Genomic DNA, 54,937 nt, shown 5'->3' on the forward strand with positions numbered 1-54,937 from the left:
GCTCGACGTGACCGGTCCGGGGGAGGCCACCGGCCGGTTCCTGCCCGGCTTCACCAGCTTCATGATCGCCCGTCCGCACGACCGCCCGCCGCTCCCGGCACTGGACCTGCTGCCGGGTGAGGAACGCCCGAGCCGGGTCGACCCGGCAGCGCTCGACAACTGGACGGGCGGATGGGTGGCCCAGCTCGCCGCGCCCTCGGCCGTTCGCATGGGGGTGGGCGCACAACAGGTCCTCTGGGATGTGTCCACCGGATCGCAGGCCCGAACGGCACCCGCCCCTGACGGCGGGTGGACCGTCGTACAGCGCGGCCCCGTACGCCTGTGGGACCAGGTCGAACGCGCGGTACAGCGCTGGCAGGCCGCCGGCGAGCCGCACCAGGAGGGCTTCGGCATCACGGTCTCGGGGGCCGGCCAGCGGGTGTGGCTCGGCGCCGAGGACGGTCCGGGCTGGGACCTGCCGATCTGAGGCGGGCAACCGTCACGGACGCCCGGAGACCCGGTTGCACGGCAGGGAGCTGCCGGCCCGACCTGGGCCACCGGACCGACCGGCTGTAGCACCGACCGACCGGAGCGGGAACCGAACAAGGAGGGGTGAGTGCTCCAGCACCTCATCACCCAGGACGAGGACCTGCGCATGGTCCCCACCGACCGCGACCGGCTGGCCGGCGCCGTCGGCGAAATCCGCGAGGACCTGCGGATGCTTCCCCCCGGCACGGACGACGCCCGAAGGCGGGTCCTGGCCCGGTGGGCCGGCATCGGCCTGGTGAGCCTGGGCGACTACCACGACGCACGCGCGTTCCTACGCCAGGCGCTCGACCTGGCCACGGCCAGTGGCAACACCCGGGCCGTCATCGCCACCGAACTCAACCTCGGCGACGCCTACCGCTACGCCGGTGAAGCAGAGACCGCTGACGTGCTCTACCGCAAGGCCCTGGACACTGCCCGGAGCCGACACCCGGAACTCGTCGACTTCGCCCTCCAGCACTTCGGCAAACACCTCATGGAACGAGGCGACCTCGTACCCGCGCGCGCCCACCTGCGGGAAGCGTGGCGGCTGCGGATCGCCAAGGGTGACACCGGGCTGATCGAATCCACCCAGGCCGCCCTCGACCGCGTCGAGCTGCTGATCGGACAGGCAGGCGCCGGCAAGGCCGCTGCGGACCGGTGACGCATAAGCGACCCAGTGGAGCAGCGATGGGCCTCCTGGTTCCGGTCCTGCCCGGTGGGCCGAGGGGGACTGCGTTGTGTTCGATCGGTGTCCTCGCCCTCGACTGCGAGGACACCGACGACAATGTGTGCCACCCACTGTGCCGCGGCTGCCATCGCGGGAAGACCGCGCGGGAGTTCAACGTCGGCTGAGCAGTGCTACGAGGGTTCCGCCGCCCGCTGTGGCTGCGGTGATGAGCCACGCGGGTATGCGCTGGATCGTCAAGTGCATTCCTCCCCAGCGGAGTTCAAACTGAGGGGTTCGACTTCTGCTGCCTGCCTGTCGAGTCATGTTCGCCAGTTCAGCAGATGTCGGCCGCGAGTTGGGGACTCTGCGGACTGCCTCCGTTCGCCGGAAGGCGTTCACCTGGTTGTTTGAATGTGAGGCCCCCCAAAAAATCACCCTTTCGGCGGTCGCGCACTGCGCCATGGCGCATGGTGAAACGGGTAACACCATTTCACCTGTTTTATTCCTCAATGCCCGGGGCTGCCTTCTCGTCTGGCTGTACGCCGGACTCGGCTTCCTTGCAGGTGGCGTTCACATCGGGGCATGCCGCTGAGCGGTTCCGGGGTCTACGCGCCAAGATCATCCCATAATTCAGGAGGCACCCCCATGCCCTGAAGATCACGCCCCCCGTGTTCGGTCCCGGGTGCCTCGAGCTGACCGTCCTTGGTCGCGTGCGGGGCATCGCAGCCGTACCACTTCACACAGTGACCAAACGCAAGGAACCTGGATGTTCAGGGCCTTCTTTCCGCTGTTAATGTTTTTCATGGGGATATCTTTAACCCCCGGGGCCGGTCTGCGTGTAGGTGCGCGGTGACGCCGATGTGGACAAGTTCATCGCAATGGCCCGAGGGGACCCGAACGACCAGCACGCCATCCAGGAGACGTTGAAGATTCAGGCGGCGTCGATCCACTTCGCCGACCAGTTCTTCAACGGCGACACCGCCGTGAACCCGCTCGGGTTCGACGGCCTGTGCAAGCGCCTGATCGGACGTCAGGTCATCGACAGCGGTCGGGACGAGGGCCTTTCGTCGCCTCAGGAGAATATTCGAGAATCGGCGCTCGCTTTGAGGCGATCCCGAGGCATCCTGATTCAGCCTGTCCGGCGGCGAGGGGAGCGGCTGTGAGCCGACGACTGCGGTACATCGGAAGCAACTCGGGGAACAACGGATGCCCAACGCTCTACGAGGATGTGGAGACCGGGGAGGTGTTGGTGCAGGGCGAGGCCGTGACCGACCCCGACGAAGTGGCCCAACTCCGCAACATCAAGCCCGGCGAAGGGTTCGTGATCGTGCCGCGCGTGTTGCTCGCCGACTTCTCGCCACGCGACGTGGACCGAGAGCCGGTCCTGATCAGCTTCGACGAGTTCGACGGCATGTTCGAGAGCTTCCAGCATGCGGCTTTCCGACTGGAGACCCGTCGCCGGTACCGCTCCGACGAACAGACTGACACCTACCGCCGGTTCGCTGCCGGGGAGGCAACCAGGTGGGACTTGGAAGACCCCTGGTGCCGCTCGCGACGCGAGCAGGTGGCCATGGGCAAGCGGTTCGATCGGGTGAGGATCATGGACAATCCGCCTACCCCGGGACAGCGGTATCTGCTCGACAACGCCGAGCGCAACAGTGCCGTAGGCGAAGACATTCGGTACCTCTGGCGTGCTGACGCCGACCGCCTTGGCCTTCCGTCCGAAGACGCCTGGCTGTTCGACTCGCGCGTGATCGCGCTACTGCACTTCGACGCCGATGACGATCTGACCGGTGTGGAGCTGATCACCGACCCGGTACAGGTGGTTCGCGCCTGCCAGGTGCGGGACGCTGCTTGGCACTTCGCCACGCCGCACCGGGAATTCAGCGCTGAGGTACCGTCCGGCGGGTGAGTACCGACTTCCAACAGGCCCGGCTCGCCCTCGGTCTGCGGCTTCGTGAGCTGCGCACCGAGGGTGGTCTTACGGGTCGCCAACTGGCCGGCCATCTGGGCTGGACCCAGTCCAAGGTCAGCAAGCTGGAGACCGGCCGGCAGACGGCCACCCCCGACGACCTCACCGCCTGGGCGGAGGGAGTTGGCCAGCCCCAGGTCGCACCTGAACTGATAGCCAGGCTAAGGGCGTTCGAGTCGCAGTCACGTTCCTGGCGGCGGCAGCTCGCGGCTGGACACAGACCGGTTCAGGACAGACTGACAATCGAGTACGAGCGTTCGACGGTCATGCGCGCCTGGGAAGGCTCCATGGTCGTCGGCATGCTCCAGACTGCCGATTACGCCCGGCACGTGTTCGGCACGTACGTTGACCTTCACCAATCACCGCATGACGTCGAAGAGGCCGTGCGGTCTCGCGTTCGACGGCAAGAGAGCCTGTATCAGCCGGGCAAGCGCTACCAGATCATCATGTGGGAGGCTGCGCTCCGGGCGCTGGTCTGTCCGCCGGCCGTGATGGCCGCACAGCTTGACCGGCTCAGCGGCGTGATCGGGCTGGACACCGTTCGCCTGGGCATCGTGCCATTCGAGGCTACGCTCAAGTTGCCGCCAGCTAACGGGTTTTGGCTGTATGACGAGCGGCTCGCCATCGTCGAAGACTGGCATGCCGAACTCTGGCTGGACCAGCCGGACAGCGTGGCGTTGTACCTACGGGTGTGGGAGTCGCTTGCCGGCTCGGCCGTCTACGGCTCAGACGCGCACAAGGTCATCGCGCGGTGCCGCCGGGCGCTCGGGGTCGTTTGAGAATCCACGCGAGCCTCGGCCGCCCCCGCTCGAATAATCGCGAATCGTCTACTCGCCAGCGATTCGCGGGCACTTAGCGTGCTGGTCACCGGTTCCGACCAGTCCGAGGGAGTGGCCCGTATGGCGGCGAGCATTGACACCCGCAAGATCAAGACCCGCGATGAGCGCCGGACCGAGCGGCGCAGGCGGGCCCCCGACAGGACCGCGCTGGTTGACCACGACGCTGCATACGCCGCCAAGGCCGTCGGCTGGGGCATCCTGCGCGAGTGGCCGCCGTGCACCTGCGGCAAGCCGGAATGCCCGGACGGGGCGGCAGGCCGGTGACGCGCCAGGACGACTGGCGGAGAGGAACCCCGGTGGGCAGCGCGGCAGTCCGGCCCGAAGCCCCGTCCCCCGACCGGCCGATTGGTGACAGGAAGTCGGAAGACCATCCTTCGGAGGTGCCCGACGACCCCGAGCCCCCTTGCGGCCCCGGTGCGCTGGAGCCTGCCGAGTCGGACACCATGCGGCGGTTGCGTGAGGCCATGGGCCGTTACCGCCATCGCACCTGAGACCCCCGTGCCGGGCCGTGGAAAGGGTCGTCCGGCCTGGTACGGGCCCCAAGTTCCCGCCCCGATCGGCGTTCCTTGGACAGCACACCGACCGGAGCGGGGTCGGCGGGCCGGGGGCGGGGTCCGTAGACTGGCGGGCATGGCATGCCGCATCAGCGAGTTGGTCATCGACGCCGCCGACCCCGAGCGGCTCGCCGTGTTCTGGAGCGAGGTCCTCGGCTACGTCGAAGTCGGCCGGGAGGACGACGGGAGCATCGAGATCGGGCCGCCCGGCACCGGCTTCGGCGGGCCGCAGCCCACCCTCGTCATCAGCCCCAGCAGCGACCCGCGGCCCGGGAAGCTCCGGCTGCACATCGACGTCAACGCCACCGACCGCGACCAGGACGCCGAACTGGAGCGGCTGCTCGCCCTCGGCGCCCGGCGCGTCGACGTCGGCCAGAGCGGCGCCGAGGACTGGCACGTCCTGGCCGACCCGGAAGGCAACGAGTTCTGCCTCCTGCACACCCGGCTCCGGCCCGTCTGAGCCGTTCGCCGGGTCGGGGCAACCGGCGGGCCCCGTACGGGTGGCCCCGGCCGTGTCCCGGCCCGGGGGGAGGGGGCGTGCCCCGATCCTGGGCACGGCAGGGCCGACCGGGCCTGCCGGCGCAGCGAGGACGAGGTGGGTGAGGGCGATGTCCCGGCAGTTGTTCCAGAGGCCGTTCCGGAGGCCGTTCCAGAAGTCGTTGCGGAGGGCCGTGCTGGTGGCGGGCGCGGCGGCGGTGCTCGCGGCCGGGCCGGCCGCGGCGGGGGCGCCGTGCGGCGCCGATCTCGCGGTGACGGCCGCGAACCCGGCCCCGACCGCCGGGGGCGGCAGCACGACGGTGCACCCGGTGGTGGTCAACACCGGTGACGCGGCCACCACCGCGCCGTTCACCCTGGTGGTCCAGCTGCCGCCGGGGGTCGTCGGTGTCGGGCAGGCCCCGAGCGCCTGCTCCACCGGCCCGTTCGGCCACACGGTGACCTGTACGTTCCCGGCGGGCCTGGCCCCCGGCGGCACGGTGGCCGCCGACGTCCGGCTCTCCGTCGCCACCGGGATGGACCCCGGGGTGCTCGACGGGACCGTGGCGGTCGACCTGCCCGGGGACCCGACCCCGGCGGACAACAGCGCGCACTTCGACATCGTCGTGGTGCCGTAGGGGCGCCGGGGCCGGTCCCGGCGCTCAGCGGGCCAGCCGCTCCACGGCCTCGTACGCCCCCGCCAGGGACTTGTCGGCCAGCGGCCTGAGGGCGGCCATCTGCGGCACGGTCTGCGCCATCGTCAGCTCGGCGTGCACGAAGGCCAGGTCGTCCGCGAGGCCGATCGAGCCGAGGACCGCCCGTAGGTAGGGCTCCTGGTGGTCCCACCCCTCGCGGGGGGTGCCGGGCGCGTACGAGCCGCCCCGGGCGGTGACCACCACGACGGAGGTGCCGCTGAGCGGGCCGGGGCCGGCTCCGGGCGCCACCATGTGGGCGGGGGTGACCAGGCGGTCCACCCAGGCCTTGAGCGTCGAGGGGATCGCGTAGTTGTACATCGGGGCGCCGATGACCACCGTGGTCGCCGCGCGCACCTCGGCGGTCAGCGCCTCGGTGAGCGCCCGCTCCTGCGGGGGTTCGCCGTGGTCGCCGTCCGGGTCGAGGAGGGCCTCGCGCACGGCGTGGGTGAGGTGCGGGACGGGGTCGGCGGCCAGGTCGCGGTAGGTGTGGCCGGCGCCCGGGTGGTTGCGGTGCCACTGCTCGGCGAAGCGGGCGGACAGCTCCCGGGACACCGAGCCGCTCGCGCGGATGCTCGCGTCGAGGTGCAGGAGGGCGGGCGAAGGCATGGGGTGGACCTCGCAGGGGTCGGCGGCGGGCGGGCCGGCGGGCGCGGCGGAGCCGGCGCGACCCGTCGGCGGCGGGCGATGACGACCGTAGACATTGACGTCACCGTCAAGGCAAGCCGGTGTCACCCCCGCCCCCGGGGCGGGTCAGAACACCGACCAGCCGGTCTCCGTCGTCAGCGCGTCCAGGGCGGCGACGCCCAGCACCGAGTTCCCGGCGCCGTCCAGGCCCGGGCTCCAGACGCAGACCGTGCCGCGCCCCGGCAGCACCGCCAGCACGCCCCCGCCGACGCCGCTCTTGCCCGGCAGGCCCACCCGGTAGGCGAACTCCCCCGCCGCGTCGTACGTCCCGCAGGTGAGCAGCACCGCGTTGATCCGCTTGGCCTCGCTGCGCGACAGCAGCCGGGTGCCGTCGGCCCGTATCCCGTGCCGGGCGAGGAAGAGGCCGGCCAGGGCGAGGTCGTGGCAGCTGGCCTCGATCGCGCAGTGCGCGTAGTAGTGCGCGAGCACGCTGTCCACCGGGTTGCGCAGGTTGCCGTAGCTGGCCATGAAGTGCGCCATCGCGGCGTTGCGGTGCCCGTGCTGGGCCTCGGAGGAGGCCACCGAGTCGTCGACGGCGACGGCCGGGTTGCCGGACTCGGCGCGCAGGAACTCCCGCACCGCCCCCACCGCGTCGCCGGTGAGCTTCAGCAGCCGGTCCGTGACGACGAGGGCGCCGGCGTTGATGAACGGGTTGCGCGGGATGCCGTGCTCCGACTCCAGCTGCACCAGCGAGTTGAAGGGGTTGCCGGAGGGTTCGCGGCCCACGCCGCGCCAGAGCCCGTCGCCGCCCTCGGCCAGGGCCAGGGCCAGGGTGAACAGCTTCGACACCGACTGGATCGAGAACGGCCGGCGCCAGTCCCCCGCCCCGAACACCCGGCCGTCCACGGTGGCGATCGCCATGCCGAAGGCCGTCGGGTCGGCCTGGGCGAGGGCCGGGATGTAGTCGGCGACCCGCCCCCGCTCGGGCGCGCGCCGGGCCGCCTCCATCGCGTCGTGCAGCAGTGCCTGGTAGTCCACGTCGTTCACGCGGACATTCTGGTCCACCCCCCTCGACCAGGGGCGACCCGGGTCGCCGGACGCTCCCGGGTGTCGGACGGTCCCGGGGTGTCGGCGGGACGGCCGCACCCTGCCCGGGGCCGGGGGCCGGCCCCGGGCAGGGGTGTCGCGAGCGGGCGGTGTCGCGAGCGGGCTGGGGTGTCGCGAGCGGGCGGGGGTGTCAGGCGAGCGGGCGGCAGAGCAGCGCGTCGGGGGTGCCGCGCGAGCCGACGCGGGTGGTGAAGGCGATCCCGGCGGCGTACTCGGTGGAGGCGCACTGGCCCTTGTAGTCGCCGGAGGCGAAGTCGCCTCCGGGGCCGCCGGCGGGACGGTTGTCGCCCCGGTCGAACCAGACGGTGCGGCCGCCGGCGGGCAGCGGGCCCCGGGCGGGCGCGCACAGGGCCGCGGACGCGGTGGCGCCGCGCAGGCTGTAGCCGATGAGGAACCGGCCCTGGGGGCACTGCAGTTTGGTGTACCCGCCGGCCCAGTCGCCGCCGGGCGGCACGTGGCGCTCGTCGCGCACCACGGTGGCGTCGTCGCCGGCGGCGCGCAGGTCGCCCGCGGTGGCGGTGTCGGTGCACAGGCCGCGGCCCGTGCCGTGGCCGAGGCCCAGGAGCCGCTGGCCGTCCGGGCAGGCGGCCTTGCGGGCGCCGGCGTCCCAGTCGCCCAGGCGGCGGGTGCGCAGGGACTCGACGGCGTCGCGGTGGTCGACGGCCAGCATGTCCCAGGTGTCGACGGCGGCCACCGGGCCGGTGCGCTGCGGGGCGCCCAGCAGGTGGTTCCAGGCGGGGGCGCGCCAGTCGGGGCCGTCCAGCAGGCCCGAGCGCCGCCCGGCGGCGTCGAAGCGCAGCAGGGCCCAGTCGTCGCCGCCCGCCCGGCCCTGGGCGTCGGTGCTCCAGCCCACCAGGGGCCAGTAGGCGAAGTCCGCGTCCATGGCGGCGAGGTGGTCGGTGATCGCGGCGAACCAGGCCTTGGGGGCGGTGCCCGTCTCCCCGGCCCCGATGCCGAACTCGCTGATCCACACCGGGGCGGTGAAGTGCTGCCCGGTCTCGGCGGAGACGTAGAACGCCTCCTGGTACAGGGCCTGTTCGAGCTGTTCGCGGGTGAGGTCCTGGTAGCGGGCGTCGTGGGTCTCGCCGAGGCCGGTGGCGCCGCTGTGGCGGGGGCCGGTGTAGCCGTAGAAGTGCGCCGAGTAGACGAGCTTGTCGGAGGCGACGAGGGTGTGGGAGAGGGTGCGCACGGGGGTGAGGGCGGGGCGGCCGTGCGGCAGGAAGTCGACCGGTACGCCGGTCCAGTTGATGCCCTCGACGATGATCAGCAGGTCGGGGTCGGCCTCGGTGAGGATGCGGTCGCCCGCCTCCTGGGCGGCGGCGTACCAGTCGTGGGCGTCGCCCAGGCCCCAGTTGGGGTCGTCGAGGATGTCGCGGCGGACCTCGTTGTAGAGGTCCGCGCCGACCACGCGCTTGTTGTCCTTGTAGCGGCGGGCCATCGCCACCCAGTCGTCCTCCCACTGGCGGGTGGACTGGGCGCTGTTCCAGCGCTCGTTGCCGTCCACGCCGCAGCACCACCGGCTGGTGTTGGTGTGGTTGTTGAGGATGACGGCGAAGCCGTCGGCGGTCAGGGCCTCGACGACCGCGTCGAGGACCTGCAGGGGGGTGCGGCCGCGCAGTTGCGGGTTGGCCGCGACGGCGCGGTCGGGGACCGGGGCCGTGGAGTGGACGAGTTCGTTGGAGAAGGGCAGCCGGATGCTGTTCAGGCCCAGCTGGCGGAAGCCCGCGAGGATGGCGGGCAGCGGGGCGCGGTCCAGGCCCAGGGGCACGCCGGAGGACTGCTGTCCGCTGTGGTGGGTGGCCGGGTCGGCGCTGTCGCCCGAGCCGCTCCACGATCCCTGGGCGCCGTCCCAGTTGCCCGACTTGAGCCGGAAGCGGTTGCCGGTGGCGTCGACGATGTAGCGGCCGCGGGTCGACAGCGGCGCCGTCCAGGAGGAGGCCGGGTCCGCCTGGTCCGCCGCGGCGGCGGGGCGTTGCGGGGCGGGTGGCGGCGCGGCGTCCGCGGGGGCCGGGAGCCACGCGCAGAGCGCGGCCAGGACGCAGGCGAGGACGGCTCTGCGCGGGGTACGGGTGCTGGTCAACATGTCCTGCCTGAGGGAAGCGGGAAGGGGGGCGGGAAGGGGATCTGGGCCGGGAGGTGGGCGGCGGACCTGGGCCGCCGGGTGGGACGGGCGGGCGCCGGGCCGCGTTACCCGACGGTAGGGACGGCGCGTGTTCCTGACAAGGCCCCCTCGGTGGCCGGGCGGTGGCCGGGAGGTTTCCGCTCCGCGGGGCGCGAATCCGAATGATCGGTAGGCGTGGTGACGGTGGGTCACTATCATGTCGGCGGTGTCGGTGCGCATGCGGCCGGGCGGTGTCCGGGGGCATAGGGTGTCCCGACCGGTGGGCGGCCCCGGCCGCGCCCGGGCCCCGGCAGGGGCGGCGGGTCCAGGGCCGTCCAGGGCGGTACGGGGTCGGGGGACGGGGAGGGGAGCTGCAGCATGGCCGACGGCATTCCGGTGGAACCGGGTCCGGTGGACGGGGACCAGGGGCTTCGGCAGGGTCCGCGCACGCGGGTGGACTGGCGGCTGCGGGGCCGGCGCGAGCGCGGCCCGCAGGACGCCCCGCAGGACGCCGTCCCCCGGCCGGCCTCGCGGCTGGGCGGCTGGACGCTCCCGCGGACCCGGGTCGACCCGGACGCCCCGACCCGGGTCAAGCCGGACGCCCCGGTCAGGGCCGACCCGGACGCCCCGACCCGGGTCAAGCCGCAGCGCCCCCCGCAGACCGTCACCCGGGGCCCCGCGCCCGGGCGCGGCGGGCACTTCGGGGGCGCCTTCCCGGCGGCCCTGCTGGACCGCTACGAGCCGTACGGGGTCGCCGGTTCGGGCACCGAGGGCACCGTGTGGCACGTGCGGCGCACCGACGGCGGCGGCGAGGCCGCGGTGAAGGTCGCGGCGCCCGGCCAGGGCATGGACACCGAGCTGCTGGAGCACCTGCGCAACGACGACTACCGGCGCCACGTGCCGCAGATCGTCGGCCACGGCCGCATCGAGCACGCCGGGGCGGGCTGCGACTGGGTGGCGATGGAGTACCTGCCCACCACCCTCGCCGACCACATCGCCGACCTGCGCCGGCAGGGCCGGCACAGCGAGGAGCAGCGGGTCGCGCGGATCGTCGGCGAGCTCGTCGCGCTGCTGGACTTCTGGCAGCAGCGGATCCGGCGCACCCCGGTGGACTTCAAGCCGGCCAACATCCTGGTGCGGCCGGACGGCGGGTCCGGGGAGTTCGTGATCGCGGACTTCGGCGGGGTGGCCCGGCTCAGCCGGAACTTCTCCACCGAGATGCAGGTGACGATCCCGTACATGGCGCCCGAGCAGCTGGCCGGCACCAACCACCCGGCCGGGCCGTGGTGGGCGCTGGGCAACGTGCTGTACGAGCTGTTCACCGGCCGGCCCCGCTACCTGGGGACGGACGGCCTGCTGGTCAGCGACGAGGTGCTGCAGTACGACCTGGTGATGGGGGTGGAGGTCGACCTGCGGGCGGTCACCGACCCGCGGCAGCTGCTGCTGCTCCAGGGGCTGTTCACCAAGAACCCCGCGCAGCGGTGGACCGCCGGTCAGGTGCGGACCTGGCTGGCCGGCGGCTCCCCCGAGGTGGCGCGCCCGGCGGGCGGGTACGGGGGCGGCGGGTACGGGGGCGGGTACGGCGGCGGGTATCCGGCCGCTCCGGCGCACCGTCCGATCACCTTCCTCGGCGACCCGTACCACGACCCGTCCGCGCTGGCCCGGGCGATGCTCGGGCGCTCCGCCGACGCGGCGCACTGGCTGGCCGGGGGCGGCGGCGCGGTGCGGCTGCTGGCCTGGTTGCGCGACGAGGTGCAGGACACCGTCTTCGACCTGCACTACCTGCGGGACGTCGACCTCACCAGGGGTGCCAAACGGGCCGGCGCGGCGTCGCTGGCGGTGCTGGCGCTGGGCGCCGCGTTCGCGCCGGAGGCCACCCCGTACTACGGCGACCGCCCGATCGACACGGCCGGGATCGTGCGGATCACCGACGCGCCGGACGCCGTCGCGTTCATCGACGAGCTGGTCGCCGCCTCGGCGCCGGCCATCGCCGCCCGCTACGACTGCGACCACCCGCAGTGCTTCGGGGAGCACTGCGGGCGGCTGCTCGCCCTCGCCCAACTGCCCGAGGTGCTGGCCGAGGTGGAGCGTGCCGCCCAGGCCCTGGGCGGCACGCCGCACACCGGTACCGGGCCGCGCACCGGCACCGGGCGGGTCTCCGGCACCGGGCGGGGGTCCGAGGGGGCGGGTCCGGGCGGGCTGAGCGCGGACGAGCGGGCGGATGCGCACCGCCGCGCGGTACGGCTGACGGTCGACCCCGGGGAGCACGCCCCGCTGCTGGCCCAGCTCTCCCCGCTGCCCGCCGCCCTGCACCGGCTGCCGGTGCCCGCGGCGGTGTCCGCCCTCCTGCCCGCGCGCGCGTCCGCCGCGGTGGCGGCGGTGGCGGCGGCCGTGGTGGACGCGGCCCTGGCCGTGCGCGCGATGGTGCGCCGCGACGAGCCGGACACCGTGCGGCGCCGCTGGTCGGCCCTGCGCCGGCGTGCGGTGCGCGCCTCCCCCGACACCGCGGCCGGGCGGGCGGCGCTGGTGGCCGCCGCGGTGCTGCGCACCAGGAGCGTCCGCGCACCGGATGCCGGGGCCGGTGTCCGGGCGCCGCTCTGGCGGCCCTGGGCGCACGCCTGGTGGGTGAACGCCCGCGGCGGGCTGCCGCGCCGGGCGGCGGCGGCCCTGCTGATGCTGATCGCCCTGTCGCTGATGCTCTGGTCGGGCGCGGTCTGGCGGCTGGCCGTCGACGCGGGGACCGGGCTGCAGGTCCTGCCGAACGGCGACTTCGGGGGTCCGCTGCGCACGGCCGGCGAGCGTGCGGCCCACCAGGTGGTCTGGCAGCTGGGCGCAGCTCTGGCCGCGGCGCTCACCGCGGCGGTGTTCCCCGCCCGGGTCGGGCGCGGGACGCTGGCGCTGACCGCCGTCGCGGCCTTCGCGATCGGCTACCTGCGGCTGGGGCCGCCGATGACGGTGCTGCGCCCGCCGCAGGCGCTGGCCGAGCGGGTGGTGGTGTTCGAGGGCGGGATGGGCAGTTGGGCCGGGGTGGCGGCGACGCTGGCGGTGGTGCTGGCCCTGGTCCTGGTCGAGCGCTCCGCCACCAACCTGCTCAAGCCCGCCCACGACGCCCGCGAGCGCACCGTCCGGACCTGGGGCCGCCTCGCCACCCGGCGCAGGCCCCCCGTCGCGGGGCGGACCGTACCGGCCCGGGACCCGAAGCAGTGGCCGCCGGGGCCCCGGGGCCTGCGCGACCGCGCGCTGTTCGCGCTCGGCAGCACCTTCGTCCTGGTCGTCCTGCTGTGGGGGGCGGTGGAGGTGCGGCTGGCCGCCACCGGCCACCACCCCACCGCGGCGTCCTGGGGCACGGGCCGGACCGGGGCCGCCTACCAGGCCGGGTTCGTGGTGCTGCTGGCCACCGTGTCGGTGCTGAGCGCGCTCGCCACCCCGCGGACCGCCCGTCGGCTCTTCGTCGCCTGGCTGCCCGCCACCGTGCTGCTCGGCGCCTGGCCCCCGCCGCTGGGGCCCCTGGAGGCGGTGCGGATCCCGGTGGCCGGGCCCTGGTTCGAGGCCGTCGCCGACCAGTGGGGGCACAGCGCGTTCTGGGCCGCGCTGCTGGTCGCCCTGCCCGTCGCCGCCTACGGCATCCTGCGCACCCTGCGCCGCACCCGCCGCTGACGGACCGGGGCCATTAATCAGGGTGCTGACACCTGGGGCACAGCTCGTGGCGGCCCTCGGGTGTGATCACGGTGCCCCAGCTGCGGCATTCTTCGCAGCCGCGGGCCCGGTCGATGTTCGCGCGGACGGTAGGAGCGTGGGGGTGGGCTCCATGGGTCATGGGTGATCTTCCTCTGTAGAGCACTATCACTTACGCCCAGTTTGCCATTGTTCGTATAGATATGCGGCGGGGCGGCATTCGCACCCTCCACCACGGAGCCGGCCTCGCCCGCGCCGGCCTCTGCCTCGACTCAGTCGAACTCCGTTGCCCCACAGGCGACTTGTCTGATTTCTCGCCGGTCAAGCCGACGGGCCGGCCGGGGCGTGGAGCCGCGCCCCGGGCGGGCTGCCGCAATCGAACCCGCGCTTGCCGAGGCCGGTGCGGCAACGGCTTCTCAGGGGGTTTCGGGGACGACCTCGACGCCGGCGGCGAGCATGGCGGCGGTGATCCTGCGGGCGAGGGCGTCGTCGCACACCAGCAGGGTGGTGCCCGGTTCGTCGCGGAGGCGGGGCAGGTGGCCGCCGCCGGCCTCCTGCAGCTGCCACCGGTCGCGCTCGGTGGTCCACAGCGGGGCGTAGCCGGCGAGGGCGCGCTCGACCTCGGCCGCCTCGGCCGCGGCCGAGGTGCGGCGGCCCGCGGGCGGGGGCGCGGGCTCGCCGCCCAGGGCGACGGCGGTCAGGTAGCCGCGCCCGTGCGGGGGTTCGGTCCACAGGCCGGGGGGCGGGACGGGTCCGAGCGCGTGGAGGACCTCGGCGGCCGGGTAGCCGAACAGGTCGATGTCGTCGAGGACGACGGGCGTGCCGCCGGGTCCGTCCGAGGCGGAGCGGGCGCGCGTCAGCACGACGGTGTGCAGCAGCGGCTCGCGCGCCTGCTCGGCCGCCCGGTTGGGTTCGTCGGCGCGGACGGCCACCGTGAGGTCGCCCCAGCGGGCGCTGTACCCCCACGCCGCGCCGGGCACCGGCACCGGCCGCGCGTCGGCGAGGGCGGCCAGGGCCCGGCCGGCGGCGTACTCGTCCATGCCGAAGCGCAGCAGGCCGCCCGTACCGGGCAGCGCGACCCCCGTTCCCGCCAGCAGCTCGAACACCGCCCGATCCTCCCGTGCGGGCGGGTGCCGCGACAAGCACGGGAGGATCGGGCCGGGGCCTCAGGGGCCCGGGGGGCCTATTCGGCGACGGTGAGCACGACCTTGCCGGTGACCCGGCCGGTGTCGCCCAGGTCGTGGCCCTTGGCGGCCTCGGCGAGCGGGAAGACCGCCTCGACGACGGCGCGCAGGCGCCCGGCGGTGACCAGGTCGGCGACGGCCTGCATGCCGGCCTGGTCGGCCTCGACGAGCAGCGGGTAGGCCTGCACGCCGAGGGCGTCGCCCCGGGCGGCGAGGTCGGCGGGCAGCGAGCCGAGGGCGATGGTGACCAGTCGGCCGCCGGGCTTGAGGGTGTCCAGGGAGCGGATCGCCGTCTCGCCGCCCAGGGTGTCGAGGACCAGGTCGACCGGGTCGATCGCGGTGAAGTCCTCGGTCCGGTAGTCGACCAGCTCGTCGGCGCCCAGCTCGCGCAGCAGCGCGTGCTTGGGGGCGCTGGCCGTGCCGATCACGTGGGCGCCGCGCGCCTTGGCGATCTGCACGGCGAGGTGGCCGACGCCGCCCGCCGCGGCGTGGATCAGGACCCGCTGGCCGGGCTGCACGTCCGCGGCGTCCACCAGGACCTGCCAGGCGGTCAGCGCGGCCAGCGGGAGCGCGCCCGCCTGGACGTGGTCGACACCGGCGGGCTTGCGGACCAGCGCGCGGGCCGGGGCGCTCACGTACTCGGCGAAGGAGCCGACGCCGTACGGGTAGGGCAGCATCCCGAAGACCTCGTCGCCCACCCGGTGGATCGTGACGCCGGGGCCGACGGCCTCGACGACGCCGGAGACGTCCCAGCCGAGCACCAGGGGCAGGCGGTCGAGGAACCCGGCGAACTGGCGGTGCTTCCAGTCGGTGGGGTTCATGCCCGCCGCGTGGACGCGCACGAGCACCTCGGAGGGGCCGGGTACCGGGCGCTCAATCCCGGTCTCCCGCAGGACGTCGCTGCCGCCGTAGGTGTGCTGGGTGATTGCCTTCATCATGGTCATGAACCCAGGATGTCCGGGCCCGACCTGCGTGAATAGCGGCCCGGAGGTCATGGTGTGCAAGGATTGGGCCATGCACCGCGTCGTCGTTCTGGCCCTGGACGGGGTCATCCCGTTCGAGTTGAGCCTCGCCTCCCGGCTCTTCGGCGCCGCCACGGACCCCGACGGGCGGCCCCTGTACGAGGTGGTCACCTGCTCGCCGGACGGGCGGCCGGTCCGCACCGCCGCCGACTTCTCGATCACCGTCGAACACGACCGCGCCGTACTGGCCCGGGCCGACACCGTGGTCATCCCGGCGGCCGAGGAGTTCGCCTCGATCACCGACCGGGACGCCCTGCCGCGCCGCACCGCCGAGGCGCTCGCCCTGGTGCGCCCCGACACCCGCATCGCGGGCATCTGCGTCGCCACCTTCCTGCTCGCTGCGGCGGGCCTGCTCGACGGGCGCCGCGCCGCCACGCACTGGCACCACGCCGAGCACTTCCGGCGGCTGTACCCGCAGGTCGAGCTCGCCCCCGACGTCCTGTTCGTCGACACCGGGCGCGTCCTGACCTCGGCCGGCGCGGCGGCCGGCATCGACCTGATGCTGCACCTGATCCGCTCCGACCACGGCAGCGCCGTCGCCAACCAGGTCGCCCGGCGCTGCGTCGTCCCCCCGCAGCGCGAGGGCGGCCAGGCACAGTACGTGGAGCGGCCGGTGCCGGCCAGCCCGGACGCCGGGACGTCCGCCACCCGCGCCTGGGCGCTGGACCGGCTGCACGAGCCGCTCCAGCTGGCCGACCTCGCCGGCCACGCGGGCATGAGCCGGCGCACCTTCACCCGGCGCTTCCGGGCCGAGGTCGGGCTGAGCCCGGGCCAGTGGCTCACCCAGCAGCGGGTCGACCTGGCCCGGAACCTGCTGGAGAGCAGCGACCTGCCGGTCAACCGGATCGCCGAACGGGTCGGCTTCGGCACCGGCGCCTCCCTGCGCCAGCACCTGCACACCGCGATCGGTGTGCCGCCGGGCGCCTACCGGCGCACGTTCCGGGCCTGAGCCCGGGGGCGCGGCGGCTCAGTACTCCCCCGGGCCGTACTCCGGCTCCGCGGAGCCGGTCCCGACCGCGGTCATGCCGTGGAGCACCAGGCCCGCCGCCCGCGCCAGCTCCAGGCTCCGGGTGAACACCTCGATCCGCGCCTGCGGCTCCAGCTCCATCAGGCCCTGCGGCCACGTCCCCGGCGGCACCACGATCACGATCACCCCGCCCCGGCCCTCGGCCGCCGCCAGCCAGCCCTGCGACGCCTCGACCGGCGAGGCCGGCTCCCACACCTGCCGGCCGCCCACCAGCACCAGCCGCGCCAGGCGGCTGCCGCTCATCTCCACCACCCCGGTGGTGTCCGGCGGCTCCCCCGCCGCGATCGTGAAGCCGCTGTCCACCAGGTCCGACAGCAGGTCGCCGTGCAGCCGGGGGCCGACCTCCACGATCGCCTCCGCGTACGGCGGCCCCGACTGCGTACTGCGCACCGCCAGCGCCCACACCATCGGGGCCCGTGCCGCGCCACCCGCCTCATCAGCCATGTCCGGTCCAACGAGCCACCGGCCCGGACCGCACGCGATCGCCCGCCCGGGCTCCCCGCAGGGACACCGGCCGGGTCGGCGGGCGGGTCCCCTGCCGGGTCGGCGGGCGGGTCTGCGGGCGGGTCAACGGGCCGGGCGCCACATCGTGGTGACGGTCCGGCCGCCGGCGATGGCGATCTCGTCACGGGGGGTGAAGCCGACGCTCTCGTAGCGGCGGATGTTCGCGGGGTTGGAGGACTCCAGGTAGGCGGGCGCGCCGAGCGCGTCGATCCGCGCCAGGCCCTCGGCCAGCAGGCCCATCCCCAGCCCCCGGCCGCGGTGGTCGCCGTGGGTGGCCAGCAGGGTGAGGTAGAAGCACGGCACGCCGGGGTGCGCCGCTTCGAGCTGGTCGCCGATCGCCACGATCGCCCCGGCCGCCTCGGGCCCCGCGATCCGCGTCAGGAACTCCCCCAGTCCGTCGCCCTCCTCGGCGGTGAGCTCCGTCCCGCCCGGGGGGATCCACACCGAGACGGCCCCGACGTCCGGCGTCACCAGCGTCCACGGGTAGCGCAGCGCCGAGGCCGCGTAGTACCGCCACATCGCGGCCGCCTGCACCGCGCGCCGCTCCACGTCGGGGAACGCCGGGCCCCACAGCGGGTCCTCGAAGAACGCCGTGGTCAGCGTGTCGACGATGGCATCGACGTCCGCGGGCGTGGCCGTCCGCACGGACACCGGGGGATGCGGGGAGCTCATCCGTCCACCCTAGGCCCTCCGGCCGCCACGCCCCCTTCGGCGCCCGCGCGCCCCGGCCGCGGCCGGGTCCTGCGTGCGTCAGGAGGCGTCGCGCAGGCGGTCGCGCTGGACGCGGTGGGCGAGGGCGCGGCGCACGGAGGCCGGTTCCGCGGGCGCGGGGGCGCCGTGCGCGGGCAGGTCGAGGCCGCGGGCGACCGCGTCGTAGGTGTGGCGGTAGGCGGCGGGCAGCTCCGCCCGGTGCGCCCTGAGGTCCTCCTCGACCAGGCGGCGCAGCTCGTCGACGCTGCGCGGGGTGAAGCGCGTCCGCCCCCGGGCGAAGGCCTGGACGTGGCGGGTGCAGCGGGCGGCGGCGCCGAGGGTCTCCGCGATCTCCTCGGCGAGGCCCCACAGGCGTCCTTCGAGCCAGGGGGTGTCGCGCTGGTCGAGGGCGAGCGCCATCGGGGCCGGCGGGTCGTCGCGGTACTTGGCCACCTGCTTGGACACGGCGGGCTGGCTCATCCCGGTGAGCTGGGCGATCTTGTCCTGGGTCCAGCCGAGGCCGGCGAGGACCTTGATCATTTCGGCGCGCAGGGCCCGCATCTCCTCGCCTGCGCGGATGACCTCGTTCATGTCGGCGAGCATCCGCCCGGCCTGTTCCTCGGTGAGCGCCTCGGGATTCCGGTACGCGTTCTCGTCAGCTGCCACAACCCGGTTATACACCAGTCCGCCCGCCGCCATAACCGGGTTGTATAACCGAGTTATGGCTGGCATGATCCCGGCCATGCCCACTTTCACCGCCCCCGACGGCACCCAGCTCGCCTACCGCACCACCGGAACCGGCGACCCGCTGGTCTGCCTGCCCGGAGGCCCCGCGGACTCCGCCTACCTCGGCGACCTCGGCGGCCTGTCCGCCCACCGCCGGCTGATCGTCCTGGACCTGCGCGGCACCGGGCACTCCGCGGCCCCCGAGGACCCCTCCTCCTACCGCTGCGACCGCCTCGTGGCGGACGTCGAGGCGCTGCGCACCCACCTCGCACTGCCCCGGATCGACCTGCTCGGACACTCCGCCGGCGCCAACCTCGCCACGCAGTACGCGGCCCTGCACCCGGACCGCGTCGGCAGGCTCGCCCTCGTCACCCCCGGCACCCGCGCCGTCGACATCCCGATCACCGGGCCGACCCGGCGCGAGGTCGCCCGGCTGCGCGCGGGCGAGCCGTGGTTCCCGGCGGCGTTCGCCGCCCTGGAGGAGATCACCGAGGGCAGGGGCGGCGACTGGGAGGCCGTCGCCCCCTTCTTCTACGGCCGCTGGGACGCCGCCGCGCAGCGCCACCACGCGGCCGGCCGGCCGGACAACGCGGAGGCCGTCGCCGGCTTCGGGGCCGAGGGCGCCTTCACCCCGCAGGCCACCCGCGCGGCGCTCGGCGCCCTGGAGGCCCCCGCCCTGCTGCTCGCCGGGGAGTTCGACCTGAACAGCCCGCCCGAGGCGGTGGCGCGGTTCGCGGAGCTGTTCCCCGACGCCGCACTCACCGTGCAGCCGGGGGCGGGCCACTACCCCTGGCTCGACGACGCCGACCGGTTCACGGCCGCCGTCGAGGCGTTCCTCGCCCAGGACAGGCCGTAGGTCTCGGGACTTTGGTCCCTGCCGCGGGGGCCGTTGGCACCGGTTCCCGGAAGGGTTTCGTTACGCACCCTGGGAGGCGGTACACCCCCGAGCCACGTGAGGAACGACGCCTTCCCATGTCCGACGACGTGATCGTGCACCGGCTGGTGGACGCCTTCTTCACCCACTGCCACCACTGCGACCAGCCGCGGGACCCGGAATGCCACCCCCGGTCCCACTGGCGGCTCTACCTGGACCTCGACCACGACACCCTGCAGCACATCCGGCAGTGGGCGCTGGACCCCGACAGCCACCCCGCCACCCCCGCCGAGCGGGCCCTGCTGCTGCACTGGCTCGACACCCAGGGCGCCTGAGCCCCGGCCCGCGCGCGGCACGGTCGCCACCACTCGACCATGATCAGGCCAACAGCTCCGTGACCGGCACTCCCCACTCGATCCATCGCCGGACCTCCCACACCCCCATGAGCCGGATGCCGTGTACGCCTGCGAACTGCAACGCCGGCTTGGTGTAGAACCCGTTCGTGACGACGACGGCCACATCGGCCTGATGCTCGGGCACCGCGGTCCCGTTGAAGGCCTGCAGTGCACCTGTGCCGACATTGGAGCCCTTCGAAGTGTGCTTGCACTGGACCACGACCCTCTTCCCGGCAGGAGAGAGCGCTATGACATCCGCGCCCAGATCCCCGGGTCCTCCCTGCGCCTGGAGGATCGAGAACCCGTCCCGTCGCAGCCTCTCGGCCACCAGGCGTTCGAAGTCCCGGGGATGCATCGTTCGTACGGCCTCCATGGAGAGGCTTCCCCCCGAGCGCAGCAGCCCGATCCTGAGGTCCTCCAAGCGGGCAACCTCGTGAACTGCATCTCGGCACTTCTCCATGGCGTCCCGGTACCTTGCTTGAGCGGAGGCCAGCCGAGCCGAGAACCCGGCGACCGTCTCCACCTTCAGCGACGCCTCCAGGACAGGCGGGGCCTCCTCGCCCGGTGCCAGGCGGAACACGGACTCGACGCTCTCCCAGAACTCCGCGCACTCCTCGACACCGGCGTTCACCTCGGTCCGCAAGTCCACCAGAAGCGCTGTGAGCTTTGCCGTAGCGGACGAGAGACCGTCGGTGCGCTCCGGGGGCACCGAGTCGCCGTCGGGGCATGTGAACCTGGCCCGATGGACCTTCATCGCCGCTACCGTTTCGTGCCCGACACGGTTCTGAAGAGCCCGTAGTTCCGCATAGACGTGACGCAGGTAGCGTCCTTCGCCGCTGAGAAGCGGGCCGTCCAGGTGATCTCTGCGCTGGTGCTCTGCCAAAGCAAGCCCGTGGATGGCACTGCGGTGCCGGGCCGTCAGTTCGACCAACCGCTCCCGGGCCTGCGGCAGCGTGAAGTACAGGTCGGCGATGGCCTCGAACTCCACGGACCACTCGGGCACCCGCGGCTCGCGCGCGTAGAAACCACTGGTGTCCCATCCGAACTGTGAACACATGGACTCCCGCAGCGACAGCACGCGCTCGGCCGCATCGGAGGCGGCCTGCTTCTCGGATTCAAGAGCGGCGACGAACTCCCTGAAAACCGTCGCACACGCCTCCTCGAACCCGGCGGAGGGCGGGCCGTACGCAGGGCCGGAGCCGCACTTGCCGTGCTTTGCCCGTTTTTCCGCCTCCCTCAAGTCTTCCCGGACCAGGTCGCTGTGCTCCTTGAATGCCTCGTGCGCCTCCACCAGGAAGTAGCCCTCCTCATTCCAGAGCCACACCGCCAGCATCTGGGATTCATCGGCTATGGCGATCTGCCGCCCCATCCACTTACGCAGTCGCGGATCGGAATATCGAGGGGGCAGCACGGCCAGAGCGGGATCAATTTGCACCCGCGGAGATTACCCAACCGTGCGATCAGCGCGCGCCACACCGGCGCGCCGCCCGGGCGGGGTGGTGGCGCTGGCCCGGGCGGGTGGTGCTGGGGGCGGCGCGGCGGTGCCGGGTCGGTACGGGCCCGGCGGGGTGCTCGGATGTCCGGGATCGGTGATCGGGGATCCGTCCGGGGAGGTCCGGGCGGCGGCGCGGGCGGAGGACGATGCAGCAGCGGTCCCGGGGAGCCGCGGTGCGGCACGCGCAGCGCCGGCGGCACCTGGCCGCGGTGGCGGCGCTGGTGTCGGCGGCGGTGCTGGCGACCGCGGCGGTGGCGCCGGCCGGACCGCCGGGCGGCGGAGCGGGCGCGGCGGGTACGGCGGGTACGGCGGCGGCGGGTGAGCGCGGGCTGCTGCCCGGCCTGGGCGGGGGCCGGCTGCGGGTGCTGGCCGGGGTGCTGCGCCAGGACCGGCCCGGCAGCGGCTGGTACCTGGTCGGCGGCGCCCATCTGGTCCTCGGCCTGGAGGTCGTCTCCGCCGACCGCGAGCAGATCGTGCTGCGCTTCCCGCCCGCCCGCCGGGTGGTGTCCGTGCTGTGCGGGCCGGACGAGACGTACGCACCGCTCGGCTACACCTGCGGCGCCTCGGTCGCGCTGGACCGGGTCACCGTCCGCCTGGGCCGGGGCGGCCGGCTCGCCGACCCCACCGCCACCAGCGCCGGCCCGTACGCCAACTTCTGGCTGCTCGGCCTCGTCGAGGGCTTCTCGGGCCGGTAGCGGGCCGCAGGGGTGCCCCGGCGGGCGGTGCGCGGCTGGCGGTGCGCAAGCAGGAGCCCGCCCTCCGGATATCGGGCAGGAGTGTACGAACCTGTCCCACATATCTGGGATTCTCATCCCCCGCCGACCTCGCACAGAATCGGTGGCAGGCGCCCGGTGCAACCCGGGCGGTCGCCAAGTAGCCCATCCGATTCGGGAGTTGACCACACATGACGCACTCCTTCAAGCGCACCGGAGCCGTCCTCGCGGCGGCCGGGATCGCGCTGTCCCTGTCCGGCGCGGCCACGGCCGTCGCCCAGCCCGCGGGGGCGGGCGCACCGGCGGCCCGCCACTGCGTGGTGAGCGCGCAGGACGGGCAGTCGCAGTGCTTCGGCACCTACCGGGAGGCCATCGGCCACGCCACCGGCGGCCGGGTCGCCGACGCCCCGCTGAGCGCCTCCGCGGCCGCCCGTGACGGCGCGTTCGCCGAGGAGCTGAACAGCACGGCCGGCCTCTCCGGCCTGGTGGTCCTGGGGACGATCTACCAGGACTTCTTCTTCGAGGGCCAGTCGGTGACCTTCACCGGCCCGCACGACTGCTACAACGGCAACAGCGCCGACTACTCCTTCGACATCCCCGCCCCGCTCCAGAACCACGTCTACTCGGTGCGGCCGTACGCCAACTGCTGGATCAACCTGTTCACCGGGTTCCAGGCCACCGGTTGGGCGAGCCCCAGCTACAAGGGCGAGACCGTCTCGGTGGACGAGGCCTGGCGGACCCACTCCAAGTCGCTGACGCTCGGCTGAGCAGTCCTGCGCACTCCCCCGCGGCCGGCTTGCGCGGGGAGGCCCTGTCGGATCGGGGTCCAGCCAGGGTGAGCCCCAAAGCCGCCACGCGATGATCTTGGTGGGATTGGGATTCCCGGCCTGAGCCGGCGTCCGGAGCCGGTCGTTCAGGAGCCGCCTGCTGATGCGACACACCGACCGGGAACGGCGGGGGTCACACCGTGGTGGCGCACACGAAGCCGAGGTCGGTCAGTCCTTCGGCCTGGCACAGCCGGTCCGAGGCGCCGCCGGCGGTGGTCTGCAGCAGCTGGTAGTCGGCACCGTTGGCGTGGCCCCAGTGCATGGCCGCGCGCCACAGCCGGCGGCCGAGCCCGAGGCCCCGGTACTCGGGCAGGACGCCGAAGTACTGCGGCAGCAGCCGGGCCCGGCCGATCGGGTCCGGCATGGTCTCCATGGGGCCGATGGCGCCCACCACCCGGTCGTCGCGCACCGCGGTCAGGACCGGGCCGACGCTGTCGATCCGGGAGTGCAGGAAGGCGAAGCCCTCGCCGGCCAGCTTCTCGGCGAAGGCGCCGAAGGTGGCGCGTACGGGGTCGGGCAGGGTGTCCAGGTGCTCGATCCCGCCGACCGGCAGGGCCGGCTGGTCGAAGGTGCGGAGCTGGACGCGGGTGGAGGCGGCGACCGGGTCCGGGACGGCCTGGAACCAGATCACCCGGGCCGAGGCGGCGTCGTGGGCGGCGGCGAGCTTGGCCGCGGTCTCCATGGCCTCGGGGCGGTGCTCGGGGGCGCCGTACAGGTGGACGCGCAGGACGCCGCGGCCGGTGAGGGTGGGGATCAGGATGCGGTGCTCGTCCTGGTGGACATCGTCGAGGAGGTGCTCGTCCTTGCGCTCGGACCAGCGCCGGTCCTTGTCGTGGGGCAGGAACCGGCCGGTGCCGGCGATGGCCAGCACGTCGGCCAGCAGGTCGGCGCTGAGCGCGTCGGGGTGCAGGGGCCCGAGTGTCGGCAGGTACGGCACGGACATCACGGGGTGCAGCAGGTCCCAGGACAGCTCCATACCCGCACCCTACTCGCCCGGCGGGCAGGGCTCAGGGCCCGGCGCGAAGTGCGCCGGGCCCTGAGCGGAAGTGACCAGGCTCGGTCAGTGGGGGTTGTCGTCGCCCGCGTTGCACGAGCACTTCACGCTGTCCATCACGTCGTCCAGGTCGGCGACCGGGGTGATCGAGGTGACGGGCGCGCTGGGGTCCGGGATCGGCCGGGTCAGGTAGGGCAGGCCGTCGCCCGGGAGGGGGCGGCTGGTACTGAGTTCGACAGCGACAGCGGTCATTTCACCCTGCTTTCTGGAAGCCGTGCTGACAGTAGGAACCGAGTGGTGCCTTCGCCTCCTGGTAGTGCTTGGCCAGCGGCCGGCACACGGTGCACGTGCCGGACAGCTGGCAGCCGGTGCAGCCACCGGTGCGAAGCATGAGGCGGTCGGCGATGGCGCCGAGCCGGGCGAGGCCGTCGATCCCCTCGGTGGGGAGGCTGATCTGGTCGTCGCGGCCGATCTTGCAGATGGACACCAGCCCGTGCGGGTCGGTGTGGAAGAAGGTGTGGCCGGCGTTGCAGCCGCCGAACGGCTTGCGCATCCGCAGGTGCTCCTTGGACTGAGCCGTCAGCACCTCGCCGCCGCCGTAGATGGTGGGGGTCATGTTGGTGAAGACGTTGCACTCCAGCCCCCAGCCCTCGCACAGCGAGATCATCGCCTGCTCCTCGTGGGCGTTGTCCTCGGTGACGATCACGCTCATCCGCAGCGGCAGCTTCGCGCGGCGGGCGGCGTTCATGCCCTGGACGAACAGGTCCCAGGCGCCCTGGCGCTGCGTCAGCTCGTCGTAGCTGGCCTTGGTGGCGCCGTACATCGACACCGTGACCCGGTAGGGCGGGCACTCGGCGAACAGGTCCAGCAGGTTCTGGCGCCACAGCAGCGAGGCGTTGGTGGAGACGGTGATCATCATGCCGAGCGCGTAGGCGGCCCGGTAGGAGGCGATGAAGTCCTTGTCCACGGTCGGCTCGCCGCCGGTGATCTGCAGCCACAGCACCCCGGCCTCCGCCATCACCTTGAGGCAGGCGAGCTTGTCCGCCAGCGGCATCCCGGCGTTGACCTTGAGACCGAGGTAGCAGTGCTTGCACTTGTAGTTGCAGCCCAGGTTGATCTCCCAGCTGGCCCGCGAGTAGCCCCACGGGGAGGGCTGGCGGACCATCAGGAAGTCGCCGAGCGGTCCGGCGGTGTCCAGGTCGGGCCACTGGCCGGCCACCGCCTCGGTGAGCCAGTGCGGGGCCGGGTCGGCTCCGTCGTGGGCGCGCAGGTCTTCGTACCGCTCGGGCGGGAGCATGAGGCCGCCCCGGGCGCCGGGCCGCACGATCAGATGGTCTTCCAGGAACGGGCTGGCGATCAGGCTGTGCATCGGTGCTCCTCCGTCTCCTCGTGCGAGGTGGTGTCGAGCGGGCCGGTCAGCGCGGGAGCGCGAGCCGGCGCCGGGCCGCAGCAATCTGGGCCAGGACCGACCGGCGTCGGGCGGCCCGCTGCTGGTTCTCCACGAAGACCTCGTTGCCGTCCAGGTCCGCGAGCCAGATCCCCCAGGAGTGCGGGCCGGTCAGCAGGCCGTCCGGCTCGGTGGTCGCGGGCACGCTGGTCATGGCGGACTCCTCGAAGTCGTGGTGCCGCCCGGCGCGTTCCACGGAACGCCGAGGGGGATCGGTTTGGTCCTGCGCGCCGGGCGGTGGGTCCACTTTGGGGGGTGGTGTGTCGCCGAACCACCCCCGCCGCCCTATAGGACGGCCCTATATTTCGGGAGTGGACCAGGAGTTGGACGTGTGGACGCACCCGGACCTGCGGGCCGCGGTGGCGGCCGAGGACTGGCCGACGGTGCTCAAGCGGTGGCGGGCGCTGACCCGCAGCAGCCAGAGCGCGCTCGGCGCGCTGGTCGGGCTCGCGCAGCCGGACGTGTCCGCGATCGAGAACCGCCGGCGGGAGGTGACCTCGGTCGAGGTCCGCCAGCGGATCATCACCGGGCTGCGGGTGCCGGTGGAGCTGCTGACCGGAGGCATCGAGGAGTTGCCGCTGCCCTCACTGGTGCTGCCCGGCATCGTCGCCGACCCCGAGGCGGACCGGCTGATGCGGGTGCGCGGCGGCATGCGGCTGGACACCGCGTCGCTGGACGCGGTGGAACGCCTGCTCGCCGAGCACCGCCGGGCCGAGGACACCCTCGGGTCGCGCGTCATGAACGGCGTGGTCACCGCCCAGTTCGCCGAGGTGGTGGGGCTCTACGACCGGGCGCGCGGCCCGCTGGCGGATCGGCTGGTGAAGGTGCTGGCGGAGTACGCGCAGTTCCTGGCCTGGCTGGCCCAGGACCAGGACAACGCCCCGGTGGCACTGGGCTGGTTCGACCGCTCCTACGACTGGGCGTTGGAGTCCGGCTACGGCGACATGGCCGCCACCACCATGAGCATGAAGGCCCACCTGGCGTGGTCGCGGGGCAACGGTCGGCGCTGCACCCGGCTCGGGGAAGCCGCTGCGGCCACCCCGGGCGCCAGTGCCGCGACCCGCGCGATGGCGCTGCAGATGGCCGGCCGCGGGCACGCCCTGGACGGGGATGCCGCCGGCGCCTACCGGCGCCTGGACGAGGCCCAGCGGATCATCACCGCCACCACGGACGCCCCGCCGTGGCTGTACTTCTACGGCGAGTCCTGGTTCGCCGCCCAGCGCGGCATGGCCGAACTGCACCTGGGCCGCTGGGCCAGCGCGGTGGACAACCTGCGCACCGGCCTCGATGGCTTCGCCGCGACCTACCGTCGCGACCGCGCCTGGTACGGATCCTGCCTGGCCCACGCCTACGCCGGAGCCGGCGAAGCCGAGCAGGCCCTGACCACCGCGCTCGGGGTGCTCGCGGACGCCTCCGAGGTCGGCCGGCCGCATGCCTGGGGCGAACTGCACACCGTGGCCTCCGTCCTGCTCCGCCGGGGAGCCGGTCAGGGGCGGCTGCTGGTCGACGCACTGGCGACACTGGACTGAGGGTCGGCGGCCCTTTTCGAGGCGACCGGCGGGGCGGATCCACCGCCCGCCACGCGGCCGACGACCGGGTGCGGGTGGGGCCGACCGGGCGCCGGCCCCCGAAGGTCACTGGGCGGTTGCCTCGCGCACCCACTGCTCGGCGGCCTCCCGGCCCCGGTGGGGGTCAGTCCGACTCGGGGTGGAAGCGGTGCAGGCCCTTGCGGTCGTAGTAGGTGGTCATGGCGAAGCCGAAGGCCAGGGCCGCGACCGTCCCGATCGCGATCATGGTCCAGGCCCGGGTGAGCCCGGCGTCGGCACGGGCCCCGAAGTACAGGATCGACCGGACGCCGTCGCTGAGCTGGCGCATCGGCTCGAACACCGCCAGCCCCCGGTAGAACGTCGGCAGCGCCTGCAGCGGGATGGTCGCCCCGGAGGAGGGCAGCGACAGGGCGATGAAGACGAACATGCCGATCAGCTGCCCGATCCCGCCGAACGCGGCGACCAGCGCCTGCACCCCGAGCCCCACCGCCGCGCTGGCGCAGACCGAGAAGACCCACAGCAGCGGCAGGTGCGAGGCGTCCATGCCCAGGATCCCCACCGTCGCCAGCATCACCAGGCTGGACGTCAGCACCGAGAGGGCGACGGACATCACGCAGGTGACGGCCAGCGTCCCGGTGCGGGTGATGGGCACCAGCGGCCGCTGGGTGCGCAGCGGCCCCAGCTCGCTGGCGGCGTAGCCGAGTGCGACGTCGACGCCGTTGCTGATGATGTTCGCGCCCAGGAACCCGCAGAGCACCAGCAGCAGCGTGTAGTAGAACGCCGTCAGGCCGAGTCCGCTGTGCGGGCCGATGGGGTGGCCGACCTGGACGTCGACGGTCACCGGGTCAGCCAGCTGCAGCTGCGCCGCGTTGCTCACCGTGCCGCCCTGGGCCGGGGCTTGGGCCGGGGGCTGGGTCTGGGCCTGGGCGGTGAGGGCGGCGCCGAGGCGCGCCGAGGCCTGCTGTGCGGCGCTCTGGGAGATCGAGGAGGCGAGTGAGGACTCCAGGCTGCCCACGCCGGGGTTGGTCAGCACGGTGATCGTCGGGCGCGGCGGGGGCTGCTGAGCGGGGGCGCCCAGCGCGGCCACGGCGGCGGTGAAGCCCGCGGGGACCTCCAGGGCGCCGGCGAGTTTGCCGGAGGCCATCTGGTCGTCGGCCTCGGCCCGGTCGAGCACCCGCCAGGAGACCTGGCCCCTGGGGTCGGGCGCGGTGGCGATGCCGGCCGTGATCTGGGCGCCGAGGTTCTGCTGCTGTCCGGCGACGGTGGCGCCCCGGTCGGAGTTGACCAGGCCGATCGGCAGCCGGTGCAGGTCCGCGCGGGGGTTGATGATGCCGCCCATGTAGAGCAGGGACAGCAGCAGTGCCAGCAGTCCGACGATGATCGTCGGAACCGCCCAGACCTTGGGGTTGCGCAGCACCTGGCGGGCCCGCACGCCGCCCTCGGGCCGGTTCGGGGTCATGGTTCTCCTGCGCGTGTCGTCCGGTTCGGCCCCCGCCCGAAGGTAGCCGCCGTGCCCCGTGCGGCGGGTGCGCCTCGCCCGCCGCGTCCGCCGGGGCGACCCGGTCGGCGGCAGGCGGCGCGACTGCGGCGGGTACGGTCGGGGGCCATGGACGAGATCCGACGTACCGTCAGCCGGAAGGCGCAGGAGGCGGGTTCCGGGCCGGTGCCGGTCGTGGGCCGGGTGCGGCCGTGGACCGGTGCCGCGGCGGTGGGGGCGGGCGGGCCGGTCTGGTACGCGGCCTACGGGTCGAACATGCACGCCGACCGGCTGGCCCGCTACCTGCGGGGCGGGCGCCCGGCGGGCGGGGCCCGCGGCCAGCACGGCTGCCGGGACGGCCGGCCGCCGGCGCGGAGCGTGCCGGTGCTGCTGCCCGGGGTGCTGTACTTCGCGCTGGAGTCGCTGGTGTGGGGTGGCGGCATGGGCTTCTACGATCCGGCGCGGGCGGGCCGGATGCCCGCGCGGGCCTATCTGCTGACCGTCGGGCAGTTCAGCGACATCGCCGCGCAGGAGATGCACCGCGTGCCGGGGGCGGACCTCGACCTGGCCGGGGTGCTCGGTGGCGGCCGCGACCGGCTCGGGCCCGGCCGGTACGAGACGCTGGTGTGCCCGGGCACCCTCGACGGGGTCCCGGTGCTGACCTTCACCGCTCCCTGGGGGCTCGACGGCGCCGAGCTGAACGCGCCCTCCGCGGCGTATCTGCGGGTCCTCGCCGCCGGGCTGGGCGAGGCCCACGGCTGGGGCCGGCGGCGGGCCGCCGGGTATCTCGCCACCCGGCCCGGGGCGGCCGGGTACTGGAGCGCCGCCGCCGTCCTGGCGGCCCTCGGCGGGGAGGCACCGGGGCCCTGACGGCGCGACGGGGGCGGCGGGACGGCTGGGGCGGGACGGCGAAGGGGCCCGCCGCCGGATCGCTCCGGTGGCGGGCCCCTTCGTCGGGCCCCTTCGTCGGGCCCCTTCGCCGGGCCTCTTCATCGGGCCGGGCGGGCGGGCCCGGTCAGCTGTAGTAGCCGAGGACGTCGACGATGACGTCCGCGTTGTTCCAGGAGCCGTTGAGGATGTCCAGGGCGCCGTTGGCGCCGACCGGGACGGTCACCATGTTGGCGACGGTCTGCCCGGCCGTCCAGTTGAGGTTGGAGGTGCTGGCGGAGGCCTGGCCGGACGGCGAGACGGCCAGGTGGCCGTCCTCCAGCGGGTTGGTGACGGTCACGTTGAGGACCACGGCCCTGGCGCCGGACAGCAGTCCGCCCGCGTCCAGGTCGAGCCTGCGGACCTGGCGGCCGGTGAAGGCGCCCCGGGGGGTGCCGAGGCCGAGCCGGCTGTCCATCAGGCGGTGCGGGGCGGTGGTGTGGAAGGCCGCGCCGCCGCCGGTGGTGAGGAAGCCGAACACGTCGGCGATGATCTGGGTGGGGCCCCAGGAGCCGTTGTACAGGCGGATGCCGCCGTCGGCGCCGAGCGGGACGATCACCTGGTTCGGGACGGTCTGCCCGCGGGTCCAGTTGAGGTTGGACGTGGTCGGGCGGGCGTCGCCCGAGGGGTAGGCGGTCAGGTGGCCCTCCTCCAGGGAGCCGGTGGAGGTCACGTTGAGCACCACGGCCCTGGTGCCGGCGGGCGCGCCGAGCTGCTGGGAGGTCAGCGCCACCTCGCCGTAGGCGCCGACCGGTCCGCCCGAGGTGCGGGTGTCCAGCACGCGGGCCGGGCCGGACGGCTGGTAGGTGGCGCCGTCGGTGTCCGAGGTGTAGTAGCCCTGCACGTCGGCGAGCAGGTGCACGCCGCCCCAGGCGCCGTTGTAGAAGGTGACCCTGCCGTCCCTGCCCACGGGGACGGTGACCAGGTTGGGCACGGTCGCGCCGGCGGTCCAGTTGAGGTTGGAGGTGTCCGGGCGGGCGCCGTCCGAGGGGTAGACGGTCAGGTGGCCGTCGGTGGCGGGCGCGGTGGCGGTGACGTTGAGGATCACCGCGGTGACGCCCGCGACGGGGATGCCCGCGCTGCCGGAGATCTGCAGGGACCGCTCGCCGTAGGCGGTCACCGGGTCGCCGGTGCGGGTGTCCAGGAGGCGGGTGGGCGCGGTGGGCCGGTAGGTGCCGGCCGGGCTCTGCGGCAGGGCGGCGCACAGCTCCCGGGTCAGCGCGTCGACCCGCGGGGTGCCCAGGCCGGTGGCCATGTCGTAGCCGGGGGCGGCGGTGTACAGGCCGCCGCTGTAGCCCGAGGCGGTGACGTTGTTGTGGCCGGTGGTGACGTCCTTCAGCGCGTCGGCGCCGAGCCGGTAGAGCAGCGGGTTGAGGTAGCCGACCGGGCCCGAGGCGGCGCAGCGGGCGTCGGCGTTGGCGTGGGCGATGATCGCGGCCCACAGCGGCGCGGAGCCGCTGGTGCCGCCGATGGTGCCCCAGTACTCGGTCCGGTCCTGTGCGTAGATGGAGATCAGGTAGCCGCGGCCGGAGTCGGCGAGCGCGGAGACGTCGGGTACCTGGCGGCAGGTCGAGATGCCCTCCGCGGCGGGGCAGCCCCTGGGGTTGAAGCCCGGTGCGGTGCGGCCGGCCTGGAAGCTGGCCGCGTTGTCGAGCGCCCAGCGGGAGGAGATTCCGCCGCCGCCGGCGCCGCCGCTGCCGCTGTTCCAGACCGTCTCCTGCGGGGCGGCGGGGGTCCCGTTGATGGTGGTGCCGCCGACGCCGGTCACGTAGGGCTGGCCGGCCGGGTCGTCGGCGGACAGCCGGGGGTCGGGCCGGGTGGGGTCGCCGCTGTAGCAGCCGGTGGAGCCCTGGTCGCCGGAGGCGGCGACCACGCTCTGGCCCTGGGCGGCGGCCTGCTGGTAGACCAGGTTCGCGGCCTGCTGGTAGGCGTGGTCGGTGCGGTCCTCGCAGGAGCCCCAGCTGATCGACACCACCTGGGCGCGGTTGTCGGCGACGATCTTCTGGTAGACCGCCAGGATGTCGGCCCAGCTCGCCCTGGTGTAGTCCGGGCCCTGGTAGACCAGGACCGAGGCGTTGGGGACGAAGCCGATGATCGTCTCGACGTCGAGGGCGGTCTCCACGCCGACGTCCTGGTAGTTGGCGGGGGTCACCGGGGTGGTGGGGCCGCCGTTGACCTTCACCCGGGAGACGGAGGCGGCGGTGGCGAAGCAGCGCTGGTAGGCGGCGATGGCCGCGTCGCTGTAGTCCTCCAGGGCGAACACCGCGACGGTGGAGCCGGCGCCGCCGTTGGCGAAGGACTTCTGGTAGACGCCCGCCAGGGTGTCGGGGGTGAAGTAGTCCTGGAACTTGTGCTTGCCCTGGGAGGCCTTCCAGTTCTCGATGTCCGCGCACAGCGTGGGCTGGCCGCCGCTGAAGGCGGGGGCCAGTGCGGCGTTCGGCCGCTCGGGCTTGACGGCGCCCTGGTCGGCCAGGACGTGGTTGGTGTGCGGGCGCGCCAGGTTGTTCAGGCCGACGACGCCGGCCACCGCGCCCGCGGCGGCGCCGGACAGCCGGGGGGCCTCGGTGTTGGCGTACGCGGTGGAGCCGTCCGCCAGCCGGTAGCCGCTGAAGCCGGTCGCGAAGGCGCGCCTGGCCTCGCCGACCGTGGTGGCGACCGGGATGGTCAGGCCGCTGGCGTCCAGTGCGCCGGGGTGCAGGCCGGCGTCGGTCAGGGCCTTGTTGACGGATGCGACGGCGGCCGGGTCCGCGCCGAAGGCCTTGGCGAACTCGCCGGTCTTCAGGTAGTGGCGGTACTGCGGCGAGCCCGGCGTGGAGACGGCGGTGACGAAGCTCTGCAGCGCGCCGGGGTCGCGCGGGTCCAGCGTGATGCTCAGGCTGAGCGGGGTCGAGTCGGCCGGCCCGTCCGCGGGCTGCGCGTCGGCGGGCGCGGTGGGCGCGGTGCCGATCCGGCGCTCCTGCGGGGGCGCGGCCTGCGGTGCGGCGGAGGCGGCGGCCGGGACCGCCAGGCCGAGCAGGACCGCGGTGGCGGCGGCGCCGGCCAGGGCGCGGCGTATGGACCGCCGTGCGGTCCGCCGGGGGCCGGCGGGCGCCGGGGCTCCGCCGGTCCGGCCAGGGGGGATGGCCATCCAGATTCTCCTGATGCGCGTCAAGGACGTGCTGCGAGGGCAGCACACGGGCGCGGTGCGCGCGTCCGGCCGGCTGAGAGGGCATCAGCGGGGACGGCCATCAGGAACGAAGAATTCAGACATTTCGCCGAAATGCCTTTCGGCACAGCGCGATTGCCCCCCGTGGCGCCTCGGCGGTCGGCACACCGACGACCGTTTATATCACTGGCGATCACCGGTTCGACACCGGGTTCTCGTGAACGCCGCGGGGCGGGGGCGCGGACGGGGGCGGGTGACGCGGCGGGGACGGAGCGGCGGCGCAGCGGGCCGAGGGAGTTGGGAACGGCGCGCGCCCGGGACACCGAGCGGGGGTGTGCGCCGGGCGCAGGGGTCAGGCGCCCGGCGCAGTGGCCGGGCGCCTGGTACGGAGGTCAGGCGCCGAGCGTGCCGAAGAAGGCGCGGACGTCGGCGACGAACGCCTCCGGCTGTTCCAGTGCGAGGAAGTTGCCGCCGCGCTCCAACTCGGTCCAGTGGGTGACGTTGTGGTCCCGCTCGGCGAAGCGGCGGATGGCGATGCCGGTGTCCAGGGCGACGGCCACGCCGGTGGGGACGGTGCCGCGCGGCTTCGGGGCCCAGGCGCCCGGGTCGTGGCCCGCCTCGTAGTAGAGGTTCGCCGAGGAGCCCGCCGTGCCGGTGAACCAGTAGACGCTGATGTTGGTCAGCAGGCGGTCCCGGCCCACGGCGTCCTCGGGGAGCTCGGCGGCGGGGTCCGTCCACTCCTTGAACTTCTCGGCGATCCAGGCGAGTTGGCCGACCGGCGAGTCGTGCAGGCCGAAGGCGAGGGTCTGCGGGCGGGTGGACTGGATGGCGGCGAAGCCCATCCTGTCCTTCTGGAACTCCTCCAGCCGGGCCAGCCGCTCCTGCTCCGGCGCGGTCAGCCCCTCGAACTCGGCGGGGTCCCCGGAGGGGAAAGTGATCAGGCCGTTGACGTGCACGCCGACGACCCGGTCGGGCGCCTGACGCCCCATCTCGGCGGCGATCCAGGCGCCGCCGCCGGTGCCCTGGACGCCGTAGGAGTCGTACCCGAGCCGGCCCATCAGCTCGACGAACGCGCCCGCGATGCGGCCGGTGTTCCAGCCCGCCTCGCCGAGCGGACCGGAGAAGCCGGTGCCGGGCGTGGAGGTCACGACGACGTGGAAGTCCTGCGCCAGCGGCCGGACGACCTCGACGAACTGCACGAAGGAGCAGGGCCAGTCGTGCACCAGCAGCAGCGGCACGGCCGCCGGGTTCTGCGAACGCACGTGCAGGAAGTGGATGTTCTGGCCGTCGATCCCGGTGGTGAACTGCGGGAACCCGTTGAGCTCCGCCTCCGCCTTGCGCCAGTCGAAGCCCTCGGCCCAGTACGCGGCCAGGTCCTTGAGGTAGGCGGTGGGCACACCCCGGCTCCAGCCCGCGCCCGGGATCTCGCTGCCCCAGCGGGTCCAGGCCAGCCGCTCGCGCAGGTCGTCGAGCTCCGCCTGCGGGACGTCGATGCGGAACGGGCGGATCCGGGCGTCGGTGTCGGCGTCGGCGCTGGCGGTGACGTCGGCGTTGGCGGCGGTGTTGCTGCTGTTCTCCATGGGTACGACAGTATTCTGGATATAGGCACGGTACGTTCCTAATAGCACACCAGGCTGGTCCTCATGCTCGATACCTCCGCACGACTGCTGCGTCTGCTGTCCCTCCTGCAGACCCCCCGGTCCTGGCCGGGATCCGAACTGGCCGAGCGCCTCGGCGTGAGCGGCCGCACCGTCCGCAACGACGTCGAGCGGCTGCGTGAGCTCGGCTATCCCGTGGACGCCGAGCGGGGGGCCGCCGGCGGCTACCGGCTGGGCGCCGGGGCGGCGATGCCCCCGCTGCTGCTCGACGACGAGGAGGCCGTCACGGTGACGCTCGCCCTGCGCACCGCCGCACAGGGCGCCGTCCCCGGCACCGAGGAGACCGCGCTGCGGGCGCTGGCCAAGCTGGAACAGGTGCTGCCCGCACGGCTGCGCCGCCGGGTGCGGGCCCTCCAGGCGTACACGGTGGCCGTGCCGGCCGACCGCCCGGCCCCGGGCGTGTCCGCGGACGTGCTGACCACCCTGGTCTCCGCCTGCCGCGACCGGGAACGCCTGCGCTTCGACTACCTCGACCACGCCGGCTCGCCCACCCGCCGCGTCGTCGAGCCGTACCGGGCGGTGAACTGGGGACGGCGCTGGTACCTGGTGGCCTGGGACGTCGAACGCGAGGACTGGCGGACCTTCAGGGCCGACCGGATCCAGCCCCGCACCCCGACCGGTCCGCGCTTCACCCCGCGCGAACCGCCCGGCGGCGACCTCGCGGCGTACGTCTCCCAGCGGGTGTCGAGCGCGGCCTGGCGCCACCACGCGCGGGTGACCGTCCACGCCCCGGCGCAGGCGGTGATCGAGCGGATCAACCCCGCGGTCGGCACGGTCGAGGCCCTCGACGACGACACCTGCGTCCTGGTCACCGGCGCCGACACCGTGCAGACCCTCGCGGTCTACCTGGGCATGCTCGACCTCGACTTCGACGTCACCGGGCCCGCGGAACTGGTCGACCACCTGCGTCGGCTCGGCGAGCGCTACGCCCGCTCCGCGGCGCCGGACCGGGCGGCAGCGCCGGACCGGTCGGCAGCGCCCGACCGCTCCTGAGGCCGGGGCCGCTTCGGTTGCCGCGGCGCACCGGGTCGGCGGCGGGTCAGCGGTGGGTCAGCGGCGGACCAGGCGGGCGTGGACGGCGGCCGGGGAGGCGATCAGTTCGGCGACCCGGTAGCCGTCGACCCCCTCCCCCAGGTTGTCGAGCAGGCGCTCGCCGCGCCCGGCGAGCAGCGGGACGACGGCCAGGTGCAGCTCGTCCACCAGCCCGGCGCGCAGGTACCGCTGGACGGTGGCCACCCCTCCGCCCAGGCGCACGTCCCGGCCCCCGGCCGCCTCGAAGGCCCGGCGCAGCACGGTCTCGATCGGCTCGTCGGTGAAGTGGAAGGTCGTCCCGCCCGCCATCGGCAGGTCGGGCCGCAGGTGGTGGGTGTGGACGAAGACGTCGTGGTGGAACGGCGGGTCCTCCCCCCACCAGCCCCGCCACGACTCGTCGGGCCACGGCCCGCGCTGGGGCCCGAACATGTTGCGGCCCATGATCGTGGCGCCGATGTTGTCCAGGGAGCGCTCGACCTGGTCCACGTCGATGCCGCCCCGGCCCTCGGCGCGCTCGCGCATCGCGGCGAACATCCAGTCGTGCAGTCCGTCGACGCCGTCGCCGAAGGGGGCGTCCGGGCGCTGGTCGGTGCCGGCGGCGAAGCCGTCCAGGGTGACGGTGAGGTTGTGGACCCTCAGTTCTGGCATGGCCTGCTCCTTGTGCGTCCGGGGCCGCGCGGTGGGCCCGGCCGGGTCGGGGTGGTCCCCGCTCCCACCGTTACGTCGAACGGGCGGCGGCCGGATCGACATCGCCCCTGTCGGGATTCTCGCCGCCCCGGGCGGGCGCGGCAGCCCGGGCGGGGCCCCGGTGCCGCCGGTAGGGCCGGTAGGGCCGGTAGGGCCGGTAACACCGGTACGGCTGGTAGGGCCGGTAACGCTGTTGCTGCCGACGCGGCGGTCTGCTGCGCCAGGGGCCTGCCAGGGCTGCGCCACGGGGTGGGGGCGCGGGCAGGGGGCGCGCAGCGCGCTGCGGACCACCTCCGGTTGGTTCACGTACCGTGACCCGTCGGAAAGCGACGGGGTTGCACTCCCCGTGATCCGAATCCGCCACCTCACCCGGTACGTCCTGAGTCCCCTGCACTCCCCGAACTGCCTGCGCCGGCTGCACCCGCTGCGCCTGCTTCGTCTGTTGCCCGGGTCCGCCGCCGCCGCGCTGCGCGCCGTCCGCTCCCTGGCCGCCGGGGTGGAGCGCCTCGACGCGCGGGCCGACTGCGCCCTGCGGGTGTGGGCCCGCCCGCACGCCGCCCGCCTGCGCGCCCTGGTGCAGCGTGTCACCGCGGCCAACCGCGAGGACGCCCTCACCCGCCATCTGCCCGGCCGCGCCGCCGAACACCCCCGTGCCGACGACCGGTTCGGCGGCGGCGGGGGCGCCGGCTGACCTGTCGACCCGTGGACGGGCCCGGATCGTGACCGGCCCGGATCGTGACAGCCTCGGACCCCGCGGCCTCAGGCCTCGGCGGGCTCGGGTCAGGCGGGCTCGGGTCGGGCGGGCTGGATGGGCCAGGCGATCTCCAGGCTGTTCTCGGGGTGGCCGGGCGAGCCGCACCAGCGCCGGTAGATCTCCTGGACCGGCCCGGCGAAGGTGAACCCGTGCTCGGCGACCCAGGCCGCGACGGCGTCGTAGGCGCTCTGGATCTGCGGGAAGGCCGCGGCGGGCCCGTCCACGACCGTGCTCGCGAACAGCGCCTCGGGGATGTCCAGCAGGTACATCCCCTCCGGCAGCTCGCCCGGCTGGGCGGCCGTCGCCGAGAACGGCAGGCACGCCTCGACCTCGGACGCGCTGTCCTCGGTGACCAGGCCGTGGAGGCGGGTGAACGCGGGCCCGGTGAAGGTCAGCGGGGCCTGTCCGGCGACGGTGTACATGCTCTGGAAGCTCGCGCGGGCGAAGGCGTCGAGTTCGGGCTGGTGCACGGTGGCGCGGCAGGCCAGCGCGCGCACGGGCCCGTCCTGGCGGACGGTGATGCGGTGGTTCATCCGGTACCCCTCGGAGAGTCGGGCCAACAGGGCGTGGACGACGGTGCGTTGGACCTCCAGCCGGCGTTCGGCGGCCGTCAGGTGCGCCTGCAGGTCGGCCGAGATGTCCCGGCCGTCGGCGATGCGCGCCAGCAGCTCGCGCACCCCCTCGATCGGGATGTCCAACTGGCGCAGCGCCCGGACCAGTTGGGCCGTGCGGACCTGGTCGTGCCGGTAGTAGCGGTAGCCGCTGTCCGGGTCGACGAGGGCCGGCACCAGTACGCCGCTGGCGTCGTAGTGCCGCAGAGCGGTGATCGGCAGGCCCCCGGCCTGTGCGAACTGCCCGATAGGCAGCAGATTCGTCCTGTCCACGCAGGGAACTGTGCCGTCTCGGGTAACCCGAGAGTCAAGCGGCGCGGGGCGGGCAGACGAGCGGCAGCGCGTCCGACCCGGGGCGCGCCCGGCAGAGGAGGACCCATGTCGCGCATGCAGGAGTCGGTCGAGGTGGCGGTGCCGGTGGAGGCCGCGTACGAGCAGTGGTGCCGGGTGTCGGCGTTCCCGCGCTTCATGAGCGGCGTCGAGGAGGTGGTGCCGGGGCCGTCGGGCACGGTGCACTGGGTGGCCCGGGTGGACGGGGTCCAGCGCGAGTTCGACACCGAGGTCACCGAGCGGATCCCCGGCGAGCGGATCGCCTGGCGCTCGGTGGACGGCGCGGACCAGTGCGGGGTGGCCACCTTCCACGCGCTGGGCGAGGGGCGCACCCGGATCATGCTGCAGCTGGACCACACCCCGCACGGCGTGGTCGATCTGATCGGCGACCGACTGGGGTTCGTCGCCCACCAGGTGCACCGCTGCCTGCAGGACTTCAAGCAGCACGTCGAGGGGCCCGCCCGGGCCGCCTGAGCACCTGGGCGCATGCCTCGGGGTGACGGCCTGGCAGCTCTGCTGACGGTTGGTCACTTCTCCTTGCCCGCCTGCACAGCCGCGTGGATATCCGCCTAGGCGCGGCGACCGGCTCGCGGTACGGTCGGGGCCACGGTTGCCGACAAGGGGGGATCGCGCATGCTGTCCGAGACGCTGACCGCACTGGCCATCTCCGGTGGGACGGCGGTGATGACTGCGGCGGGGACCGAGGCGTGGGAGGGGCTCCGAGGCCGGGTGGCCGCCTGGTTCGGGCGGGGGAACGCCCAGCGCGAGAGTGCCGAGCTGGAGCGGCTGGGTCGCACCGCCGCCGAGCTCGCGGCAGCCGAGGGCGGGCAGCTGGAGCGGCTCCGGATCCGCCAGGAGGCCTCCTGGCAGGCCCGGTTCGAGGCGTTCCTGGAGGACCTGCCGCAGGACGAGCGCGAGCGCGCCGGCGATGCCCTGCGCGAGCTGCTGGCCGAGAGCGCGGCCGGGGCCCGGGTGTCGGCCGGGGACGGCGGGATGGCGGTCGGCGGAAACGTGCACATCAGCGCCCAGGACGGCTCGCTCGCCGCCGGTGTGATCCACGGGGGCGTGCAGATCGGCCACCCTCAGGCGCCGGGTCCGTCCCAGGGCTGAACGGACCGGCCGCGTCGAGCCCGTCGCCGACCTCGCGACCACCCGGCAGGCACGCACGTACCGGCAGGAGCAGTCCCGGGGCAGGGGGTGGCTACGAGGGAGGTGGCCCTTGCAGGCCGCCTGCCGCGGTCCACTCCCCTTGCGCCGTCTCGGCCGCGGCCCGGCCCTGCTCGGCCGCCTCGGCCCGGGCGACGGTGACCCGCGGCAGCGCGTACGGGTGCCGGTCGCGCAGGAAGGCGACCAGGTGCTCGCGGACCGCGCAGCGCAGTTCGAAGGCGAGCTCGGCGTCGGGCGCGGTCATCAGGGCCCGGACCACGATGGTGCTGGGGGTGGTGTCGACCACCTGGAGTGCCCGGCCGGCGCCGTCCCACCGCTCGTCGCCCGCCAGCATCTTCTCGAACTCGGCCCGCAACTCCCCGACGGGCGTGCGGTGGTCGAGGTGCAGCAGCACGGTGCCGGTGATCCCCGGGTCCCGCCGGGACCAGTTCTCGAACGGCTTGCCCGCGAAGTAGGAGACCGGCATCACGATCCGCCGCTGGTCCCAGGTGGCGATCACCACGGCGGTGAGGGTGATCTCCTCCACCGTGCCCCACTCCCCTGCCACCACCACGACGTCGCCGATCCGCACCATGTCGCCGAACGCCAGCTGGATCCCGGCGAACAGGTTGGCCAGCGAGGACTGCGCCGCGACCCCCGCCACCAGGCCGAGCAGGCCCGCCGAGGCCAGCAGGCTGGCGCCGACCGCGCGGACCGCCGGAAAGGTCATCAGCGCGGCGGCCAGGGTGAGCACCGCGATCGCCACGTCCGAGATCCGGCCGACCAGGTCGGCCTGGGTCCTGGCCCGGCGCACCCGCCCCGGGTCCCGCCGCCCGGCGGCGTACCTGGTCAGCGCGGACTCGATGAACAGCGAGACCGCCCGCGCGGCCAGCCAGCCCGCACTGACCAGTACCGCCAGCAGCAGCGCGTGCCGCACCGGCGGCCGGATGCCCGGGCCCAGGCCGGCGGCCGGCTCGCAGCCGAGCAGCAGCGCCGCAACGAGCGTCACCAGCACGGGAATCCGGCAGCGGCGCAGCAGCTGCCACCGGCGGGCGGCGGGCCGGGCGGCCGACAGCCGGCCGACGGCCAGCAGCAGCACCCGGTCCACGGCGAGGACGGCGGCCGGCACGGCGGCCGCCACCAGCAGCGGGCGAAGGACAGTCCAGATCGGCATGGGGGCTCCTCCGGTCGCGGTCGGGATCCGGGTACGCGTCGAGGCCCCGGGAGGGGAGAGCCGGGGCCTCGACGCCGGGCGCCGGCGGACGGAACGGCGCTGTCCGTCGCCTGCCCGCTGAGGGCACTTCAAACATCCGCGCGCGTCCCGCACCGCGCCCGCCCCCCTCCCCCCGCTCCCCTCGCGTCAGCCGTCCGGACAGGGAGGGCCCACCTACTGACAAGGGGCGTGCCATTCGGGGTGCGGTTCCTGGACATCCGCTGCCGCCCCGCCGACGGACCGGCGCAGGGTGAGCAGCGCGACGCCCCGGCGGTCGAGGTCGGCGGCGAGCCGCCGCCAGGCCTTCGGGCCGTCCGCGACCATGCGGCGGTTCAGTGTGACGACCACGCAGACGGATCCGGCGGCGACCAGCTCGTTGACGCGCCGCCAGCCGGGGCGCTCGGCCGGCGGCAGCAGCACGTTCGCGTCGGTGACGACCTCGGCGACCTCCAGCCCTTCGGCGACGGCACGGGCCTCGCACCACTCGGCACACAGCCGGCGCCCGGTGGGATCGTCGTCGGTACAGAGGTAGACGACGGCTGTGGAGGTCTGGCACACGGGAACTCCTGCAGACGGCACGGTCAGGGGCCGCCCGACCCCGTCGAGCGGGGGTACCGGGGTCGGGCGGCGGCAGCCGCACGGATCCTTCCCCACGGCCGGGTGGGCGGCCTTCCGGGCGGCTGTGCTCCAGTCAACGGCCGCACGCCCCGGACGGGCAGGGTGATTTCGCGGGCGCCTGCTCGCAGCCGACCGGAAGTTTTGACCGCCCCTTTACCGGTCGACTCGCGCCCAGAGTAACGGGAGCGCTACTTTGCGCTCATGGGGGACAATAGTGAACTCCGTCGACGGATGGTCGAACTCGCGCTCAGTCAGGCCGAGTTGGCCCATCGTGTGAACCAGTACGTCGAGACCGTCAGCGGCCGGTACGGGAGCTGTACCGAGCGCACGGTGCGGGATTGGATCACCGGCAGGACCCGCTGGCCCCACGCGAAGCAACGCGCCGCGCTAACGGCAGTATTCGAGTGCACGGCCGAACAACTCGGCTTCGTTCCGCGGGGCGTGCCGCGTCCCGCCCCGTCACCGGAGGAAAACGTGCGGCGCCGGACCTTCATCTCCTCTGGGCCGACCGCGGCTGCCGCAGCCGCGTTCCCGACCCTCGGTTCCCAACCCACCATCGGGGCGTCCGACGTGCTGAGGCTGCGGTCCGACCTGGAAACGCTCGACGCCCTGGACGACCACCGCGGCGGCCACGCCGCCCTCGAACGCACCGCCCTGGCCAGGGCGGAACAGGTGCTCGCCGTGCAGCGGGGCGGCAGTGCCACCGAGCGGGTACGCCGACGACTGTTCGGCGTCGCCGCCGACTACACCGCGGTGGCGGCCTGGTCATGCATCGACGCCCGCGAACTCGACCGCGCACAGCGCCACCTCGACACCTGTATGCGGCTCGCCGGCCTCGCCCAGGACGCCACCGCCCAGTTCCGGGCGTGGAACTCGATCGCGATTCTCGCCCACCAGCAGAATCGGCACGCCGAAGCCGTCACGGCGGCGAACGCCGCCCAGGCGACCGGCATCACCCGCTGCGATCCCATGTTCGCCTCGCTCGCGCACGCCCGTACGGCCATCGGGCACTCGAACCTGAACGACCGCCAGGCGGCGCTCAGGTCACTCGGGCTCGCCGAGGACGCGCTCGCCCGCGCCCGCGGCGAGGCCCGCCCGTCCTGGGTGGCGTTCTACGGACCCGCCGAGCTGTTCGCCCTGACCGCGATCGTCCGTGACCGGATCGGCGACCCCGAGCAGGCCGAAGGCGCCTCCCACCGGGCGCTCGCCATGCTGCCCAGCCAGTTCCGCAGGAACCGGGCGCTGGCCACCGGCCGGCTCGCCATCGCCCAACTCCACCAGGGAGAGATCGAGTTGGCCACCGCGACCGCGGCAACGGTCTTCGATCTGATGGTCGGCGCGCCGATCCCGGGGCGCATGCGCACTCTCCTCGGAGACTTCCACCGCGACCTGTTGACCCTTTCGGCGAACGCCCCCGCTGCGCGAGAGTGGGCGGACCGCTTCCGCACCGAATGGAGCCGACCGTGATCGACCTGCGCCGCTACCAGTACGGTGAGCTGCCCGAGGGATTGCGCCAACTGCTGATCGACGTCCACTCGGACGCGTACGCGGACCGGAGCGACGACGAGTTCACCCAGCGGTTCCCCTGGTTCGTCGACCACTGGACCAGCCTGCCGGGCTTCACCTGCGTGGTGGCGTACGACGCGGACGAGCCCGTCGGCTTCGCCTACGGGGCGCCGCTCGCCACCGGCCAGGAGTGGTGGCGCGAGCACGTCGATCCCGCTCCCGAACCGTCCGCCACCTTCGGGGTGTCCGAGCTGATGGTCCGCCCGAACTGGCGCAAGAGCGGCACCTCCGAACGGCTGCACTCACAGCTGATCACCGACCGGCCCGAGGACCTCGCGGTCCTCCTGGTCGACCCCGACCACCCCAAGGTGCAAGCACTGTACGAGTCCTGGGGGTACAGGCCGGTCGGCTTCCGCCAGCCGTTCGCCGACTCCCCCCGGTACGCCGTCATGCTGCGCTCCCTGCGCTGACCGCTCCCGGAACACGTGCGACCCCAGACCCGTGCACCTGCGGCACCAGGAGGACCACCAGGTGATCGACATCGAGCCGCGCCACCACCTGCAGCTGACGGCGCCGGTGCGCCGGACGCTGATCGACCTGTACCGCGACGTCCGGGCGCCGCTGCTCCATCGGCCCAACTACGGCCCGTCCGTGTTCGCGGAACGCCTGGACCGGCACGGCTCCGAGCCCGGCTTCGAGGCCGTCATCGGCCACGACCGCGGTCAGGCCGTCGGCTACGCCTACGGCAACACCATCGGGCCCGGGGACCGCTGGTGGACCCGCATGGACAAGCCCGTACCCGAGGAGCTGACCGCGCGGCCCACGCTCGCACTGAAGGAGATCGGCGTGCGCACCCCCTGGCGCGGTACGGGCACCGCCCGGCGCATCCACGACGAGCTGCTGGCCGGGCGAGGAGCAGGTCACGCTCATGGTCAACCCGGCCGCCGGCAACGGCAAGGTCCTGGCGCTCTACGAGGCGTGGGGGTACGAGGCCGTCAACGAGGTCCGGCCGAACCCCGAGGCCCCGCCGCTGATCGCGATGCTCCGACCGATCCGCGCCGAAGGGAGCCGACCGTGACCGACGACCTGTCCGCGGTGGCGAGGTTCCTGTTCGAAGCCGGGACGCTCAAGCAGACCAAGCGCACGGGGTGGTGGATGGCCGGTGTGCGCGACCCCGAATCGGTGGCCGAGCACTCCTGGCGCACCGCGCTCCTCGCCTCGATCATCGCCAAGCTCGAAGGCGCCGATCCGGCGCGGGCCGCGTACCTCGCGGTGTGGCACGACTCCCAGGAGACGCGCACCGGCGACGTGAACCACCTGGGGAAGAAGTACGCGGCCTGCGCCGACCCCGAGGCGGTGACGGCGGACCAGGTCGCCGGGATGCCCGAGGCGCTGGCGGCGGCCGTCCGCGAGCTCGTCGCGGAGTACGAGGCGAAGGAGTCCCCGGAGGCGGTCTGCGCCCGCGACGCCGACAAGCTGGAGTGCCTGCTGCAGGGCGTCGAGTACAGGGCGCAGGGCTACGCGAACGCCCAGCGGTGGATCGACAACAGCCGCGGCCGGCTCACCACGAAGTCCGCCAACGAACTGGCCGACGCCGTCCTCGCGTCCGACTCCCTCGACTGGCTGCGCGCCGCCCTCGGAGAGCCCTCGATGTGACGCTCGGGCTCCGTGGCATCCGGCCGCGGGGCCCGCGCCGGGAATCCGCTTGTCGGGGCGCGGCGGCCACTGCTAGCTTTTCGGTGGCCGTGCGAGAGAACGAGGAGGTGGTACCCGTGAACGCAGTATCGACATGGGTGCTCCCCTCTGGGGCCACGGTCGGGCGATAGGTCGTCCGGGAGCGCCGTTACACGAGCACTCCCGAAAGGCACGACCATGCGATTCACCTCCGAGCAGCGCCTCGACGACGGCGTCCTCGAACGCGAATTCACCCTCGGCGAGATCCCCGGCATCCTGTGGACGCCCGCGTCCGCACCGGCATCCGCACCGGCACCGCTGATCCTGCTCGGCCACCCCCCGCTCGGGCTGCGCAAGATGTACCCCCGGCTGGTGGCACGGGCCCGGCACGCCGCGGCGGACGGTTTCGCCGCGGCCACCATCGAGCTCCCCGGGAGCGGTGACCGGCCCCGGTGGGCCGCCGCCGAGCAGGCCCGCGCCGACCTGCGCCGGGCCATGGAAGCCGGCGAGCCGGTCAGCGACGAGATCATCGACGCCCTCGTCCTCCCGCTCGTCGAAAGGGCGGTCCCGGAATGGCAGGCCGCCCTTGACGCCCTCCTGTCGTTGCCCGAGATCGGCGGCCCGGTCGGGTACTCGGGGGGAGTGATCTCCATCGGCGTCCGCCTCGCGGTGGTCGAGCCGCGCATCGTGGCCGCCGGACTCTTCGCCGGGAGCTTCGTGCCACGCGCCATCTTCGAGGAGGCCCGCCAGGTCACCATTCCGCTGCACGTCCTGCTGCAGTGGGACGACGAAGGCAACGACCGGCAGGCGGCCCTGGACCTGTTCGACGCCTTCGGCTCCAAGGAGAAGTCCCTGCACGCCAATATGGGCGGGCACACCGGCGTGCCGCAGTTCGCGGCGGACGCCGCGGCCCAGTTCTTCACCCGCCACCTGAAGTAGGACCCGGCCACCAGGCCGACAGCAGGCGGTAGACGGTAGGCGGTGCCGGCCAGGACGCCGCTCGTCGAGGAGGTCCCGGCTCTCCTCGGCCGTCTGCACCGCGGGCCCCTGCCGACCCACGACCCGGCAGGGGCCCGCAGCAGAGCCCGCGGTGCCCGAAGCAGGCGACTCCTCAGGCACCGACGGCGGCCCGCAGCTCGTCCACGAATTCCCGACAAGAGCCGTAGCGGTCCTCTTTCGGCACGGCCCGGTCAGAGAGCGGAAAGGCGCAGCTTGAGCGGCGAACCGCTGGAGCCGGGCGTCCAGCCGTTCGACCGCGCGGCCCGAATACCTGCGGCGACCTCGCGCGGCAGGACGACCTCGGCCGGCAGCGTGTCCGGTTCGAGCACGGCCGGCCGACCGGTCTCCACGACGAGCGTCGTTCCGGGACAGGCCGCGTCCTCCACCATGTAACCCAAGGTGATCCCGTCGTAGTCGCAGCACGGTTTCCTGCTCACTCGCCAGCGGTACTCGACGCCGTCGACGACGATGCGGCGGGAACCCTTCTTCGCCAGTGCCACTCTTCGCCCCTCGGGCTTCGACTGCTCGTAGATGCTCGTGGATGTCTGTCGCCAGTCTAGGAAGCGGTGCCTGTCCTGCCCCAGGGCACCCACCAGCCGACAGGTCACCACGAACGGGGCGTCAGCCGGCTACGCCGAAGCCCTGACCGGGCGGCCCGGCTGCCGCCCCACGGGCACCGCGCTGCGTCCGCACCGGCCCTGACCCCCGTTCGCGCACCACGTCGGGAACGCGCGGCGGCGGTGCGTCGTGCTCTACCGTGGTGGCCTCGCAGAGGGCGTCGGGGGTGAAGTCGCCCCGATGGAAGGGCTGGTGGAGAGGTGGCGGCAGTGCAGCACGGGCGTGTGGTGGCGTGGGTGGGCGCGGGGGTGAGCTGCGCGGTGGCGCTGGGGCTCGGCGCGGTGGCGATCTGGGTGGATCTGGACACCGCCGACCGCACCGCCAGCGTGATCGGGGCGGTCGGCGGTGTCGTCGGGCTCGCCATCGCCGCGTACGCCCTGGCCCGCCCGGCGGGCGGGGGCTCCTCGGTGAAGGCCTCCGGCAGGAACTCCGTCGCCGTCGGCGGCAGCATCCAGCGCGTCGTCACCGGCAACAACAACCGCTTCACCTCCCCGCCCGCCCCCGCCCCCGCGGCCCCCGCCGGACCGGCCGCCGCGCCCGTCGCCGGGTCGGTCGAGGCCAGCGGCGAGGGGGCCATCGCGGCGGGCGGCAGCATCACGGAGGCGGTCACCGGCGACGGGAACACCCTGTGATCCGGTGGCTGCGGCCCCGGCCCAAGCCCTCGTCCGGCCCCTCGCCCGAGCCCTCGCCCGAGCCCTCGGAGCAGGAGACGCCGCCGACGACCGCCCCCGGGGAGGTGCGGGCCGGGGGCGAACGGGCGGTGGCGGCCGGGGGCGGCATCGAGACGGCGCTGACCGGCTCCGACATCACCTACATCCGCCGGCAGGTCGTGAACGTCCAGGGGCCGCCGGAGCCGGTACGGCCGCGCGACCGTGCGGAGCCGCTGCAGATCGGCCTGGTGCCCGCGGTCGCGGACGCCTTCCAGGAGCGCGGCCTCCGGCGCTTCCCCGGCGCCGACACCGGTATCCGCAGCAGCACCGCCACCGGCACCGGCGGGGCGGACGGATCGGCGGGAGCGGCCTGCCACGTGCTCACGGGAATGGGCGGCGTCGGCAAGAGCCAGCTCGCGGCCCGCCACGCCCACCGGCTGCTGCGGGAGGGCGCCCTGGACCTGGTGGTGTGGGTGAACGCCACCAGCAGCCAGGAGATCCTCAAGGCGTACCGGGCCGCGGCGCGGGCCACCGTGGACACCGATCCGGCCGGCCCCGCGGATCCCGAGGCGTTCCTGGCCTGGCTGAACACGACCGGCCGGCGATGGCTGATCGTCCTGGACGACCTCCGCGACCCGGCCGACATGCGCGGCCTGTGGCCGCCGGAGCGCGGCAACGGGCAGGTCGTCGTCACGACCCGCAGCCGCGTCCCCGCGCTGCGCACCTCCACCCGCCGCCTGGTCGAGGTGGGCCCGTTCGACCCGGAGCAGTCCGCGGCGTACCTCGTCCGCCGCTTCGAGACGCACGGCATGCCGCAGCCTCCCGCGGAACTCGCGGCCCTGGCCGACGAGCTCGGGCACCTCCCGCTCGCCCTGGCGCAGGCCGCGTCCTTCGTCACCGACCTCGCCGACACCGGCATGACGGCCGCCCGGTACCGGCAACTCCTCGGGGAGCGCCGCCCGCTGTCCGAACTGGCCCCCGAGCCCGGCGCCCTCCCCGACGACCAGGAGGCGACCCTCGACGCGGTCCTCGGGCTGTCCCTGGAGCACGCGGACCGGCGCACGGGCGGCCTGGCCACGCCGGTCCTCCAGTTCCTCAGCCTCCTGGACCCGTCCGGGGTGCCCGCCGGCATCTTCACGTCCTGGCGCGCGCAGTCCTACCTCACCGTGGCCCGCGGCGGCCCGGACGCCTCCAGCCGGATGGTCGACGACGGTGCCGTCCGGACCGCCCTGCGCACCCTGAACCGGCTCAGCCTCGTGAACCTCTCCCCCCGGCGACTCCCCACCGGTACGCCCGGTGAGGACGGCGGCGACCTGATCGCCGTGCACGCGCTCACCCAGCGCGCCGCCTACGACACCGTCCCTCCGCAGTGGCGCGGCTGGCTGGCGCGCGCAGCCGGCGGCGCCCTCTTCCACGCCTGGCCGGAGCAGGGGTGCGACCTCGACCTCGCCGCGATCCTGCTGTCGAGTGCGGTCCTGCTGCAGTCCGCCGCCGCCCAGGACGAGCTCTGGGATCCCGACTACGAGCCCGACTTCCTTCTCCTGGCGGGCCAGAGCCTCGGCGAGCTCGGGCAGGCCGCCGCGGCCGTCCGCCACTTCGAGGGCCTCCGGTCGGCGGCTGAACGCCACTACGGCCCGGACGACCCGTTCACCCTGAGCGCCCGTGCCGCCCGGGCGTTCTGGCGCGGCCAGGCCGGGGACCCGGCCGGCGCGGCGCGCGACTTCGCCGGGCTCCTGCCGGACCGGATCCGGGTGCTCGGCCCGGACCACCCCGACACCCTGGTCGCGCGCCAGAACCACGCCCGCTGCCTGGGCGAGTCCGGGGACGAGTACGAGGCCTTCCGCCTGCTGGAGGAGCTCCTCCCCGAGCAGCTGGCAGCCGTGGGAGCGGACGACCCCCAGGTGTTCACGACCCGCAACCTCCTTGCCAGTTGGGCGGAGGACGAGTACGAGGCGCTCGACCTCAACCTGGAGCTCCTGGCGGACGAGGTCCGTGTGCTGGGCCGCGACCACCCCCACGTCCTGACCACCCTTGCGAACATCGCCCACCACACGCGCCGCCTGGGCACCCCCGAGGAGGCCGTCGCAGCGTTCGAGGCGCTGCACGAGGCCCAGTCCCGCGCGCTGGGCCCCGGACACCCCGACCTCCTCGACACCCGCAGCGAACTCGCCCTGCTCGCCGGCGACCTCCCGGCCGCGAGCACCGCACTCGACGAACTCCTCGTCCACCGCCTGGACACCCTCGGCGGCGACCACCCGCTGACCCTGGCCACCCGCCACAAGGCCATCGGCCTGCGGGCCCGGCTCCCGACCCCGCCGCACTCGACCGTCGCCGCCTACCAGGACCTGCTGCACGACATCCGCCGCGTGCGCGGACCGGACCACCCGGACACCCTGATCACCCGGCACGACCTCGCCCACACCCGCCACGAGGCCGGCGACACCCGGGGGGCCGTCGCCGAACTGCGCGAACTCCTCGACCACATCAGGGGGATCTCCACTCCCCTCCACGTGCTCGTCGGCGTCCTGTGCACGCTGAAGAAGCTGGAGGACCTGGAGAACCTGGCGGACCTGGAGGACCTGGAGGACAAGGCCTCCGCCGGCGCCTCCTGACGCCCTCGCCCCGGATCCGGCGCGAGGACCGGCGCGGGGGCCGGCGGCCCGGTCAGCCCGCGGGGGCCGGGTGCAGCGGGCCCGACCAGGGGTCGGCCGCGGTGCGGTAGCACAGGGCGTCGTGGTCGCCGCCCAGCCACCAGCCGACGACCTGCGGGTAGTTGTAGCCGCTCACGGCGGGGCGCGACGGAGCCGGACCGCTCGGGGACGCCTCGGTGTCCCGGGCCGCGCACAGCCGCTCGGCGGCCTCGTTGACGGCGGCCTCGCCGGGGTAGGCGAAGCCGCCCGGGATGCGGACCACCGCGTAGATCTCCGTGCGGTGCGGCTGCCCGCAGGGGACGAGGTCGTAGTGGCCCGGCTCCTCCTCCAGGAAGCTGAGGTCGTCGGCGAGGCAGTCGCCCTGGCGCAGGTACCAGGGGCCGGCCCGGCCGGCCTGCACGGGACGGCCGTCGGCGCCGCGCTCCGGGCCGGACTTGAGCTCGTGGACGACGAACAGGACGAGCCCGGCCACGACGGCGGTCACCACGAGCCACAGGAAGGAGAGCAGGAGTCCGGCGATCGCCAGGCCGACCCCGCGCTGGCGCAGGCGCGAGATACGGCGCAGCGCGACGAGGGCGAGGGTGCCGGAGACCAGCCACAGGGGGGCGAGGAAGCCGAGCAGGCCGAGGACGAACGCGGCGATGCCCAGGCGGCTCCAGTGCTGGGGCGGGCGCTGGGCCGCGGGGCGCTGCGGGTGGGTGCCGGGGGCGGGGGGTGCGAAGGGGTCGGCGGGTGCTGGTGCGGGGGCGGTGGCTGGGGCGGTGGCTGCGTCGTCGGCGCGGTGGGGCACGGGATGATTCCTCGGGTGGCGCGGCGTGGGAGTGCGGCGTGGCGTGCGGCCGGTGTGGGAGGGTCGCCGGGCGAATATAGCGGATCATGTGACCGCTGATGATCACCGATCCTGCGCACCTTCCCCGACGGTTCGGCACACCCCGCCTTGACGCGTCCCGCTCCGGCACGCCCGGCTTCGGCCCGTCACGGTGCGGGCCAGCCCCGTGCGGTGGGCGCGGGCGGACGGGCCGGTGCCGCCGTGCGGCGGCGCCGGCCCGTCCCGGGGGCCGGGTACCGGGGCCGGGTGGCGGTCACCAGTACTCGATGCAGATGCAGCTGGAGCCGAACCAGTCGTCGAACAGGCAGCCGCAGTGGCCGGTGGACACCTCGACGCCGTGGGCGGCGGGGGTCACCTCCTGGGTGGTGGGCCGGTCTGCGGCCGGCGCGGGGGCGTAGGAGACGGGTGGCCGCGGCAGTGCGGCCTCGGCAGTGAACTTCGGGGCGTTCATGATCATCGCCTGACCGTGGACTTGACGATCTCGGGCGGCACCGAGCCGCAGCACGGACAGCCCTCGGCCGTGACGCACAGGCAGTTCGGGATGCACGATCCGGGCAGGCCTCCGTGGGGGGCCAGCTGCGGCAGGACGCTCAGGGGCACCGCGCACCCGATCGGCCGGCGGCCGAGGCCGTAGCGCCCCCTGGCGGGCGTGAGTGCGTTCTCTCCGGTGAAGCCCGGCAGTGCGGGTTGCCGTGACATGTGTCGTCACCGATCCTTCCTGATTCGGTGCATCATCTAGTGACGTAGGGTGCGAGCTTGCTGACCAGGAACGGGTACTTCTCGGTCACGTCGACCCGGACGTAGTACTTGTCGACCACGTCGGTGGTCCGGTCGCGGTAGGCGAGGATGACGTCCACCAGGCGGCGGCCGGCGCCCAGCCGGGAGGCGTCGACCTCCACCGCGCTCAGCGGGGCGTTCTCGGCCAGCCGCCGGGCGGTGACGTGGTAGATCGCCGGGTAGCGCACCGACAGGTAGTTGAGCGCCCGGTGCTCGTCCGTCGCACCGGCGTTGTCGGCCAGCTGCACGACGTGTAGGAACAGGTCCTTGGCCACCGGTTCGAACTGGTCGGCGTCGACGCCCGAGGCCGGGGGGATCGACCTGATGAGGGAGTCGGCGTCGAAGCAGTAGAGCTGGTCGAAGAGGCAGATCGGCAGGGTCAGCCCGTTGCACATCTCCGGCGGTGCGACCGGGCCGAGGGTGCCGATGACCACGTCGACATCGGCGTCGGTGAGGCGGTCGGCCGGCCTGAGGGACTTGATCAGCAGTTTGAAGTCGGCGGGGTCGCGGGGGCGCAGGAGGTAGGTCTCCAGTCCCTCCACCGTGAAGACCCAGCACATCTCCCGGGCCAGGTAGCGGTTCTCGCGGAGGGCGAGGAGGCTGCGGACGGCCTCGCGGTCCGTCAGCCCGGCGGCCTTCGAGCGTCCGGCCAGCTGGGCCCACTCCTTCTCGACGCCCAGGCTCGGGAAGCGGGGTTCGATCCGGCCGAGGGCGTAGACGTGGTTGGCCGCGGCCGGCGGGCCCGGCAGGGCCTGGGCGGGGGCCGGGTCATGGGCCGGCGCCACCGGGGTCCGGTCCCGGGCCGGGGGTGCCGGGGGCGGGTACGGGTCCGGCGCCGGGACCTGGCTCCGGGCTTGTGTCTGGACCTGGGCCGGGGTGGCGGTCGGGTCGTCACTCGGCAGGACCTGCAGGCTTTCCTGGTCTTCTCTGGGCTCTTCCATGGTCACCCTCCGCGTTCCCGCTGTGGTGCGTGCTCGTGGGATCCCGTCAATCGCGGCGGCCGGAGAAGACCATGCGGCGATTGAGTGCCTCGGCCCGCCGCAGGCAGCCTCCGCAGGGCCTGATGCCCACGGTGGAGGTCGCGCGTCTGACGGCGTCGCCCAGGCCGATGTCCTCGTCGGAGACGAATCCGGGCAGGCGGACCCGGACCGGCGGGCGCTGTGCCCGCTGTTGCTTGGCCATCGCTGTCACCGTCGCCTTTCCCTGTCGCTCTGCGTCCTGTTGTCGGTCCGTGTCGCCCTGCCGGCCCTGTCGTCCTGGCGGCCCTGTCGTCTTGTCGGCCCTGTCGGCTCTGTCGTCTTGTCGGCTCTGTCGCCCCTGGCGGCCCTGTCCTCGCCTTCCGTCGCGGTCGTGTTCCTTGCGTCGCGGTCGCCTTCCGTCACGCTTCGCGGCTGAGCAGGGCGTAGGCGCGCCAGGCGTCCAGCAGCGGCGGGACCACGCCGCGGCGCGGCCAGGCGACCGCGCGCAGCAGCGCGGAGCGGACGGCCGCCCCGCGGGCGTGCGGGACCAGCGACCACAGGAGTGCGGCGGCGCCGGTGACGAAGGGGCTGGCCGCGCTCGTGCCGCTCGCCCGGGTGCAGCCTCCTCCCGGGGCGAGGCCGGTGATGTCCCGGCCGGGTGCGCCGAGTCCGCGCCGTCCGGTGGAGGCCGCCAGGTCGGAGCCGGGCATGAGGAGCGCGTCGCCGCCGTAGGCGACCACCGGGATCGCCCAGGTGTGCCTGGTCAGCGCGGATCCGCCGACCAGGCCGCGGTTGCCGGCCGCGGCGAGGACGACGACCTCGCGGTCGCGGGCGAAGTCCAGTGCCTCGCCGAGGCGGCGCTCGCCGGCCGGTGCCAGGCCGACCAGTGCGGCGCTGATGTTGAGCAGCAGCGCGCCGCCGCACACGCACTCGATGATCGCGTCGGCCAGTTCCTGTGCCGTGGTGGAGGGGCCGGCGTCCTCGGTCCCGGCGGTGTCGGTGAAGATCGGGCGGACCAGCAGGGTGCAGCCGGGGCAGATCCCGGGGGCCGGTGTGTCGCGGCGCGCGTGCAGCAGTCCGGCGACGAAGGTGCCGTGGGAGGCCGCCGCGCCGGGGGCCGGGGCGGGGGTGGCGGGGCCGATCGCGCGGATCCGGTCCGCGGCGAGGGCGGGGTGCCCGGAGGCCACCGGGCCGTCGATCAGTCCGATGACGACCTCGGGGCGGCCTTCGGTCGCGGCGGCTAACCGGCCCAGCCGGACCAGGTCCCCCTCGGTGCTTCTCGCTCCGCTCAGTTGTTCCGTCACGGTGCTCACCGGCTCGGCGCAGTGGTGCGTCCACAGGGGGGTTCGCGGGTGGTACCTCCACGCTAGCACCGTTCCAACTCCCGGTTCCCGCCCTGGAATACCGGACCGGTTCGTGGTCGCACCGGCTGGTGGGGACGCTGTGTAGTCGGTGTCGGGGCGGGCCTTGTCCGCGCGGGGGCGCCGGGCCCGCGCCGCTACGCAGCGTTCCCGCGAAGGGCGTCCGGGGGTGGTCCGGAGGGGGTGTCCCGGGGGGGCGGGCGGCCGGGAAGGAGTCCGGGCAGGGCGACGGGCCCGGCGGCGGGGTGCCGCCGGGCCCGTCAGAGGCAGATCAGGTGTTGCAGGTGGACCGGGTGGTCCGGGCGGGTCAGCTGGTGGCGATCGAGGTGTCGTCGATGACGAAGCTCGTCTGCAACGAGGAGTCCTCGGTGCCGGTGAACTTCACGGTGACGCTCTGGCCCGCGTAGGCCGAGAGGTCGAAGGTGCGCAGCTGGTAGCCGGTGGCCTTGTCCGCGTTGGAGTAGGTCTTCAGCGCGGTGCCGTTGACCGTGACGGCGAGCTTGTCGTAGGCCGTGGTGCCGGTCTCGGCGGTGTCGATGTGCAGGTAGAAGCTGAGCGAGGCCTTGCAGCCGGCCGGGATGGTCACCGTCTGGGCGAGGGTGTCGGTGTGGGCGGAGCCGTAGCCGTTGAGCCAGGCCTTCCAGGTGCCTGCGTGGGCGGCCTGGGAGGAGCTGGAGTCGACGACGCCGCTGGAGGTGGTCCAGGGGGCGGCGGTGCCGGTCTCGAAGCCGGCGTTGCCGAGCAGCTGGGCCGGGGTGCAGGTGCCGCCGGTGCTGGTGACCGTCCAGGTGAAGGCGGTGGAGCCGGTCTTGTTGGCGGCGTCCTTGGCGGTGACGGTGACGTTGTAGGTGCCGGCGGTGGTGGCGGTGCCGGTGATCTTGCCGGTGGAGGCGTTGATCGACAGGCCGGCGGGCAGGCCGGTGGCCGAGTAGGTCAGCGGGGCGGTGCCGCCGGTGGCGGTGATCTGGAGGTTGCCGCTGCCGTTGACGGCGGTGGACTGGTTGCCCGGGTTGGTCACGGAGACGGTGCCGCTGCCGGCGGGCTTGGTGAGCAGGCAGCCGGCGACGTTGAGGTCGATGACGCGGCCGTTGCCGAGGCAGGTGGTGAACCAGTAGGTCTCCTCACCGTAGCTCTGGCCCTTGGTGGCGGTGGTGGTGCCGTCGGCGGCCACCTCGCAGGGGTTGTTGAGCGTGCACATCGCGCCGTCGTCGTTGCCGGTGTTGTTGATGCCGACGATCTTCTTGGTGGCGGCGTCGACGATCGGTGAGCCGGAGGTGCCGTGGGTGGTGTTGCAGCCGGCGCTGTAGCGCAGCGAGTCGTTCCAGGTCCACTCGTCCTCGCGCAGGGCGTTGACGAACCCGTTGATCGAGCAGTTCCACACCTGCTTCCAGTACGAGGAGGGTATGTACATCGAGGAGCCGTCGACCGGGTGGGTGTCACTGATCGTCAGGGCGGTGGCGCCGTACTTGGAGGTGATCGACGCGAAGGTGTCGGTCAGTTGGTAGAGGGCGACGTCGGTGCCGGTCATGGTCCCGTAGAGCACCTTGTCGGCCTGGACGGTGCCGAGGGAGGCGCCGGAGGAGCTCAGCAGGGTGCCGCTGCGGCTGGCGCTGGCGTTCTGGATGACCTGGCCGGCGGAGGGCATGGTGGGCAGGCAGTGCCCGTTGGTGAGCATCATCGCCCGGTCGGTGTCGACCGAGGAGGGGTAGCGCACGAGCGAGGCCGAGCAGTTGCTCAGGGCGATGGTGGAGGTCAGGTCGCCCGCCTGGACGGCCTGGGCGGGGGTGGCGGCGGAGGTGAGGGTGCCCGCGACGACCGCGGCGGTGCCGACGGCGGCGGCAAGTGCCTTGAACATGGGTCTCCTTGTGGGGGATCGCCGGGCGCGCGAACGGTTGCGAACGCCCGAACCGCACGAACCTGCCATGACCACTTCAACAGCGTCAACTGTTCCGGCGGAATTCGCGGTTGGGATCCCCTGGGCCGCAGGTGCGGCCCGGTGCCGCGCACGACGGCCCCCGGTGCCGGGAAGGCGCCGGGGGCCGTGCCGTGCGGTGGCGAACCGTCAGGAAGCGGGCATCAGGACGGTGTCGACGATGTAGACGGTGGCGTTGGCGGTGCGGACGCCGCCGCACAGGACCTTGGCGGCGCCGTTGACGGTGAAGTCGGGGGCGGCGCCGCTGACGGTGGCGTCGTGGCCCTCCAGGGTGCGGTGGGCGCCGGCGAGGGCGGCGGGGGCCAGGCGGCGGGGGACGACGTGGTAGGTGAGGATCTTGGTGAGCTTGTCCTTGTCGGCGAGGACGGCGTCCAGGTCCTTCTTCGGGAGCTTGGCGAAGGCGTCGTCGGTGGGCGCGAACACGGTGATGTCCTGGGCGGAGTTGAGGGTGTCCACCAGGCCGGCCTGCTTGACGGCGGTGACGAGGGTGGACAGCAGCGGGTTGTGGGAGGCGGCGGTGGCGACCGGGTCCATGGCCATGCCCGCGAAGCTGCCCGCGCCGTCCTTGGGCACGGCCGCGCAGGCGGCGCCGAACGGCTGGGAGGCCTGCGCGGCGTTCGCGCCCTGGTCGGGGGCGGCGCCCGCCGGAGCGGACGAGGCGGCAGACGACGCGGCCGACGGGGCGGCGGTCGAGGCGGCGGCCCGGTCGGCGGCCGCGGTGG

At 74.0% G+C, this 54,937-nt stretch carries 54 protein-coding genes and 1 pseudogene (2 of these 55 cut by a window edge); 27 read left to right on the forward strand and 28 right to left on the reverse strand.

What is annotated here, in order from left to right:
• The 8 genes from tgmC to ACFVVX_RS11205 all read left to right on the forward strand — a co-directional run.
• On the forward strand, positions 1-466 hold the 3' portion of the coding sequence (gene tgmC / locus ACFVVX_RS11170) for an ATP-grasp peptide maturase system methyltransferase (RefSeq protein ID WP_387943905.1). 677 nt of this gene lie to the left of the window's left edge; 466 of the gene's 1,143 nt are visible here — the last part of the coding sequence; its start codon lies off the left edge, out of view; it ends in the stop codon at positions 464-466.
• A 129-nt stretch (positions 467-595) separates the two neighbouring features.
• Positions 596-1,168: a tetratricopeptide repeat protein gene (locus ACFVVX_RS11175; protein WP_387943907.1), complete on the forward strand. Its 573-nt coding sequence runs from the start codon at positions 596-598 to the stop codon at positions 1,166-1,168.
• 848 nt (positions 1,169-2,016) lie between these two features.
• Entirely contained in the window at positions 2,017-2,337 is a 321-nt protein-coding gene (locus tag ACFVVX_RS11180) for a major capsid protein (RefSeq protein ID WP_387943909.1), read from the forward strand.
• Positions 2,334-3,086, forward strand: a complete 753-nt coding sequence (locus ACFVVX_RS11185; protein WP_387943911.1) for a DUF6879 family protein — start codon at positions 2,334-2,336, stop codon at positions 3,084-3,086. The genes ACFVVX_RS11180 and ACFVVX_RS11185 overlap by 4 nt, the downstream gene beginning before the upstream one ends.
• Positions 3,083-3,925 (forward strand): helix-turn-helix domain-containing protein, encoded by an 843-nt coding sequence (locus tag ACFVVX_RS11190; RefSeq protein ID WP_387943913.1) that lies wholly within the window; start codon positions 3,083-3,085, stop codon positions 3,923-3,925. The genes ACFVVX_RS11185 and ACFVVX_RS11190 overlap by 4 nt, the downstream gene beginning before the upstream one ends.
• Before the next feature lie 120 nt (positions 3,926-4,045).
• Positions 4,046-4,249 (forward strand): hypothetical protein, encoded by a 204-nt coding sequence (locus tag ACFVVX_RS11195; RefSeq protein WP_387943915.1) that lies wholly within the window; start codon positions 4,046-4,048, stop codon positions 4,247-4,249.
• Positions 4,250-4,615: 366 nt separating this feature from the next.
• Positions 4,616-4,999: a VOC family protein gene (locus tag ACFVVX_RS11200; RefSeq protein WP_387943917.1), complete on the forward strand. Its 384-nt coding sequence runs from the start codon at positions 4,616-4,618 to the stop codon at positions 4,997-4,999.
• Between the two features lie 148 nt (positions 5,000-5,147).
• The gene (locus ACFVVX_RS11205) at positions 5,148-5,651 is read left to right on the forward strand and encodes a hypothetical protein (protein WP_387943919.1); all 504 of its coding nucleotides are present in this window, start codon (positions 5,148-5,150) and stop codon (positions 5,649-5,651) included.
• A gap of 24 nt (positions 5,652-5,675) precedes the next feature.
• Here the strand turns inward: ACFVVX_RS11205 and ACFVVX_RS11210 are convergent, their stop codons facing one another.
• The 3 genes from ACFVVX_RS11210 to ACFVVX_RS11220 all read right to left on the reverse strand — a co-directional run bounded on the left by ACFVVX_RS11210 (position 5,676) and on the right by ACFVVX_RS11220 (position 9,522).
• A complete protein-coding gene (locus tag ACFVVX_RS11210) occupies positions 5,676-6,314 on the reverse strand; it encodes an FMN-dependent NADH-azoreductase (protein ID WP_387943921.1) in 639 nt (212 codons plus the stop codon).
• A gap of 144 nt (positions 6,315-6,458) precedes the next feature.
• Complete coding sequence (locus ACFVVX_RS11215) at positions 6,459-7,370, reverse strand: glutaminase (RefSeq protein ID WP_387944244.1); 912 nt, start codon at positions 7,368-7,370, stop codon at positions 6,459-6,461.
• 199 nt (positions 7,371-7,569) lie between these two features.
• On the reverse strand, positions 7,570-9,522 hold the full coding sequence (locus ACFVVX_RS11220; protein WP_387943923.1) for a glycoside hydrolase family 5 protein: 1,953 nt from the start codon (positions 9,520-9,522) through the stop codon (positions 7,570-7,572).
• 396 nt (positions 9,523-9,918) lie between these two features.
• Between ACFVVX_RS11220 and ACFVVX_RS11225 the strand changes: the two genes are divergently transcribed.
• A complete protein-coding gene (locus ACFVVX_RS11225) occupies positions 9,919-13,197 on the forward strand; it encodes a hypothetical protein (protein ID WP_387943925.1) in 3,279 nt (1,092 codons plus the stop codon).
• Between the two features lie 434 nt (positions 13,198-13,631).
• Here the strand turns inward: ACFVVX_RS11225 and ACFVVX_RS11230 are convergent, their stop codons facing one another.
• A complete protein-coding gene (locus ACFVVX_RS11230; protein WP_387943927.1) occupies positions 13,632-14,321 on the reverse strand; it encodes a hypothetical protein in 690 nt (229 codons plus the stop codon).
• A gap of 77 nt (positions 14,322-14,398) precedes the next feature.
• On the reverse strand, positions 14,399-15,334 hold the full coding sequence (locus tag ACFVVX_RS11235; RefSeq protein ID WP_387944246.1) for an NADP-dependent oxidoreductase: 936 nt from the start codon (positions 15,332-15,334) through the stop codon (positions 14,399-14,401).
• A 79-nt stretch (positions 15,335-15,413) separates the two neighbouring features.
• Between ACFVVX_RS11235 and ACFVVX_RS11240 the strand changes: the two genes are divergently transcribed.
• Positions 15,414-16,370: a GlxA family transcriptional regulator gene (locus tag ACFVVX_RS11240; protein ID WP_387943929.1), complete on the forward strand. Its 957-nt coding sequence runs from the start codon at positions 15,414-15,416 to the stop codon at positions 16,368-16,370.
• 18 nt (positions 16,371-16,388) lie between these two features.
• Here the strand turns inward: ACFVVX_RS11240 and ACFVVX_RS11245 are convergent, their stop codons facing one another.
• The 3 genes from ACFVVX_RS11245 to ACFVVX_RS11255 all read right to left on the reverse strand — a co-directional run bounded on the left by ACFVVX_RS11245 (position 16,389) and on the right by ACFVVX_RS11255 (position 18,308).
• On the reverse strand, positions 16,389-16,892 hold the full coding sequence (locus ACFVVX_RS11245) for a hypothetical protein (protein WP_387943931.1): 504 nt from the start codon (positions 16,890-16,892) through the stop codon (positions 16,389-16,391).
• 123 nt (positions 16,893-17,015) lie between these two features.
• Positions 17,016-17,624, reverse strand: a complete 609-nt coding sequence (locus ACFVVX_RS11250) for a GNAT family N-acetyltransferase (protein WP_387943933.1) — start codon at positions 17,622-17,624, stop codon at positions 17,016-17,018.
• A gap of 78 nt (positions 17,625-17,702) precedes the next feature.
• Entirely contained in the window at positions 17,703-18,308 is a 606-nt protein-coding gene (locus ACFVVX_RS11255) for a sigma-70 family RNA polymerase sigma factor (RefSeq protein WP_387943935.1), read from the reverse strand.
• A 76-nt stretch (positions 18,309-18,384) separates the two neighbouring features.
• Here ACFVVX_RS11255 and ACFVVX_RS11260 point away from each other — a divergent pair, with 76 nt between their 5' ends.
• Positions 18,385-19,224: an alpha/beta fold hydrolase gene (locus tag ACFVVX_RS11260; protein ID WP_387943937.1), complete on the forward strand. Its 840-nt coding sequence runs from the start codon at positions 18,385-18,387 to the stop codon at positions 19,222-19,224.
• Between the two features lie 116 nt (positions 19,225-19,340).
• Positions 19,341-19,577, forward strand: coding sequence for a hypothetical protein (locus tag ACFVVX_RS11265; protein WP_387943939.1), 237 nt, complete (start codon positions 19,341-19,343; stop codon positions 19,575-19,577).
• Between the two features lie 43 nt (positions 19,578-19,620).
• On the opposite strand, the gene ACFVVX_RS11270 is transcribed toward ACFVVX_RS11265, so the two are convergent.
• On the reverse strand, positions 19,621-21,006 hold the full coding sequence (locus ACFVVX_RS11270; RefSeq protein WP_387943941.1) for a restriction endonuclease: 1,386 nt from the start codon (positions 21,004-21,006) through the stop codon (positions 19,621-19,623).
• A 272-nt stretch (positions 21,007-21,278) separates the two neighbouring features.
• Here ACFVVX_RS11270 and ACFVVX_RS11275 point away from each other — a divergent pair, with 272 nt between their 5' ends.
• Both ACFVVX_RS11275 and ACFVVX_RS11280 read left to right on the forward strand, forming a co-directional pair.
• On the forward strand, positions 21,279-21,827 hold the full coding sequence (locus ACFVVX_RS11275; protein WP_387943943.1) for a hypothetical protein: 549 nt from the start codon (positions 21,279-21,281) through the stop codon (positions 21,825-21,827).
• Between the two features lie 209 nt (positions 21,828-22,036).
• On the forward strand, positions 22,037-22,612 hold the full coding sequence (locus ACFVVX_RS11280; protein ID WP_387943945.1) for a hypothetical protein: 576 nt from the start codon (positions 22,037-22,039) through the stop codon (positions 22,610-22,612).
• A 193-nt stretch (positions 22,613-22,805) separates the two neighbouring features.
• Here ACFVVX_RS11280 and ACFVVX_RS11285 read toward each other — a convergent pair whose 3' ends face one another.
• The 4 genes from ACFVVX_RS11285 to ACFVVX_RS11300 all read right to left on the reverse strand — a co-directional run bounded on the left by ACFVVX_RS11285 (position 22,806) and on the right by ACFVVX_RS11300 (position 25,267).
• On the reverse strand, positions 22,806-23,648 hold the full coding sequence (locus ACFVVX_RS11285; RefSeq protein WP_387943947.1) for a GNAT family N-acetyltransferase: 843 nt from the start codon (positions 23,646-23,648) through the stop codon (positions 22,806-22,808).
• An 84-nt stretch (positions 23,649-23,732) separates the two neighbouring features.
• Complete coding sequence (locus ACFVVX_RS11290) at positions 23,733-23,918, reverse strand: hypothetical protein (RefSeq protein ID WP_387943949.1); 186 nt, start codon at positions 23,916-23,918, stop codon at positions 23,733-23,735.
• A 1-nt stretch (position 23,919) separates the two neighbouring features.
• Positions 23,920-25,035, reverse strand: coding sequence for a radical SAM protein (locus ACFVVX_RS11295; protein WP_387943951.1), 1,116 nt, complete (start codon positions 25,033-25,035; stop codon positions 23,920-23,922).
• Positions 25,036-25,081: 46 nt separating this feature from the next.
• Complete coding sequence (locus ACFVVX_RS11300) at positions 25,082-25,267, reverse strand: hypothetical protein (RefSeq protein ID WP_387943953.1); 186 nt, start codon at positions 25,265-25,267, stop codon at positions 25,082-25,084.
• Between the two features lie 157 nt (positions 25,268-25,424).
• On the opposite strand from ACFVVX_RS11300, the gene ACFVVX_RS11305 reads away from it, so the two are divergent.
• Complete coding sequence (locus tag ACFVVX_RS11305) at positions 25,425-26,642, forward strand: helix-turn-helix domain-containing protein (protein ID WP_387943955.1); 1,218 nt, start codon at positions 25,425-25,427, stop codon at positions 26,640-26,642.
• A gap of 163 nt (positions 26,643-26,805) precedes the next feature.
• On the opposite strand, the gene ACFVVX_RS11310 is transcribed toward ACFVVX_RS11305, so the two are convergent.
• A complete protein-coding gene (locus ACFVVX_RS11310; RefSeq protein WP_387943957.1) occupies positions 26,806-28,119 on the reverse strand; it encodes a DUF3533 domain-containing protein in 1,314 nt (437 codons plus the stop codon).
• 294 nt (positions 28,120-28,413) lie between these two features.
• On the opposite strand from ACFVVX_RS11310, the gene ACFVVX_RS11315 reads away from it, so the two are divergent.
• Positions 28,414-29,007, forward strand: a complete 594-nt coding sequence (locus ACFVVX_RS11315) for a histone deacetylase (RefSeq protein ID WP_387944248.1) — start codon at positions 28,414-28,416, stop codon at positions 29,005-29,007.
• Between the two features lie 145 nt (positions 29,008-29,152).
• On the opposite strand, the gene ACFVVX_RS11320 is transcribed toward ACFVVX_RS11315, so the two are convergent.
• Positions 29,153-32,191, reverse strand: coding sequence for a protease pro-enzyme activation domain-containing protein (locus tag ACFVVX_RS11320; protein ID WP_387943959.1), 3,039 nt, complete (start codon positions 32,189-32,191; stop codon positions 29,153-29,155).
• A 410-nt stretch (positions 32,192-32,601) separates the two neighbouring features.
• Positions 32,602-33,789 carry an epoxide hydrolase family protein gene (locus ACFVVX_RS11325; RefSeq protein WP_387943961.1) on the reverse strand — a complete coding sequence of 396 codons (1,188 nt, stop codon included), beginning with the start codon at positions 33,787-33,789 and terminating at the stop codon, positions 32,602-32,604.
• A 63-nt stretch (positions 33,790-33,852) separates the two neighbouring features.
• On the opposite strand from ACFVVX_RS11325, the gene ACFVVX_RS11330 reads away from it, so the two are divergent.
• The gene (locus tag ACFVVX_RS11330; RefSeq protein ID WP_387943963.1) at positions 33,853-34,860 is read left to right on the forward strand and encodes a helix-turn-helix transcriptional regulator; all 1,008 of its coding nucleotides are present in this window, start codon (positions 33,853-33,855) and stop codon (positions 34,858-34,860) included.
• A 57-nt stretch (positions 34,861-34,917) separates the two neighbouring features.
• Here the strand turns inward: ACFVVX_RS11330 and ACFVVX_RS11335 are convergent, their stop codons facing one another.
• The gene (locus tag ACFVVX_RS11335) at positions 34,918-35,547 is read right to left on the reverse strand and encodes a dihydrofolate reductase family protein (protein WP_387943965.1); all 630 of its coding nucleotides are present in this window, start codon (positions 35,545-35,547) and stop codon (positions 34,918-34,920) included.
• A 385-nt stretch (positions 35,548-35,932) separates the two neighbouring features.
• Between ACFVVX_RS11335 and ACFVVX_RS11340 the strand changes: the two genes are divergently transcribed.
• Positions 35,933-36,277, forward strand: a complete 345-nt coding sequence (locus ACFVVX_RS11340; RefSeq protein WP_387943967.1) for a hypothetical protein — start codon at positions 35,933-35,935, stop codon at positions 36,275-36,277.
• Positions 36,278-36,366: 89 nt separating this feature from the next.
• On the opposite strand, the gene ACFVVX_RS11345 is transcribed toward ACFVVX_RS11340, so the two are convergent.
• On the reverse strand, positions 36,367-37,224 hold the full coding sequence (locus ACFVVX_RS11345) for a MerR family transcriptional regulator (RefSeq protein ID WP_387943969.1): 858 nt from the start codon (positions 37,222-37,224) through the stop codon (positions 36,367-36,369).
• A 105-nt stretch (positions 37,225-37,329) separates the two neighbouring features.
• On the opposite strand from ACFVVX_RS11345, the gene ACFVVX_RS11350 reads away from it, so the two are divergent.
• Together ACFVVX_RS11350 and ACFVVX_RS11355 are read left to right on the forward strand one after the other, a co-directional pair.
• Entirely contained in the window at positions 37,330-37,755 is a 426-nt protein-coding gene (locus ACFVVX_RS11350; RefSeq protein WP_387943971.1) for an SRPBCC family protein, read from the forward strand.
• Positions 37,756-37,914: 159 nt separating this feature from the next.
• The gene (locus tag ACFVVX_RS11355; protein ID WP_387943973.1) at positions 37,915-38,391 is read left to right on the forward strand and encodes a hypothetical protein; all 477 of its coding nucleotides are present in this window, start codon (positions 37,915-37,917) and stop codon (positions 38,389-38,391) included.
• 91 nt (positions 38,392-38,482) lie between these two features.
• Here the strand turns inward: ACFVVX_RS11355 and ACFVVX_RS11360 are convergent, their stop codons facing one another.
• Both ACFVVX_RS11360 and ACFVVX_RS11365 read right to left on the reverse strand, forming a co-directional pair.
• Positions 38,483-39,601: a mechanosensitive ion channel family protein gene (locus ACFVVX_RS11360; protein ID WP_387943975.1), complete on the reverse strand. Its 1,119-nt coding sequence runs from the start codon at positions 39,599-39,601 to the stop codon at positions 38,483-38,485.
• Positions 39,602-39,814: 213 nt separating this feature from the next.
• Entirely contained in the window at positions 39,815-40,198 is a 384-nt protein-coding gene (locus tag ACFVVX_RS11365; protein ID WP_387943977.1) for a hypothetical protein, read from the reverse strand.
• Between the two features lie 630 nt (positions 40,199-40,828).
• Here ACFVVX_RS11365 and ACFVVX_RS11370 point away from each other — a divergent pair.
• From ACFVVX_RS11370 to ACFVVX_RS11390, 5 genes and pseudogenes are all read left to right on the forward strand, one after another.
• On the forward strand, positions 40,829-41,725 hold the full coding sequence (locus tag ACFVVX_RS11370) for a hypothetical protein (protein WP_387943979.1): 897 nt from the start codon (positions 40,829-40,831) through the stop codon (positions 41,723-41,725).
• A complete protein-coding gene (locus ACFVVX_RS11375; protein WP_387943981.1) occupies positions 41,710-42,234 on the forward strand; it encodes a GNAT family N-acetyltransferase in 525 nt (174 codons plus the stop codon). The genes ACFVVX_RS11370 and ACFVVX_RS11375 overlap by 16 nt, the downstream gene beginning before the upstream one ends.
• Before the next feature lie 94 nt (positions 42,235-42,328).
• A pseudogene (locus ACFVVX_RS11380) lies at positions 42,329-42,842 on the forward strand (GNAT family N-acetyltransferase).
• Positions 42,839-43,420 (forward strand): HD family hydrolase, encoded by a 582-nt coding sequence (locus ACFVVX_RS11385; RefSeq protein ID WP_387943983.1) that lies wholly within the window; start codon positions 42,839-42,841, stop codon positions 43,418-43,420. The pseudogene ACFVVX_RS11380 and the gene ACFVVX_RS11385 overlap by 4 nt, the downstream one beginning before the upstream one ends.
• A 216-nt stretch (positions 43,421-43,636) precedes the next feature.
• Positions 43,637-44,377: an alpha/beta hydrolase gene (locus ACFVVX_RS11390; protein ID WP_387943985.1), complete on the forward strand. Its 741-nt coding sequence runs from the start codon at positions 43,637-43,639 to the stop codon at positions 44,375-44,377.
• 251 nt (positions 44,378-44,628) lie between these two features.
• On the opposite strand, the gene ACFVVX_RS11395 is transcribed toward ACFVVX_RS11390, so the two are convergent.
• On the reverse strand, positions 44,629-44,937 hold the full coding sequence (locus ACFVVX_RS11395; protein WP_387943987.1) for a hypothetical protein: 309 nt from the start codon (positions 44,935-44,937) through the stop codon (positions 44,629-44,631).
• 327 nt (positions 44,938-45,264) lie between these two features.
• On the opposite strand from ACFVVX_RS11395, the gene ACFVVX_RS11400 reads away from it, so the two are divergent.
• Both ACFVVX_RS11400 and ACFVVX_RS11405 read left to right on the forward strand, forming a co-directional pair.
• Entirely contained in the window at positions 45,265-45,687 is a 423-nt protein-coding gene (locus tag ACFVVX_RS11400) for a hypothetical protein (protein WP_387943989.1), read from the forward strand.
• Complete coding sequence (locus ACFVVX_RS11405) at positions 45,684-48,317, forward strand: tetratricopeptide repeat protein (protein ID WP_387943991.1); 2,634 nt, start codon at positions 45,684-45,686, stop codon at positions 48,315-48,317. The genes ACFVVX_RS11400 and ACFVVX_RS11405 overlap by 4 nt, the downstream gene beginning before the upstream one ends.
• Before the next feature lie 52 nt (positions 48,318-48,369).
• On the opposite strand, the gene ACFVVX_RS11410 is transcribed toward ACFVVX_RS11405, so the two are convergent.
• From ACFVVX_RS11410 to ACFVVX_RS11440, 7 genes are all read right to left on the reverse strand, one after another.
• The gene (locus ACFVVX_RS11410; RefSeq protein WP_387943993.1) at positions 48,370-49,146 is read right to left on the reverse strand and encodes a hypothetical protein; all 777 of its coding nucleotides are present in this window, start codon (positions 49,144-49,146) and stop codon (positions 48,370-48,372) included.
• 292 nt (positions 49,147-49,438) lie between these two features.
• Positions 49,439-49,642 carry a hypothetical protein gene (locus ACFVVX_RS11415; RefSeq protein WP_387943995.1) on the reverse strand — a complete coding sequence of 68 codons (204 nt, stop codon included), beginning with the start codon at positions 49,640-49,642 and terminating at the stop codon, positions 49,439-49,441.
• A gap of 274 nt (positions 49,643-49,916) precedes the next feature.
• Positions 49,917-50,903 (reverse strand): hypothetical protein, encoded by a 987-nt coding sequence (locus tag ACFVVX_RS11420; RefSeq protein ID WP_387943997.1) that lies wholly within the window; start codon positions 50,901-50,903, stop codon positions 49,917-49,919.
• A 46-nt stretch (positions 50,904-50,949) separates the two neighbouring features.
• On the reverse strand, positions 50,950-51,144 hold the full coding sequence (locus tag ACFVVX_RS11425; RefSeq protein ID WP_387943998.1) for a hypothetical protein: 195 nt from the start codon (positions 51,142-51,144) through the stop codon (positions 50,950-50,952).
• Positions 51,145-51,340: 196 nt separating this feature from the next.
• Complete coding sequence (locus tag ACFVVX_RS11430) at positions 51,341-52,225, reverse strand: S8 family serine peptidase (RefSeq protein ID WP_387944000.1); 885 nt, start codon at positions 52,223-52,225, stop codon at positions 51,341-51,343.
• A 364-nt stretch (positions 52,226-52,589) separates the two neighbouring features.
• Complete coding sequence (locus tag ACFVVX_RS11435; protein ID WP_387944002.1) at positions 52,590-54,137, reverse strand: putative Ig domain-containing protein; 1,548 nt, start codon at positions 54,135-54,137, stop codon at positions 52,590-52,592.
• 207 nt (positions 54,138-54,344) lie between these two features.
• Positions 54,345-54,937 carry the 3' portion of a fasciclin domain-containing protein gene (locus ACFVVX_RS11440; RefSeq protein WP_387944004.1) on the reverse strand. The gene runs 97 nt beyond the window's last position, so the window shows 593 of its 690 coding nt (coding positions 98-690); the start codon falls outside the window, past its right edge; it ends in the stop codon at positions 54,345-54,347.

This window comes from Kitasatospora sp. NPDC058170 (genome assembly GCF_042883905.1).
Taxonomy (GTDB): domain Bacteria; phylum Actinomycetota; class Actinomycetes; order Streptomycetales; family Streptomycetaceae; genus Kitasatospora.

Excerpts from the sequence above, each read along its gene's own strand:
- ACFVVX_RS11195 (WP_387943915.1), top strand. The coding sequence starts at position 4,046 with ATGGCGGCGAGCATTGACACCCGCAAGATCAAGACCCGCGATGAGCGC.
- ACFVVX_RS11200 (WP_387943917.1), top strand. The coding sequence starts at position 4,616 with ATGGCATGCCGCATCAGCGAGTTGGTCATCGACGCCGCCGACCCCGAG.
- ACFVVX_RS11205 (WP_387943919.1), top strand. The coding sequence starts at position 5,148 with ATGTCCCGGCAGTTGTTCCAGAGGCCGTTCCGGAGGCCGTTCCAGAAG.
- ACFVVX_RS11210 (WP_387943921.1), bottom strand. The coding sequence starts at position 6,314 with ATGCCTTCGCCCGCCCTCCTGCACCTCGACGCGAGCATCCGCGCGAGC.
- ACFVVX_RS11220 (WP_387943923.1), bottom strand. The coding sequence starts at position 9,522 with ATGTTGACCAGCACCCGTACCCCGCGCAGAGCCGTCCTCGCCTGCGTC.
- ACFVVX_RS11225 (WP_387943925.1), top strand. The coding sequence starts at position 9,919 with ATGGCCGACGGCATTCCGGTGGAACCGGGTCCGGTGGACGGGGACCAG.
- ACFVVX_RS11235 (WP_387944246.1), bottom strand. The coding sequence starts at position 15,334 with ATGAAGGCAATCACCCAGCACACCTACGGCGGCAGCGACGTCCTGCGG.
- ACFVVX_RS11240 (WP_387943929.1), top strand. The coding sequence starts at position 15,414 with ATGCACCGCGTCGTCGTTCTGGCCCTGGACGGGGTCATCCCGTTCGAG.
- ACFVVX_RS11245 (WP_387943931.1), bottom strand. The coding sequence starts at position 16,892 with ATGGCTGATGAGGCGGGTGGCGCGGCACGGGCCCCGATGGTGTGGGCG.
- ACFVVX_RS11250 (WP_387943933.1), bottom strand. The coding sequence starts at position 17,624 with ATGAGCTCCCCGCATCCCCCGGTGTCCGTGCGGACGGCCACGCCCGCG.
- ACFVVX_RS11260 (WP_387943937.1), top strand. The coding sequence starts at position 18,385 with ATGCCCACTTTCACCGCCCCCGACGGCACCCAGCTCGCCTACCGCACC.
- ACFVVX_RS11265 (WP_387943939.1), top strand. The coding sequence starts at position 19,341 with ATGTCCGACGACGTGATCGTGCACCGGCTGGTGGACGCCTTCTTCACC.
- ACFVVX_RS11270 (WP_387943941.1), bottom strand. The coding sequence starts at position 21,006 with ATGGGGCGGCAGATCGCCATAGCCGATGAATCCCAGATGCTGGCGGTG.
- ACFVVX_RS11275 (WP_387943943.1), top strand. The coding sequence starts at position 21,279 with ATGCAGCAGCGGTCCCGGGGAGCCGCGGTGCGGCACGCGCAGCGCCGG.
- ACFVVX_RS11280 (WP_387943945.1), top strand. The coding sequence starts at position 22,037 with ATGACGCACTCCTTCAAGCGCACCGGAGCCGTCCTCGCGGCGGCCGGG.
- ACFVVX_RS11285 (WP_387943947.1), bottom strand. The coding sequence starts at position 23,648 with ATGGAGCTGTCCTGGGACCTGCTGCACCCCGTGATGTCCGTGCCGTAC.
- ACFVVX_RS11290 (WP_387943949.1), bottom strand. The coding sequence starts at position 23,918 with ATGACCGCTGTCGCTGTCGAACTCAGTACCAGCCGCCCCCTCCCGGGC.
- ACFVVX_RS11295 (WP_387943951.1), bottom strand. The coding sequence starts at position 25,035 with ATGCACAGCCTGATCGCCAGCCCGTTCCTGGAAGACCATCTGATCGTG.
- ACFVVX_RS11300 (WP_387943953.1), bottom strand. The coding sequence starts at position 25,267 with ATGACCAGCGTGCCCGCGACCACCGAGCCGGACGGCCTGCTGACCGGC.
- ACFVVX_RS11310 (WP_387943957.1), bottom strand. The coding sequence starts at position 28,119 with ATGACCCCGAACCGGCCCGAGGGCGGCGTGCGGGCCCGCCAGGTGCTG.
- ACFVVX_RS11315 (WP_387944248.1), top strand. The coding sequence starts at position 28,414 with ATGCACGCCGACCGGCTGGCCCGCTACCTGCGGGGCGGGCGCCCGGCG.
- ACFVVX_RS11320 (WP_387943959.1), bottom strand. The coding sequence starts at position 32,191 with ATGGCCATCCCCCCTGGCCGGACCGGCGGAGCCCCGGCGCCCGCCGGC.
- ACFVVX_RS11325 (WP_387943961.1), bottom strand. The coding sequence starts at position 33,789 with ATGGAGAACAGCAGCAACACCGCCGCCAACGCCGACGTCACCGCCAGC.
- ACFVVX_RS11330 (WP_387943963.1), top strand. The coding sequence starts at position 33,853 with ATGCTCGATACCTCCGCACGACTGCTGCGTCTGCTGTCCCTCCTGCAG.
- ACFVVX_RS11335 (WP_387943965.1), bottom strand. The coding sequence starts at position 35,547 with ATGCCAGAACTGAGGGTCCACAACCTCACCGTCACCCTGGACGGCTTC.
- ACFVVX_RS11350 (WP_387943971.1), top strand. The coding sequence starts at position 37,330 with ATGTCGCGCATGCAGGAGTCGGTCGAGGTGGCGGTGCCGGTGGAGGCC.
- ACFVVX_RS11355 (WP_387943973.1), top strand. The coding sequence starts at position 37,915 with ATGCTGTCCGAGACGCTGACCGCACTGGCCATCTCCGGTGGGACGGCG.
- ACFVVX_RS11360 (WP_387943975.1), bottom strand. The coding sequence starts at position 39,601 with ATGCCGATCTGGACTGTCCTTCGCCCGCTGCTGGTGGCGGCCGCCGTG.
- ACFVVX_RS11375 (WP_387943981.1), top strand. The coding sequence starts at position 41,710 with ATGGAGCCGACCGTGATCGACCTGCGCCGCTACCAGTACGGTGAGCTG.
- ACFVVX_RS11390 (WP_387943985.1), top strand. The coding sequence starts at position 43,637 with ATGCGATTCACCTCCGAGCAGCGCCTCGACGACGGCGTCCTCGAACGC.
- ACFVVX_RS11415 (WP_387943995.1), bottom strand. The coding sequence starts at position 49,642 with ATGATCATGAACGCCCCGAAGTTCACTGCCGAGGCCGCACTGCCGCGG.
- ACFVVX_RS11420 (WP_387943997.1), bottom strand. The coding sequence starts at position 50,903 with ATGGAAGAGCCCAGAGAAGACCAGGAAAGCCTGCAGGTCCTGCCGAGT.
- ACFVVX_RS11425 (WP_387943998.1), bottom strand. The coding sequence starts at position 51,144 with ATGGCCAAGCAACAGCGGGCACAGCGCCCGCCGGTCCGGGTCCGCCTG.
- ACFVVX_RS11435 (WP_387944002.1), bottom strand. The coding sequence starts at position 54,137 with ATGTTCAAGGCACTTGCCGCCGCCGTCGGCACCGCCGCGGTCGTCGCG.